This is a genomic window from Pseudomonas borbori, from assembly GCF_900115555.1.
Classification (GTDB): domain Bacteria; phylum Pseudomonadota; class Gammaproteobacteria; order Pseudomonadales; family Pseudomonadaceae; genus Aquipseudomonas; species Aquipseudomonas borbori.
Genome location: NZ_FOWX01000015.1, coordinates 1 through 56648 on the forward strand (window position 1 = coordinate 1; position 56648 = coordinate 56648).

Annotated in this window: 52 protein-coding genes, 1 pseudogene and 1 riboswitch (1 of these 54 running past the window's edge); of the genes and pseudogenes, 33 read left to right on the plus strand and 20 right to left on the minus strand. The window is 64.5% G+C overall.

Annotated elements, in window-relative coordinates; genetic code table 11:
- Positions 1–388 (plus strand): ATP-binding protein (locus tag BM315_RS12695; protein WP_170862209.1); only part of this gene is annotated, 388 nt, incomplete at its 5' end.
- Between the two features lie 56 nt (positions 389–444).
- Here BM315_RS12695 and BM315_RS24675 read toward each other — a convergent pair.
- From BM315_RS24675 to BM315_RS25000, 6 genes are read right to left on the minus strand one after another with little or no spacing between them, the layout of a single operon-like run.
- The gene (locus tag BM315_RS24675) at positions 445–585 is read right to left on the minus strand and encodes a hypothetical protein (RefSeq protein ID WP_170862210.1); all 141 of its coding nucleotides are present in this window, start codon (positions 583–585) and stop codon (positions 445–447) included.
- Between the two features lie 24 nt (positions 586–609).
- Entirely contained in the window at positions 610–1713 is a 1104-nt protein-coding gene (locus BM315_RS12700; protein ID WP_090501496.1) for a DegT/DnrJ/EryC1/StrS family aminotransferase, read from the minus strand.
- The gene (locus BM315_RS12705) at positions 1691–2176 is read right to left on the minus strand and encodes an acyltransferase (protein ID WP_090501498.1); all 486 of its coding nucleotides are present in this window, start codon (positions 2174–2176) and stop codon (positions 1691–1693) included. Before BM315_RS12705 ends, BM315_RS12700 begins: the two co-directional genes overlap by 23 nt.
- A complete protein-coding gene (locus BM315_RS12710) occupies positions 2169–2573 on the minus strand; it encodes a sugar 3,4-ketoisomerase (RefSeq protein ID WP_090501500.1) in 405 nt (134 codons plus the stop codon). The genes BM315_RS12705 and BM315_RS12710 overlap by 8 nt, the downstream gene beginning before the upstream one ends.
- A 4-nt stretch (positions 2574–2577) precedes the next feature.
- Positions 2578–3255, minus strand: coding sequence for a lipopolysaccharide kinase InaA family protein (locus BM315_RS24995; protein WP_244527292.1), 678 nt, complete (start codon positions 3253–3255; stop codon positions 2578–2580).
- Positions 3252–4397 (minus strand): O-antigen ligase family protein, encoded by a 1146-nt coding sequence (locus BM315_RS25000; RefSeq protein ID WP_244527293.1) that lies wholly within the window; start codon positions 4395–4397, stop codon positions 3252–3254. The genes BM315_RS24995 and BM315_RS25000 overlap by 4 nt, the downstream gene beginning before the upstream one ends.
- 156 nt (positions 4398–4553) lie before the next feature.
- On the opposite strand from BM315_RS25000, the gene msbA reads away from it, so the two are divergent.
- The 4 genes and pseudogenes from msbA to BM315_RS25460 form a co-directional block, all read left to right on the plus strand.
- The gene (gene msbA / locus BM315_RS12720; protein ID WP_090501502.1) at positions 4554–6362 is read left to right on the plus strand and encodes a lipid A export permease/ATP-binding protein MsbA; all 1809 of its coding nucleotides are present in this window, start codon (positions 4554–4556) and stop codon (positions 6360–6362) included.
- 214 nt (positions 6363–6576) lie between these two features.
- Positions 6577–8001 carry a bifunctional D-glycero-beta-D-manno-heptose-7-phosphate kinase/D-glycero-beta-D-manno-heptose 1-phosphate adenylyltransferase HldE gene (hldE, locus tag BM315_RS12725; RefSeq protein ID WP_090501505.1) on the plus strand — a complete coding sequence of 475 codons (1425 nt, stop codon included), beginning with the start codon at positions 6577–6579 and terminating at the stop codon, positions 7999–8001.
- Between the two features lie 4 nt (positions 8002–8005).
- Complete coding sequence (locus BM315_RS12730; RefSeq protein WP_090501507.1) at positions 8006–8653, plus strand: acyltransferase; 648 nt, start codon at positions 8006–8008, stop codon at positions 8651–8653.
- 159 nt (positions 8654–8812) lie between these two features.
- Positions 8813–8884: pseudogene (locus BM315_RS25460) on the plus strand (hypothetical protein); the annotation flags it as partial.
- Positions 8885–8979: 95 nt separating this feature from the next.
- Here the strand turns inward: BM315_RS25460 and BM315_RS12735 are convergent.
- The 4 genes from BM315_RS12735 to BM315_RS12750 all read right to left on the minus strand — a co-directional run bounded on the left by BM315_RS12735 (position 8980) and on the right by BM315_RS12750 (position 12520).
- Positions 8980–9939 carry a metal ABC transporter ATPase gene (locus BM315_RS12735; RefSeq protein WP_244527294.1) on the minus strand — a complete coding sequence of 320 codons (960 nt, stop codon included), beginning with the start codon at positions 9937–9939 and terminating at the stop codon, positions 8980–8982.
- Positions 9940–10063: 124 nt separating this feature from the next.
- Positions 10064–10882: an aldo/keto reductase gene (locus tag BM315_RS12740; RefSeq protein ID WP_090501509.1), complete on the minus strand. Its 819-nt coding sequence runs from the start codon at positions 10880–10882 to the stop codon at positions 10064–10066.
- Positions 10882–12054, minus strand: coding sequence for an NAD(P)/FAD-dependent oxidoreductase (locus BM315_RS12745; protein WP_090501511.1), 1173 nt, complete (start codon positions 12052–12054; stop codon positions 10882–10884). Before BM315_RS12745 ends, BM315_RS12740 begins: the two co-directional genes overlap by 1 nt.
- A 133-nt stretch (positions 12055–12187) precedes the next feature.
- The gene (locus BM315_RS12750; protein ID WP_090501513.1) at positions 12188–12520 is read right to left on the minus strand and encodes a DMT family transporter; all 333 of its coding nucleotides are present in this window, start codon (positions 12518–12520) and stop codon (positions 12188–12190) included.
- Between the two features lie 86 nt (positions 12521–12606).
- On the opposite strand from BM315_RS12750, the gene BM315_RS12755 reads away from it, so the two are divergent.
- Both BM315_RS12755 and waaA read left to right on the plus strand, forming a co-directional pair.
- A complete protein-coding gene (locus tag BM315_RS12755) occupies positions 12607–13482 on the plus strand; it encodes a LysR family transcriptional regulator (RefSeq protein ID WP_090501515.1) in 876 nt (291 codons plus the stop codon).
- A gap of 33 nt (positions 13483–13515) precedes the next feature.
- Positions 13516–14805 carry a lipid IV(A) 3-deoxy-D-manno-octulosonic acid transferase gene (gene waaA, locus BM315_RS12760; protein WP_090501517.1) on the plus strand — a complete coding sequence of 430 codons (1290 nt, stop codon included), beginning with the start codon at positions 13516–13518 and terminating at the stop codon, positions 14803–14805.
- Positions 14806–14942: 137 nt separating this feature from the next.
- Here waaA and BM315_RS12765 read toward each other — a convergent pair whose 3' ends face one another.
- On the minus strand, positions 14943–16391 hold the full coding sequence (locus tag BM315_RS12765; RefSeq protein WP_090501519.1) for a TolC family outer membrane protein: 1449 nt from the start codon (positions 16389–16391) through the stop codon (positions 14943–14945).
- A gap of 219 nt (positions 16392–16610) precedes the next feature.
- A riboswitch (TPP riboswitch) is annotated at positions 16611–16717 on the plus strand.
- Between the two features lie 98 nt (positions 16718–16815).
- Between BM315_RS12765 and thiC the strand changes: the two genes are divergently transcribed.
- Positions 16816–18711: a phosphomethylpyrimidine synthase ThiC gene (gene thiC / locus BM315_RS12770; RefSeq protein WP_090501521.1), complete on the plus strand. Its 1896-nt coding sequence runs from the start codon at positions 16816–16818 to the stop codon at positions 18709–18711.
- Between the two features lie 149 nt (positions 18712–18860).
- Here the strand turns inward: thiC and BM315_RS12775 are convergent, their stop codons facing one another.
- On the minus strand, positions 18861–19601 hold the full coding sequence (locus tag BM315_RS12775) for an RsiV family protein (RefSeq protein WP_090501523.1): 741 nt from the start codon (positions 19599–19601) through the stop codon (positions 18861–18863).
- A gap of 186 nt (positions 19602–19787) precedes the next feature.
- Here BM315_RS12775 and BM315_RS12780 point away from each other — a divergent pair, with 186 nt between their 5' ends.
- The 12 genes from BM315_RS12780 to BM315_RS12835 all read left to right on the plus strand — a co-directional run bounded on the left by BM315_RS12780 (position 19788) and on the right by BM315_RS12835 (position 31793).
- Positions 19788–20405 carry an NUDIX domain-containing protein gene (locus tag BM315_RS12780; protein ID WP_090501525.1) on the plus strand — a complete coding sequence of 206 codons (618 nt, stop codon included), beginning with the start codon at positions 19788–19790 and terminating at the stop codon, positions 20403–20405.
- Positions 20396–20848 (plus strand): DUF1249 domain-containing protein, encoded by a 453-nt coding sequence (locus BM315_RS12785; protein ID WP_090501527.1) that lies wholly within the window; start codon positions 20396–20398, stop codon positions 20846–20848. The genes BM315_RS12780 and BM315_RS12785 overlap by 10 nt, the downstream gene beginning before the upstream one ends.
- A gap of 158 nt (positions 20849–21006) precedes the next feature.
- Entirely contained in the window at positions 21007–21822 is an 816-nt protein-coding gene (gene cpdA / locus BM315_RS12790) for a 3',5'-cyclic-AMP phosphodiesterase (protein WP_090501529.1), read from the plus strand.
- Between the two features lie 78 nt (positions 21823–21900).
- The gene (locus BM315_RS12795; protein WP_090501531.1) at positions 21901–22521 is read left to right on the plus strand and encodes a YqiA/YcfP family alpha/beta fold hydrolase; all 621 of its coding nucleotides are present in this window, start codon (positions 21901–21903) and stop codon (positions 22519–22521) included.
- A 14-nt stretch (positions 22522–22535) separates the two neighbouring features.
- Positions 22536–24425: a DNA topoisomerase IV subunit B gene (gene parE, locus BM315_RS12800; RefSeq protein ID WP_090501533.1), complete on the plus strand. Its 1890-nt coding sequence runs from the start codon at positions 22536–22538 to the stop codon at positions 24423–24425.
- Complete coding sequence (locus tag BM315_RS12805; RefSeq protein ID WP_090501536.1) at positions 24425–25408, plus strand: esterase-like activity of phytase family protein; 984 nt, start codon at positions 24425–24427, stop codon at positions 25406–25408. The genes parE and BM315_RS12805 overlap by 1 nt, the downstream gene beginning before the upstream one ends.
- Before the next feature lie 35 nt (positions 25409–25443).
- Positions 25444–25932 (plus strand): retropepsin-like aspartic protease family protein, encoded by a 489-nt coding sequence (locus BM315_RS12810; RefSeq protein WP_425287783.1) that lies wholly within the window; start codon positions 25444–25446, stop codon positions 25930–25932.
- 23 nt (positions 25933–25955) lie between these two features.
- On the plus strand, positions 25956–28205 hold the full coding sequence (gene parC / locus BM315_RS12815) for a DNA topoisomerase IV subunit A (RefSeq protein WP_090501540.1): 2250 nt from the start codon (positions 25956–25958) through the stop codon (positions 28203–28205).
- Positions 28206–28228: 23 nt separating this feature from the next.
- On the plus strand, positions 28229–29359 hold the full coding sequence (locus tag BM315_RS12820) for an MlaE family ABC transporter permease (protein ID WP_090501542.1): 1131 nt from the start codon (positions 28229–28231) through the stop codon (positions 29357–29359).
- 1 nt (position 29360) lies between these two features.
- Entirely contained in the window at positions 29361–30131 is a 771-nt protein-coding gene (locus BM315_RS12825; RefSeq protein WP_090501544.1) for an ABC transporter ATP-binding protein, read from the plus strand.
- On the plus strand, positions 30128–31081 hold the full coding sequence (locus BM315_RS12830) for an MlaD family protein (protein WP_090501546.1): 954 nt from the start codon (positions 30128–30130) through the stop codon (positions 31079–31081). Before BM315_RS12825 ends, BM315_RS12830 begins: the two co-directional genes overlap by 4 nt.
- A gap of 7 nt (positions 31082–31088) precedes the next feature.
- A complete protein-coding gene (locus tag BM315_RS12835; protein WP_090501549.1) occupies positions 31089–31793 on the plus strand; it encodes a PqiC family protein in 705 nt (234 codons plus the stop codon).
- A gap of 329 nt (positions 31794–32122) precedes the next feature.
- On the opposite strand, the gene BM315_RS12840 is transcribed toward BM315_RS12835, so the two are convergent.
- Entirely contained in the window at positions 32123–33628 is a 1506-nt protein-coding gene (locus BM315_RS12840; RefSeq protein WP_090501551.1) for an AhpA/YtjB family protein, read from the minus strand.
- 173 nt (positions 33629–33801) lie between these two features.
- Here BM315_RS12840 and serB point away from each other — a divergent pair, with 173 nt between their 5' ends.
- The gene (serB, locus tag BM315_RS12845) at positions 33802–35016 is read left to right on the plus strand and encodes a phosphoserine phosphatase SerB (protein ID WP_090501553.1); all 1215 of its coding nucleotides are present in this window, start codon (positions 33802–33804) and stop codon (positions 35014–35016) included.
- Between the two features lie 145 nt (positions 35017–35161).
- Here the strand turns inward: serB and BM315_RS12850 are convergent, their stop codons facing one another.
- From BM315_RS12850 to BM315_RS12870, 5 genes are all read right to left on the minus strand, one after another.
- Positions 35162–37231, minus strand: a complete 2070-nt coding sequence (locus BM315_RS12850; RefSeq protein WP_090501555.1) for an EAL domain-containing response regulator — start codon at positions 37229–37231, stop codon at positions 35162–35164.
- Positions 37232–37294: 63 nt separating this feature from the next.
- Positions 37295–39106 carry a molecular chaperone gene (locus BM315_RS12855; RefSeq protein WP_090501557.1) on the minus strand — a complete coding sequence of 604 codons (1812 nt, stop codon included), beginning with the start codon at positions 39104–39106 and terminating at the stop codon, positions 37295–37297.
- Positions 39107–39234: 128 nt separating this feature from the next.
- Positions 39235–40098 carry an archaetidylserine decarboxylase gene (gene asd / locus BM315_RS12860; protein ID WP_090501559.1) on the minus strand — a complete coding sequence of 288 codons (864 nt, stop codon included), beginning with the start codon at positions 40096–40098 and terminating at the stop codon, positions 39235–39237.
- Positions 40099–40149: 51 nt separating this feature from the next.
- The gene (locus tag BM315_RS12865; RefSeq protein WP_090501561.1) at positions 40150–40965 is read right to left on the minus strand and encodes a rhodanese-like domain-containing protein; all 816 of its coding nucleotides are present in this window, start codon (positions 40963–40965) and stop codon (positions 40150–40152) included.
- A 63-nt stretch (positions 40966–41028) separates the two neighbouring features.
- Positions 41029–42552, minus strand: a complete 1524-nt coding sequence (locus BM315_RS12870) for an HDOD domain-containing protein (RefSeq protein WP_090501563.1) — start codon at positions 42550–42552, stop codon at positions 41029–41031.
- Positions 42553–42671: 119 nt separating this feature from the next.
- On the opposite strand from BM315_RS12870, the gene motA reads away from it, so the two are divergent.
- Positions 42672–43523, plus strand: a complete 852-nt coding sequence (motA, locus tag BM315_RS12875; RefSeq protein ID WP_090501565.1) for a flagellar motor stator protein MotA — start codon at positions 42672–42674, stop codon at positions 43521–43523.
- 6 nt (positions 43524–43529) lie between these two features.
- Complete coding sequence (motB, locus tag BM315_RS12880; RefSeq protein WP_090501567.1) at positions 43530–44540, plus strand: flagellar motor protein MotB; 1011 nt, start codon at positions 43530–43532, stop codon at positions 44538–44540.
- A 48-nt stretch (positions 44541–44588) separates the two neighbouring features.
- Here the strand turns inward: motB and rsgA are convergent, their stop codons facing one another.
- Positions 44589–45620, minus strand: a complete 1032-nt coding sequence (rsgA, locus tag BM315_RS12885; protein WP_090501569.1) for a small ribosomal subunit biogenesis GTPase RsgA — start codon at positions 45618–45620, stop codon at positions 44589–44591.
- Positions 45621–45764: 144 nt separating this feature from the next.
- Here rsgA and BM315_RS12890 point away from each other — a divergent pair, with 144 nt between their 5' ends.
- Positions 45765–46553: a class I SAM-dependent methyltransferase gene (locus BM315_RS12890; protein ID WP_090501571.1), complete on the plus strand. Its 789-nt coding sequence runs from the start codon at positions 45765–45767 to the stop codon at positions 46551–46553.
- Positions 46554–46633: 80 nt separating this feature from the next.
- Complete coding sequence (gene orn, locus BM315_RS12895) at positions 46634–47176, plus strand: oligoribonuclease (RefSeq protein WP_090501573.1); 543 nt, start codon at positions 46634–46636, stop codon at positions 47174–47176.
- Positions 47177–47185: 9 nt separating this feature from the next.
- On the opposite strand, the gene queG is transcribed toward orn, so the two are convergent.
- Positions 47186–48259: a tRNA epoxyqueuosine(34) reductase QueG gene (queG, locus tag BM315_RS12900; RefSeq protein WP_090501575.1), complete on the minus strand. Its 1074-nt coding sequence runs from the start codon at positions 48257–48259 to the stop codon at positions 47186–47188.
- 59 nt (positions 48260–48318) lie between these two features.
- Between queG and BM315_RS12905 the strand changes: the two genes are divergently transcribed.
- From BM315_RS12905 to hflK, 8 genes are all read left to right on the plus strand, one after another.
- The gene (locus tag BM315_RS12905) at positions 48319–49818 is read left to right on the plus strand and encodes an NAD(P)H-hydrate dehydratase (RefSeq protein WP_090501577.1); all 1500 of its coding nucleotides are present in this window, start codon (positions 48319–48321) and stop codon (positions 49816–49818) included.
- Positions 49806–50273, plus strand: a complete 468-nt coding sequence (gene tsaE / locus BM315_RS12910) for a tRNA (adenosine(37)-N6)-threonylcarbamoyltransferase complex ATPase subunit type 1 TsaE (protein WP_090501579.1) — start codon at positions 49806–49808, stop codon at positions 50271–50273. Before BM315_RS12905 ends, tsaE begins: the two co-directional genes overlap by 13 nt.
- A 10-nt stretch (positions 50274–50283) precedes the next feature.
- A complete protein-coding gene (locus BM315_RS12915; protein WP_425287782.1) occupies positions 50284–51714 on the plus strand; it encodes an N-acetylmuramoyl-L-alanine amidase in 1431 nt (476 codons plus the stop codon).
- Positions 51711–53582 carry a DNA mismatch repair endonuclease MutL gene (mutL, locus tag BM315_RS12920; RefSeq protein ID WP_090501583.1) on the plus strand — a complete coding sequence of 624 codons (1872 nt, stop codon included), beginning with the start codon at positions 51711–51713 and terminating at the stop codon, positions 53580–53582. Before BM315_RS12915 ends, mutL begins: the two co-directional genes overlap by 4 nt.
- A 123-nt stretch (positions 53583–53705) precedes the next feature.
- Entirely contained in the window at positions 53706–54683 is a 978-nt protein-coding gene (miaA, locus tag BM315_RS12925; RefSeq protein WP_090501584.1) for a tRNA (adenosine(37)-N6)-dimethylallyltransferase MiaA, read from the plus strand.
- Between the two features lie 102 nt (positions 54684–54785).
- Complete coding sequence (gene hfq, locus BM315_RS12930) at positions 54786–55046, plus strand: RNA chaperone Hfq (protein WP_090501586.1); 261 nt, start codon at positions 54786–54788, stop codon at positions 55044–55046.
- Positions 55047–55060: 14 nt separating this feature from the next.
- Complete coding sequence (gene hflX, locus BM315_RS12935) at positions 55061–56362, plus strand: ribosome rescue GTPase HflX (protein WP_090501588.1); 1302 nt, start codon at positions 55061–55063, stop codon at positions 56360–56362.
- A gap of 96 nt (positions 56363–56458) precedes the next feature.
- Positions 56459–56648, plus strand: partial view of an FtsH protease activity modulator HflK gene (hflK, locus tag BM315_RS12940; RefSeq protein WP_090501590.1) — the 5' end (the start) only. Its footprint extends 965 nt past the window's final position; 190 of the gene's 1155 nt are visible here — the first part of the coding sequence; it begins with the start codon at positions 56459–56461; the stop codon falls past the right edge of the window.

The following is a 56648-nucleotide window of genomic DNA, read 5'->3' on the forward strand; positions in this document are numbered from 1 at the left end:
CCATCAGGCCTGCCGCCAGGGCTACAGCGCGCTGTACCTGCGCACTCCGCGCCTGCTGGAGCAACTGCGCATCGCACACGGCGACGGTAGCTTCGGGCGCACCCTGCAACAGCTGGCCAAGGTCGACGTCTTGATTTTGGACGACTGGGGCCTGGCCCCGCTGGAGGAAAATGCCCGGCATGACCTGCTGGAAGTGATCGACGACCGCGCCGGGAGCCGCTCCACCATCCTGACCAGCCAGCTTCCCGTCGATCACTGGCACGGCTGGATCAACGACCCCACGCTGGCCGACGCCTTGCTCGATCGCCTGGTGCACAACGCCTACCGAATCGTGATGAAAGGTGAGTCACTGCGGCGGAAAAACACGGAGGAAGAAGCCGCATCGTGACCGATGCGGTTAGAATTTAGACCCCGCGCAATCGGGTGGAGGCACCGGTCACGTTGTTAGCGAAATGACCGGTCACGTTCACCGAAATCCGCATTCTCCGAAAGTAGCCGATACACCAGCTTGCGATTGCCTTGCAGCAACTGCAACAGATAACGCTTTAGCCCTGTGCGCCAACCGTATTTGAGCAGCTTCTTCATGTATTTGAGCCGGCTGCTACTGGTTTAGAGTGTTGCATTGTTGATCGCCTGAGCGACTTCGTGCGCTTGCTCGAGTGTCATGCTCGGGTCCATGGGTAGGCTCAGAACCTCATCGTGCAGGCGCTCGGTGATCGGCAGTTGCAGATGACCGAGTTCCGGGTAGGCATTTTGCCGGTGCGGGGCGATGGGGTAATGAATCAGGGTCTGGATGCCGGACCGGGTCAGTTGTTGTTGCAGCTGTTCACGCTGTTTGCTGAGCACCACAAACAGGTGCCACACATGCTGTTGCTCTTCCCCCCAGGCGGGAAGTGTTACGGCGGGATGCTCGATCAGATCCAGGTAACAGCGAGCGATCCGGCGACGTTGTTCGGTCTGCCGATCCAGATGCTGCAACTTCACTCGCAATATGGCCGCCTGAATCTCATCCAGGCGGCTGTTTACCCCTTGAAACAGATTCCGGTACTTTTCATGGGAGCCATAATTGCGCAGTGCACGCAGGGTCTCGGCAAGCTCATCATCGGATGTGGTGATGGCCCCGGCATCGCCCAAGGCGCCCAGGTTCTTGCCCGGATAGAAGCTGAAGCCGGCCGCATCTCCCCAGTTTCCGGCCTTGCGTCCCGATAAGCTGGCGCCATGCCCTTGGGCGGCGTCTTCGAGTACCAGGAGTTGATGCTCGCTGGCAAGGTCCAGGAGTTCCGGCATCTGCGCCAGGCGTCCGTACAGGTGCACCGGTATGATGGCTTTGGTGCGGGGAGTGATCGCGGCCGCGACTGCCGCGTGGGATAGATTGAAGCTGCCCTCGTCGGGTTCCACGAGCACCGGTTTCAAGTGGTTCTCGGTGATGGCCAGTAGCGTTGCTATATAGGTATTGGCCGGAACTATGACCTCGTCGCCTTCCTGAAGCCGACCTAACTCCAGCCAGGCCCGCAGAGTCAGTGTCAGCGCGTCTAGGCCATTGGCCACACCAATGCAGTGGGTGGTCGAACAGTAGGCGGCGAATTCTTGTTCAAATGCCGCGAGCTCATTGCCACCGATATACCAGCCCGAGTCGATGACGCGGGCGCAGGCGTCCAGTAGTTCGGTACGCAGTTCGGCATTGACGCTTTTAAGGTTCAGGAAGGGAATCATTTTCGTCCAGGAAGCGCAGGATGCGCGCAGGGTTGCCGATTACAACTGCGAATGCAGGGACATCTGTCGTGACTACGGCTCCCGCCCCCACCATGGCGTACTCGCCGATTATCACCCCGGGCAACAAGGTGGCATTGGCTCCAATCGAGGCGCCGCGCTTGATTCGTGGGCCGCTGTAGTGCGTTGGATAAGCCTTGGAGCGGGGGGTTTTGTCATTACTAAAGGTCGCATTGGGGCCGATGAAGGCACCGTCCTCGATTACCGTGCCATCCCAGAGATAAACACCGGATTTGATCGTGACATCGTCGCCGATCACCACTTCGTTTTCGATGAAGGTGTGCGCGCAGATGTTGCAGTTCCGGCCTATTCGGGCATTGGGTAGTACGACCGAATACTGCCAGATTCGCGTGCCCGCTCCAATGCTTGAGCTTTGCACGTCGGCTAGTCGATGAATCTCAGGCATTTGCCGCCTCTTTTACGAACTGCTCATAGTCACGGATATAGTCGGACTCGTCGTAGTGCTCACTGGCGATGACCATCAGCACGCAATCGCTGGAAAAGTCGAACATTTCGTGCCAGACCATCGGCTCGATGCGCAGCCCCTGCGCGGGTGAGGCCAGTTTCAGCGTTTGCCTGTTCAGCCCGTCGTCCAGGAGGAAGCTGCAGCTGCCACTTAGGCAGACGGCAACTTGTTCGAGTTTGCGGTGTGCATGGAAGCCCCGGTGAAAGCTATTACTAAGTTGGTAGAGGTAATACACCCGGCGAATTTCAAATGGGATTTCGTTCCCGCCCTCCAGCGCCACCAGTGCCCCGCGAGTGTCTGCAATTTCACGAAAATCAATCAGTTTGACTAGGCTCATGCTGTTACCTGGAGGCTCCAAGGGGGGCGGTCTGGGACGCGTTTAGTTCGTGCATCAAACGATGGGCAGCGGGTTCTCCGGCGCTACTGGCATAGCCGCGAATCAATGCGGCCAGATGCAGGCTGGCAAGCCATTGAGCGTCTTCATGGTAGCGGAGCAAGTGACGGACATTGCGTTTGCGTTTCCAGCGGGGGAGTGGCTGGCCGCTGACCTGCATGTCGGATAAATCAATCAGGCCGAAGCGCGTATCGGGCAGATAAAGCACATTGCCCAAGTGTAGAGAGCGGAAGTACACACCCAACTGGTGCAAGTGTCCGAGAAATGCGCCGAAACATTGAACCTCTGCCTCGCGTGCCTCGTCTGTCAAGGTTCTCCAGCGGTCGCGCAGGGTTTCCCCAGGCAGGGGGCGGTAGCGCACGCCATTCAGTTTCCGCTCGGGAATCAGCAGCAGCTCTTCGATATCCGGGGATGCTATGCCGAGTTGTTGCAGGCGCTTGGCATTATTGGCGAAGCGGCGTGCGGGGAGCGACCAAAGTGCCGACGACAGCAGGCGCTTGCGGCGATACAGCTTGAGGAAGTCGCCGTTCGCCAGGCAGGCCACCTTCAGGCCGAGGCCGTCTTCCTCGATCGTCTTGGCGCCACGCAGCAGGGTATCGAGTTCCGTTGTGCTGAGGGTTCTCATGGTTTGCTCTGCAGGCGCTGACTAATGGATAGCGCGGCGACCAGGGAAATGGGGATCCAGATCAGGAACCAGTTCTCGTTGGGTCGGGAGAAAAAATTACTGCCTTCGCTCAGGCCTGCCGACAGGCCGTAGACGACCAGGGCGGACGCCAGTTGGAACTTGCCTTGGTGCCGCTGTTGCAGGCAGCGCAGCAAGATCAGGCCATACATCAGCAGCCACAAGCTCAGGCCCACCAGGCCGAGTTCGAGCAGAACGGCCAGTTCGACATTGTGCGGATCGCTCAACGTCCAGCCGAGCCCTTTGATATTGAATACGAACTTGCTGTCGAATCCGTGGCCAATCCATAGGTGCTCGCTGGCCTGGCGTATGGCTTCGCTCCAGAGTTGCGGGCGGAAGGACAGGCCGCGTTGCAGCAACAGCTCGGGCATGAAAACCATGCTGATGGCGGCGGCAACCATCAGTGCCGCGACCAGGTAGAGCGCCCGGCGGCTGGTGATCAGGAGCATCCACAGGCTAGTGAGGGTCAGGGCCAGCAGCGGCGTGCGCGAGCCGGTGGCCAGCAGGGCTACCAGCAGAGGCAAGGCGAGCAGGATCGGCAGCCAGTCATGGCGTTCGCTGCGGGTCAGCCAGGCGGCGATCCAGTAGGTGCAGAAAAAGCCCAGTACGTGGGAGGTGAGCAGCGGATTGCGCAGCGCGCCGGTGCCGATCAGGCGTGCCCCGGCTGAGGCGGTAGTGAAGTGAAAGTAGAGATTGATTAGGGCGGCCAGGACTGCGAGCAGGGCGCCGATGCGCAGGGTCTTGAGCAGCAACTGCTCGTCCTTGCAGGCGATCAGCGCGCAGGCCGCAAACATCATGAACACATACAGTGGCCGTTTGGCCAGCCCGCCCAGGCCGTCATCGGCCTGCGTCCAGGAGAGGCTGAGCAGCAGCCAGGCGGAAAAGGCCAGGAACACCAGCACTATGGGCTCGCGAAGGATTAGCCGTAGGTTATGTGGTGCAAGGATCAGGGCGAACAAGGCGGGGGCGGCAATCAGGCCGTAGTAAAACTTGGTGAACAGACTGCCATTGGCAACCCAGAACAGGCCGGTCAGGAGTACCAGATAGCCCAGCGCCAGCCAATGGCGAACGATGCAGTTTTCCATGAACGATAAAGAGGGATTTGTCAGCGTTTGCGATGTCTGCACTGGACCAGGCCGGGGACTATTGAGAGTTGGGCATCTTAAAGCATCCGCCGGGAAGAGGCAGCCACTGCTGTGCTAAGCTCGTCAGCCTTTTCGGCCAAGTCGAAGCGTGAACGCATGACCGACCTGTACTCAAACGCTACCCAAGCCTCCAGTCTGAAGATCTATCTCAGACTGCTCGGTTACGTGAAGCCCTACATCGGCTACTTCGCGATCAGTATCCTCGGCTACGTCATCTTCGCGTCCACCCAGCCGATGCTCGCCGGCATTCTCAAGTACTTCGTCGATGGTCTGTCCAATCCCGAGGCGGTGCTGTTCCCGACGGTACCCTACCTGCGCGATCTGCAACTGCTGCAGGCCGTGCCGCTGCTGATTGTGCTGATCGCCGCCTGGCAGGGGGTCGGGGCCTATCTGGGTAATTACTTCCTGGCCAAGGTTTCCTTGGGGCTGGTGCACGATCTGCGCGTTTCCCTGTTCAACAGCCTGCTGGCGCTGCCCAACCGCTATTTCGACAATCACAACTCCGGGCATCTGATCTCGCGTATCACCTTCAACGTGACCATGGTCACCGGCGCGGCGACCGATGCGATCAAGGTGGTGATTCGCGAAGGCTTGACGGTGGTTTTCCTGTTCGCCTATCTGTTGTGGATGAATTGGCAACTGACCCTGGTGATGCTGGCCATCCTGCCGGTGATTGCGCTGATGGTCGGCAGCGCGAGCAAGAAATTCCGCAAGCAAAGCAAGAAGATCCAGGTGGCCATGGGCGATGTCACCCATGTTGCCTCCGAGACCATTCAGGGCTATCGGGTGGTGCGCAGTTTTGGTGGCGAGGCCTATGAGTCCACGCGCTTCACCTCGGCCAGTCAGGACAACACCAACAAGCAACTGCGCATGACCAAGACCGGAGCGGTCTACACCCCCATGCTGCAACTGGTGATTTACAGCGCCATGGCGGTGCTGATGTTTCTGGTGCTATTGCTGCGCGGCGATGCCACGGCGGGCGACCTGGTGGCCTACATCACCGCCGCCGGCCTGCTGCCCAAGCCGATTCGCCAGCTCTCCGAGGTCAGCGCCAACATCCAGAAGGGCCTGGCTGCCGCCGACAGCATCTTCGAACAGCTCGACGAAGCCCCCGAGGTCGACCGCGGCACGGTCGAGCTTGAGCGGGTCAGCGGCCGTCTGGAGGTGCGCAATCTGAGCTTCCAGTACCCTGGCGCCGAGAAGCCGGTGCTCAACGATATTTGCTTCAGCGCCGAGCCGGGGCAGATGATCGCCCTGGTCGGGCGCTCCGGCAGCGGCAAGTCGACCCTGGCCAGCCTGATTCCGCGTTTCTATCACCATGAGACCGGACAGATTCTGCTCGACGGGGTGGATGTCGAAAGCTACACATTGCGTAACCTGCGCCGACATATCGCCCTGGTGACGCAGCAGGTCACCCTGTTCAACGACAGCGTGGCCAATAACATCGCCTATGGCGACCTGGCCGATGCGCCGCGCGATGCCATCGAGCAGGCGGTCGAGGCGGCCTACGCCAAGGAGTTCATCGACAAGCTGCCGCAGGGGCTGGATACCGAGGTCGGCGAGAATGGCGTGCTGCTCTCCGGCGGCCAGCGCCAGCGTCTGGCGATAGCCCGGGCTCTGCTCAAGGACGCGCCGATTCTGGTGCTGGACGAGGCGACTTCGGCCCTCGATACCGAGTCCGAGCGACATATCCAGGCGGCCCTGGATCGAGTGATGAAGGGGCGGACCACGCTGGTCATCGCCCATCGTCTGTCGACCATCGAAAAAGCCGACCTGATTCTGGTGATGGATCAGGGGCGCATCGTCGAGCGTGGCACCCATGCCGCGCTGCTCGAGCAGAACGGTTTCTATGCGCGCCTGCATGCGCTGGGACTGGATGAAAGCGCGCCATTGGATATCGCCTGATAAACTACGCGCCCGCCACTAGCAGACCGTTGAAAAACTACCTGCGTTGGCGATACTGCGTTAAAAACAGGCTCGGATGCGAGCCCAGTCGGAATGCTCATTTACAGCACGTAAAGTCGAGTGCGACCCCAGTCGCTTCCTCGCCTGTTTTTGCCTTGTCTTGCCTGCCTCGCCTACGTTTTTCAACGGGCTGCTTGAGGCCACCGGAGTTCACATGAAGTTGTCCATGCCCCGTTTCGACCAAGCCCCTGTCCTGGTGGTGGGCGATGTCATGCTCGACCGCTACTGGCATGGCGGCACCTCGCGGATTTCGCCGGAGGCGCCGGTGCCGGTGGTCAAGGTCGAGCAGATCGAAGACCGCCCGGGCGGTGCCGCCAACGTGGCGTTGAACATCGCCGCCCTCGGTGCGCCGGCGCTGCTGGTCGGCGTGACTGGCGACGACGAGGCGGCCGCCAGCCTGAGCGACCGACTGCAGGCGGTGGGGGTCAAGACCCATTTCCAGCGTATCGTCGGCCAACCGACCATCGTCAAGCTGCGGGTCATGAGCCGCCATCAGCAACTGCTGCGCATGGACTTCGAACAACCCTTCAATACCGACTCCGCGGCCTTGGCGGTCGAGGTCGAGGCGTTGCTCGCCGGAGTCAAGGTGCTGGTGCTGTCCGACTACGGCAAGGGCGCGCTGCAGAATCATCAGGTGTTGATCCAGGCGGCGCTGGCCAAGGGCATCGCGGTGCTGGCCGACCCCAAGGGCAAGGATTTCTCGATCTACCGCGGCGTCAGTCTGATCACGCCGAACCTCAACGAGTTCGAGACCATCGTCGGTCATTGCGTCGACGAGGCCGAGCTGGTGGCCAAGGGCGCGCGCCTGATGCACGAGCTGGAGCTGGGCGCGCTGCTGATTACCCGCGGCGAGCACGGCATGACCCTGCTGCGCCCCGATCATGCGGCGCTGCACCTGCCGGCCCGTGCCCGTGAAGTGTTCGACGTCACCGGTGCCGGCGATACGGTGATCTCGACCCTGGCAGCCTCCCTGGCCGCTGGCGAGGGGTTGCCCCAGGCCGTCGCCCTGGCCAATCTGGCCGCCGGTATCGTGGTCGGCAAGCTGGGTACCGCCGCGATCAGCGCGCCGGAATTGCGCCGGGCGATCCAGCGCGAGGCGGGTTCCGAGCGCGGCGTGCTTAGCCCGGATCAGCTGTTGCTGGCCATCGAGGACGCCCGCGCCCATGGCGAGAAGATCGTCTTCACCAACGGTTGTTTCGACATTCTGCATGCCGGCCACGTGGCTTACCTGGAGCAGGCCCGGGCCCAGGGCGATCGCCTGGTGCTGGCGGTCAACGACGACGCCTCGGTCAGTCGCCTGAAGGGCCCCGGCCGGCCGATCAACTCGGTGGATCGGCGCATGGCCGTGCTCGCCGGCCTAGGCGCGGTGGACTGGGTGGTGAGCTTCAGCGAGGACACCCCGGAGAACCTGCTGCGCGAGGTCAAGCCGGACGTGCTGGTCAAGGGCGGCGACTACGGCATCGAGGGCGTAGTCGGCGCCGATATCGTGCACGCCTATGGCGGCGAAGTGCGGGTGCTGGGGCTGGTGGCAAACAGCTCGACCACCGCCATCGTCGAGAAGATTCGGGCAAAGGACTGAGTTCATGTTGAAAAAGATCGGCCTCGTATTGCGCAACCTTGGCTACAAGAATCGGTTCAGGATCAAGGCCGGCAACCATGTTGAGATTCCGGCCAGTGCCGCATGGCGGATGAAAAAGGTCACGATCAAGCTGGGAGGGCGCAACAACCGCCTGGTGCTTGGCGAGGGTGTGGAGATCACGCACTGCGAGATTCGCCTTGATGGCGAGGACAATCTGATCGAGATCGGCGCGCGTGCGCGCATCAGCTCTGGCAAGATCTATTTGCGCAACACACGCGGGCAGCACATTTGCATTGGCGCTGATACCACGGTGGAAGGTGCCTACCTGCTGGTTGACGAGGCCGCGAGCATCGATATCGGTAACGATTGCATGCTTTCCACTGACATTCTGATCCGTACCGGCGACAAGCATTCGATCATCGACGTGGAAAGCGGCCGGCGGCTCAATCACTCTCGCAGTGTGAGTATCGCTGACCGGGTTTGGATTGGCCGTGACGTGCAAATACTCAAGGGTACGGTTCTGCATCCAGAAAGCGTGGTGGGAGCCTGTTCGTTGGTCTCCAAGGCCTTCGAGGAAGGCAACTGTGTCGTGGCGGGCGTACCGGCGAAGATTGTCAAACGAGGTATCCGCTGGGATCGCAGTTTTATCTAGCGATAACTCGAAGCGGCAGCCTATTGGGCCGTGTGATTCGTGCCGCGCAGCGTTCATACGGACTCTATTGCGACCTTTTTGCTGGCGAGAAGACTAAGTGGCTGGAGCAGTTGTTGCTACGCAGGTGTGCGGATTCCGCCTGAGCAGCAGTAATGGGCAGCCTCCCTGGCCGCCGGTATCGTGGTCGGCAAGCTGGGTACCGCCGCCATCAGCGCGCCGGAACTGCGCCGGGTGAAGTGCGGGTGCTGGGGCTGGTGGAAAACAGCTCGACCACCGCCATCGTCGAGAAAATCCGCAGCACCTGAATCCGGGTGAGTGTATGCCGTTCAGCCCTGTTGGGCGGCATTCAGCTTGAGTGGCGCTGCCGCCGTCGGCACTCGCGGCTTTGCCGAAGGTTTGGCCGGCGCGGCGCCGAGTTGTTGCTGGCTCAGCCAGTCTTTCCAGCGGATGCGTTCGTCGCGCACCAGCCAGCCGTCTTGCGCCGCGAAGCTCTCTGCCAGCCACAGACCGCGGGTGCTGGCGGCTTTCAACTGGCCTTTGTTGAGGGTCAGCAGTTCGGCGCTCGGCCGCCCCTGGTGCAGCGGGATCAGGTACAGGTCCGGGCGGCTGCGGTCGAGGCGGGCGATTAGCTTGCCGTCCTCCAGGCGTTCGTCGACGTGGAACAGGCTGAGTTGCCTGGCCTCTTTGGGCAGTTCCAGATGCAGGTCGTAGACCAGTTGCAGCGAGGCCGTGGGCAGGTGCACATAGGCGCGTGGCCGTTCCAGCAGGGTCAGCTGGCCGCATTGCACCGGCCGTGCTGCGCCGGACAGTGGGCTGAGCTGAAAGTGCAGGGTCTCGCGGTAGCGCAGGGTGCCCTGGTAGGGCGAGGGCAGCCAGGTGTCGCCGAAGCGGCCGCTCAGCCAGCCTTCGGGGGTTTCCAGCAGGCACTCCTCGGCGACCTCCTGGATGGCGGTGAGCAGTGGCAGATTGAGTTCGTGGGCGGGCACGTAGCCGGAGATCAGCTTGAGCACCACGTCGCCCCGGTCCAGGCGCCGCTGGCGCACCAGAATCCAGTAGTCCCGGCCTTGCCAGGTCAGGGTCAGGCGCACCGAAACCCCCAGATTGGCCAGCTCCACGGCGAAGCGCTGGTTGTCGCCCACCTCGATCGCACGGCGCCGGCCGAGCATCTCGCTGAAATTCAGCGGCCGACCCAGGCTCTGGTAGCTCAATCCTTCCGCGCTGGCCTCGACGAACAAGGGCAGGGTCTTGAAGGCGCTGGGGTCTTTGCGGTTGAGCGTGCGCGACATGTGGACTCCTGGATGGGGTGAGCCCCGATCTGGCTGCCGGGCCTGGCCGCAGGGGCAATTTTTCGCGGATCGAGCGGAGCGCCGCCCGGCCGCTTCTGCAATTGCGCGCAGCGCGTGATGGGGTTCAGGCGATATCCTGAATGACCGCCGCGGCGGTCGCGACATTATGGGCCAGGTGTTGCGCATCGATGGTACCGACGATCGCGCAGCTCACCGCCGGGTGGGCGAAGATCAGCTCGAAGCTGGCACGTACCGGGTCTTCCCCCGGGGCCAGGCAGGCATGCCCGCTGGCCAGGGCTTTCTTGATCAGGATGCCCTTGCCGTGCTGCTCGGCGTAGTCCAGCACCGGCAGTTCGCCCTGTTCGTTGAGGTTGTAGGTGACCATCGCGCAGTCGCCCTGCTGGAGTGCCAGCAGGCCGCCCTCGACGGTTTTGCCGGACAGGCCGAAGCCGCGAATCTTGCCTTCGCGCTTGAGCTCGGCGAGAGTCTCGTAGACGCCGCTGTCTTGCAGGATGCTGACGTCGTTGCCGTCGGAATGCACCAGCAGCAGGTCGATGAAGTCGGTTTCCAGGCGCTTGAGGCTGCGCTCCACCGAGAAGCGCGTGTGCGCCGGACTGAAATCGAAGTGCGATTGGCCACCGTCGAACTCCTCGCCGACCTTGCTGACAATCACCCACTGCTGGCGCTGGCCGCGCAGCAGCGGACCGAGGCGGCTTTCGCTGGTGCCGTAGGCGGGGGCGGTGTCGATCAGGTTGATCCCCAGGTCATGGGCCTGGGCGAGCAACTCGATGACCGCCGCGTCGCCCGGAATGCTGAAGCCGTTGGGGTATTTCACGCCCTGGTCGCGACCGATCTTCACCGTGCCGAGGCCCAATGGCGAGACCAGCAGCTCGGTCGAGCCGAGCGGGCGGTGCAGGTTGTGCAGGGTATGCAAGGCGTGCATTAGAACAGTTCCTCCCAGGCTGGGCGCGCTACGGCCGGACGGGGCAGGGCCGGCAGCGGCGCATGGGTGGCGGGCTGGATGCCGTCACGGTCGAGCGCCGCCAGCACGCGGTCGGCGAAGTCCGGGGCTAATGCCAGTTTAGTCGGCCAGCCGACCAGCAGCCCGCCTTGTTCGGCGAGAAAGGCGTTATCCGGACGGACCAGGCCGGACTGCGCCGGTTCGGCGCGATCCACACGCAGGGTGGCCCAGCGGGCGCGGGAGAGATCGACCCAGGGCAGCAGGGCGCCGATTTCCTGCTGCGCGGCTTTAATCTGCGCGGCCGCGTCGCGGGCCACACCGTCCGCTTCGGCCAGATCGCCGCCGAGGTACCAGACCCACTCGCCATCGGCCGCCGGATGGGTGGTGACGGTGACCCGCGGCTTCGGTCCGCCGCCGAGGCAGTGGGCGTACAGCGGTTTCAGGCTCGGCCCCTTGACCAGCACCATATGCAGCGGCCGCAGTTGCTGCACGGGCTGAGTCAGGCCCAGGGCGGCGAGCAGTTCGGCGTTGCCGCTGCCGGCGCTGAGGACGATGCGTTGCGCGCGAATCTCGCGGCCGTCGACAAGCAGGCCGACCAGTCGGCCCTGCTCGCGCAAGGGCGTTATGGCCTCGGCGGCCAGCAGGCCGTCGCCGGCCAGTTCGGCCAGACGGGTGATCAGACTGGGCACATCCAGCACCAGCTCGGCCAGGCGGTAGACCTTGCCCTTGAATTTCGGGTGCTGCAGGGCGGGCGGCAGCTGCTCGCCCTTTACCTGGTCGACGCGGCCGCGCACCGCCTTGCTGGCGAAGAAGCTGGTGATATTGCCGGCCAGGCTGCCGGGCGACCACAGGTAATGGGCATCGGACAGCAGGCGCACGCCGCAGAGGTCCAGTTCGCCGCTGCCGGCCAGCGCCTCGCGCCAGCGTCGTGGCATGTCGGCGATGGCTTCCGAGGCACCGGTCAGGGCGCCATGCAGGGCGTACTTGGCGCCGCCGTGGATGATGCCTTGCGATTTGACGCTCTGCTCGCCACCGAGGCTGGCGTTTTCCACCAGCAGGGTGGCAAAGCCCTGGCGGCGCAAGCGCGCATTCAGCCAGAGGCCGGCGATACCACCGCCGACGATCAGAATGTCAGTGCTCAGAGCCTGGGACATGCGTGGGCCTCACTGGAAAACAGGCTCGCAGTATAGCGGTAAGTGGCAGGCGCCGAGCCGCAAGCGGCAAGCTTTAAGCGGCAAGCGAAGCTGCGTCCGGCGGCTGGGCCTTTATTTGCAGCGTGCAGCTCCCTCAATGGCCGACGCTGTGCGAGAACAATTGAATCACCACCACGCCGCAGACGATCAGGCCCATGCCGAGCATCGCCGGCAGATCCAGGCGCTGCTGGTAGAGAATCACCGCGGCGATGCTCACCAGCACGATGCCCAGGCCTGCCCAGACGGCGTAGGCCACGCCGACCGGAATGGTCTTGACCACCAGGCTGAGCATCCAGAAGGAAATGGCATAGCCGACCACCACCAACAGCAGCGGTAGCGGTTTGTTGAAGCCGTCCAGCGCCTTCATCGAGGTGGTCGCGATGACTTCGGCGGTGATGGCGACAGCGAGATAGAGATAGCCGCTCATGGTGGGCCTCCTGGTTGATCTGCTGGCCATTCTAGGCGTTCTGTTGATGGGCTAAAGTGATTACCTATCTGATATGGAGATGGGTTATGCAGTGGAACCTGGAGCAAATCCGCTTGTTCGTCGGCGTGGCCGAGCGCCAGTCCTTTTCTGCCGTGGCCCGGCGGATGAACCGTGCGCAGTCGGCGGTCAGCAATGCCATTGCCATGCTCGAGACCGACCTCGGTGTGCTGTTGTTCGAGCGCAGCAGCGGCCGTCAGCCACGCCTGACGGCGGCCGGGGCGTCGCTGCTGGAGGAAGCGCGCGAGGTGCTGCGCCAGTGCGAGCGCCTGGAGGGGCGGGCGCTGGGACTGGCGCGCGGTGAAGAAGTGTGCCTGCGCCTGGCCCAGGACGAGGCCATGCCCTACCAGCCGGTACTCGACAGCCTCGAGGCCCTGGCCCAGGCCTTCCCGTTGCTGGAGGTGCAACTGGCCAGCGGCGCCCAGGGCGATGTCGCGCGCAAGCTGCTGGAGCGCCGTGCCGACCTCGGCCTGCTATTCCACCATGAGCAGATGCCCGAAGCCCTGGAGCGTCAGCGCCTGGGCACCATCGAGATGGTCACGGTATGCGGTGCCGGCCATGCGCTGGCCGGAGCGGGGCATGTCGACCGGCGCGAACTGGCGCGCCATCGCCAGTTGTTGATGACGCCGCAGTACCCCGGTGGCGAGCAGATCAGCCCAGCGGTCTGGCGCACCGACAGCTTCTACGCCATGGCCGAGTTGTTGCTGCGTAACCTGGGTTGGGCCTGGCTGCCGCGCCATGTGGTGCAGTACCCGACCTACCAGAGCCAGTTGGTCGAATTGCACAGCGACTGGACCCCGCCGCCGCTGGTGGTCGAGTTGGTCTGCCGTCGCGATGAAGCCCCGGGACCGGCCGCACTCTGGCTGGCCGACTGCTTTGCCGAGTGCCTGCAAGCCATCGGCTGATTGCTGGCGGCCGCTCTGCTAAGCTGCGCGCCCATGAATAGAGCCCTCTACACCCTGCTGTTGCATCTCGGCCTGCCGCTGGTCGCCGGGCGTCTGGCCTGGCGTGCGTGGCGCGCGCCGGCCTATGCGAAACGTATCGGCGAACGCTTCGCCCTCGGCTTGCCGCTTCTGCAACCCGGTGGCATCTGGCTGCACGCGGTGTCGGTGGGCGAGAGCATTGCCGCCGCGCCGCTGATTCGTGAATTGCTGGCGCGCTATCCGCAGTTGCCGATCACCATCACCTGCATGACGCCGACCGGCTCTGAGCGAATTCAGGCCATGTTCGCCGGGCCCGAGTATGCCGGGCGCGTGCAGCACTGCTATCTGCCCTATGACTTGCCCTGGGCCGCGGCGCGTTTTCTCGAGCGTGCCCGGCCCCGGCTGGCGGTGGTCATGGAGACCGAGTTGTGGCCCAACCATATCCACCAGTGTGCCCGGCGCGGCATTCCCGTGGCCCTGGCCAATGCGCGGCTGTCCGAGCGCTCGGCGCGTGGTTACGCGCGCTTCGCCAAACTGACCGCGCCCATGCTCGCCGAACTGAGCCTGATTGCGGTGCAGACCGCCGCCGAGGCCGAGCGCTTTCGCAGTCTGGGCGCGCGGCCCGAATGCGTCGAGGTGACCGGCTCGATCAAGTTCGATCTGACCATCGACCCTGCGCTGCTGGCGCGCGCCAGCGAGTTGCGCGAGCAGTGGGGCGCATCGCAGCGGCCGGTGTGGATCGCCGCCAGCACCCATACCGGTGAAGACGAAATTGTCCTGGCGGCGCACCGCGTGCTGCTCGAGCAGCGGCCCGAGGCCTTGCTGATCCTGGTGCCGCGGCATCCGGAGCGCTTTGGTTCGGTGTTCGAGTTGTGCCAGCGCCAAGGTTTCGCCACGCGCCGACGTTCCAGTGGCGAGGCGCTGCTGGCGGGCGATCAGGTGTTGCTCGGCGACACCATGGGCGAGCTGCTGTTTCTCTATGCCCTGGCCGATCTGGCTTTCGTCGGTGGCAGCCTGGTCGGCAATGGCGGGCATAACCTGCTGGAGCCGGCCGCCTTGGGCAAACCGGTACTCAGCGGCCCGCACTTGTTCAATTTCCTCGAAATCGCCGCGCAATTGCGTGAAGCGGGCGCGCTGCTCGAAGTGGCCGATGCCGACGGTCTGGCGCAACGGGTCGAGCAGCTGTGGCGCGAGCCTGCCCAGGCGCAGAACATGCGCGCGGCGGGACTGGCCGTGATGCGGGCCAACCAGGGCGCGCTGGCGCGCTTGTTGGCGGGGCTGGCGGGCTTGTTGCAGCGTTCATGAACGACCTGGTGCGCACGGCGCACCCTACGCGATGGAATGCGACTATCGGCTGGGGTGCGCCATGCGCGCCACGAGTCGCCGGGCAGCACCCACAAAAAAGCCCGACTCGTGTCGGGCTTTTTGGTGAATCGGCTTACTCAATAATCCAGATTGCCGCGCAACTGCGCTTCGGCGGCCTTGGCCAGGTCGGGTGGCAGGAAGTCGCGATCCGGGTCGTAGTCCGACTTGAGGTATTGCTCGAGGGCTTCCAGGTCGGCCGGGCTCAGGGTGCCGGCGGCCTGCTTGAGGCGCAGGTTGTTGAGAATGTAGTCGTAGCGGGCAAAGTTGTAGGTGCGCACCGAGTTGTACAGCTGGCGCTGGGCATCGAGTACGTCGACGATGTTGCGGGTGCCGACCTGGTAGCCGATTTCCGTGGCTTCCAGGGCGCTCTGGTTGGAGATGATCGACTGCTTGCGTGCCTGCACGGTTTCCACGTCGGTGTTCACCGCGCGATGCAGATCGCGGGTGTTCTGCACCACCTGGCGGCGCAGGCTTTCGCGCAGTTGTTCGCTCTGGTTGACCCGCTGATAGGCCTCGCGCACTTGCGAGCTGGTCAGGCCGCCGCTGTACAGCGGGATATTCAGTTGCAGGCCGATCGAGCGCTGCTCGACATCGCCGCTGAAGGGATCCTGGCCGGGCAATCGGTTGCCCGAGTTGCTGAAGCCGAGACTGTCATTGTCGCCCTTCTGGTAACTGGCCACCGCGTCCAGGGTCGGGGCATGCCCGGACTTGCGCTGGCGCAGGGTTTCTTCGGCGGCGCTCACCGCGTAATTGCTGGCTTGCAGGTTGAGATTCTGCGCGGCGGCGGTATCGACCCAGGCCTTGGCGTCGTTCGGGGTCGGGGCGAGGATCGGCAGGCTGTGCTCGATGCCTTCGAGCGCCGGGTGCTCGCGGTTGGTCAGGGTGATCAGGGCCTGAAAGGCATCCTCGACCTGGCGATTGGCGAAGATCCGGTTGGCCCGTGCGGTATCGAAGCCGGCCTGGGCCTCGAGCACGTCGGTCTTGTCCGACAGACCGACGTCGAAGCGCTCGTTGGCCTGGTCGAGTTGGCGTTTGAACGCGGCCTCTTCGGCCTTGGTTGAGGCCAGGGTGTCCTGGGCGCGCAGCACGGCGAAGTAGGTTTCCGCGCTCTGCAGGATCAGGTTCTGTTCGATGGCGGACAACTCCAGGGCAGCCTGCTCGCTGCTGGCTTCGGCGGCCTGCAGCTGGAACCAGCGGTCGGCGCGGAACAGCGGCTGGCTGAGGTTGGCCTGGTATACCGTGCCGCTGCGCGAGGCGGTGTTGGCCGGCGAGTCGATCTGGGTGCGGTTGTCGCTCAGGTCGGCGCCGGCCGAAAGGTTGGGCAGCAAGCCGGCGCGCGCCTGGGGCACCACTTCGCGGCGAGCCTGGTAGTCGGCGCGGGCGGCCGCCAGGTCGGCGTTGTTGGCGGCGGCTTCCTGATAGACCGTGACCAGGTCTGTCTTGGCGGACGGCGGGGCTTGTTCTGCCCAGGCCATTGCAACGGAAGCGGAGGCCACAGCAAGCGCCAGGGAGAGTCTGCGCAACATTGGGGGAATCCTGAATTTGGCGGTAATCGGCAAGGCTAAGGGGCGCTGCCAGAGGGGTCAAGGCATGCTTATTGGGCACCGAGTGTAGATTGCAACAAGCTATGTTGCCTATGTGCAACAAATTGTTTGGTCGGGATGGCAGCGTCACTATCCGACGCATGGGTCATGCTTTTTTGACTCCCCGGTTGGTTTTATTGCGGTGTCTTGATTAGACTGGCCGGGTTCTTGTCGGGGTGCCCCATATGCGGGGCTGAGATTGGCAGCTGCCGGATCCCGTTGAACCTGATCAGGTTAAGGCCTGCGTAGGGAACAAGATGGCCTCGCCCCTCCCTCGGCGAGTGCTCTCGGCACCACTTGCGGTGCGCCCCGTACGCTCTCCGTCCCAGGTTCGCTCCGACATTTCGTCCCAGGAGAGCACCAGCCGATGAGCACACAAGAAAAAAACCTCAACACCGCGAATCTGAGTGATTCCGCTCAGGTCGACCAGCAGTCGATCCAGCCATTCCCGCGTTCGCAGAAAATCTACGTGCAAGGCTCGCGCCCGGACATCCGCGTACCGATGCGCGAGATCAGTCTCGACATCACCCCGACCGAGTTTGGTGGCGAAATCAATGCGCCGGTACTGGTCTACGACACCTCCGGCCCCTACACCGACCCGAGCGTGACCATCGACGTGCGCCAGGGCCTGGGCGATGTGCGTTCGGCCTGGATCGATGACCGTGGCGACACCGAACTGCTCGACGGCCTGTCCTCGCACTTCGGCCAGGAACGCCTGGTCAATCCCGAGCTGACCAAGATGCGCTTCGCCCACGTGCGCAACCCGCGCCGGGCCAAGGCCGGCAAGAACGTCAGCCAGATGCACTACGCGCGCCAGGGCATCATCACCCCGGAGATGGAATACGTCGCCATCCGCGAGAACCTCAAGCTGGAGGAGGCGCGCGCCACCGGTTTGCTCGACCAGCAGCACGCCGGGCAGAGCTTCGGTGCCAGTGTGCCCAAGCAGATCACCGCCGAGTTCGTCCGCGAGGAAATCGCCCGCGGTCGCGCCATCATCCCGGCCAACATCAACCACACCGAGCTGGAGCCGATGATCATCGGCCGCAACTTCCTGGTGAAGATCAACGGCAACATCGGCAACTCGGCGCTGGGCTCCTCGATCGAGGAAGAAGTGGCCAAGCTGACCTGGGGCATCCGCTGGGGTTCGGACACGGTGATGGACCTGTCGACCGGCAAGCACATCCACGAGACCCGCGAGTGGATCATCCGCAACTCGCCGGTGCCGATCGGCACCGTGCCGATCTACCAGGCGCTGGAGAAGGTCAACGGCGTGGCCGAAGACCTGACCTGGGAGCTGTTCCGCGATACCCTGATCGAGCAGGCCGAGCAGGGCGTGGACTACTTCACCATCCACGCCGGGGTGCTGCTGCGCTATGTGCCGCTGACCGCCAAGCGGGTCACCGGTATCGTCAGCCGCGGCGGCTCGATCATGGCCAAGTGGTGCCTGGCGCATCACCAGGAGAACTTCCTCTACACCCACTTCGAGGAAATCTGCGAGATCATGAAGGCCTACGACGTCAGCTTCTCGCTGGGCGACGGCCTGCGTCCGGGTTCGATCGCCGACGCCAACGACGCCGCCCAGTTCGGCGAGCTGGAAACCCTCGGCGAGCTGACCAAGATCGCCTGGAAGCACGACGTGCAGTGCATGATCGAAGGCCCCGGCCACGTGCCGATGCAGCTGATCAAGGAGAACATGGATAAGCAGCTGGAATGCTGCGACGAAGCGCCGTTCTACACCCTCGGCCCGCTGACCACCGACATCGCGCCGGGCTACGACCACATCACCAGCGGCATCGGTGCGGCGATGATCGGCTGGTTCGGCTGCGCCATGCTCTGCTACGTCACGCCCAAGGAGCACCTGGGCCTGCCGAACAAGGATGACGTCAAGACCGGGATCATCACCTACAAGATCGCCGCCCACGCCGCGGACCTGGCCAAGGGTCATCCGGGCGCGCAGATACGCGACAACGCCCTGTCCAAGGCGCGTTTCGAGTTCCGCTGGGAAGACCAGTTCAACCTCGGCCTGGACCCGGACACCGCGCGCAGCTACCACGACGAGACCCTGCCCAAGGACTCGGCCAAGGTCGCGCATTTCTGCTCCATGTGCGGGCCGAAGTTCTGCTCGATGAAGATCACCCAGGAAGTGCGCGACTACGCCAAGGAGCATGGTCTGACCGACGAGCAGAAGGCCATCGAGGCCGGTTTCGCCGAACAGTCCGGGCGTTTCAAGGATGAAGGTTCGGTGATCTACAAGCAGGTCTGACGCGTTACCCGACGCCAGGAGCGAACAGGCTCCTGGCGTTTGCTTTTCTGGCTGTGTGCGACCCGACTCGTGGTCGCACACAGCCCTTCAAGCCCAGGTAGTCGCTCGGCGTACTCGTCGCTGTCGATCGGTCTGCGCGAACGGTTCCTTCAATCGCGCGCGGGGAAGTATTGCGGCTTGAGGATGCCCTGGAGCTGGCTGTAGGGGATCGTCAGCTGCGGATGGCCGCTGGAGTAGGGCGCGATGCTGTAGACGTCGTATTTCAGCAGCACTTCGGCCTGCCCGAGGGCGACGTTCTCGGTGCGCTCGAACGGCCATTTGCCGATGTGCTCGGGGTTCTGATCCAACTGGTTGGCCGTCAGCCAGCGCTGGTGCGCCTGGCCGGCGAGGCTCCAGAACGCATCGGTCTGCCCGGGTAGCAGCAGATCCTGCAGGCTCAGTGCCTTTTGCAGCCTGCGGTCGTAGTTGATGAAGCCGCGCCCCGGCATGCCGTGTGCCCCACCCGTGGACAGGTAGCTGGAGAGCTCGATGATCACCAGTTGGTCGTGTTGTTCGCGCACCTTGGCCTGCAGGTAGCTGTGCCAGCCGCGCTGGGCACTGTGCAGGAAATCCTTTTCGTAGGACTGCAGCGAGGCGGGCAGGGGCGCGCCCGGTGAGTCGTTGGTCATCTGCAGCAGGCGCTGTTCGATCAACCCATTGAGCTGCGTTTCGTCGGGAAATATCAGGGTGTCGATATTCACCAGCGGGCAGGTATCGCCCGTGCAGCCGGGCTGGATACTCTCCCAGGCGACGCGTTGCACCGGTAGCGGGCTATTGCCTGGAAGCAGGCTCTGGCAGGCGCTGAGCAGCAGGCCAAGACTGATGGTGACGAGTTTTTTACATGCAAACATTGAGTTCTGCGCCAGGCGGAGAGAGGGTAGTTGGACTGCCGGTTATCCCAGTGGTTCGCCAGGGTAATCCGTCGCAACAGCGCTGCATGATCCCAGCCAGCGCCTAATCTGCAAAGAGGCTGCGCAAGGCCGAATGCAGAGGTAGGATGCGCGAAAGCCCTGATTATCGGATTGAGTGAGACGTGGATGACCGACACCTTTAAACCAGGCCCGGATGCGGTGCAGATTATCGAGCGCGAAGCCTGCTTCCGCGGGTTCTATAGCCTCGATCGCCTGCGCCTGCGCCATCTGCAGTTTTCTGGCGAAATGGGCCCGGCGCTCAGTCGCGAGCTGTTTATCCGCCACGATGCCGTGTGCGTGCTGCCCTATGACCCGCAGCGCGACGAAGTGGTGCTGATCGAGCAGTTTCGCGTCGGCGCCATGGGCAAGTCCGCCAGCCCCTGGCTGCTGGAGCTGGTCGCCGGGCTGATCGATACCGATGAGCAGCCGGAGGAGGTGGCGCTGCGTGAGGCGATGGAGGAAGCCAACCTGACCCTGAGTTCGCTGTGGCCGATCAGCGAGTATTTCCCTTCGCCCGGTGGTTCGGACGAACGGGTCTACCTGTACCTCGGGCGCTGCAGCAGCCAGGGCGCCGGGGGCGTGCATGGTCTGGCCGAGGAGGGCGAGGATATTCGGGTGCATGTCATGCCGCTGGAGGATGCCCTGGACGCGGTCAGGGACGGGCGCATCAACAATGCGGCGAGCATCATCGCCTTGCAATGGCTGGCGCTGAACCGCGCCGAGGTTAGGGGATTATGGTCGTGAACCTGTTGCGTGAGCGTTATCGGGTTGACTTGATCGAGCTGCAGGCGGCCTGTGAAGCCAACTATGCACGCTTGATGCGCCTGCTGCCGGACATGCGCGAGGCGTCCTGTGCGCGGCGGGTTGCCCTCAGTCAGGGCGAGCTGCTGCTCGGCGTGTTGAGCCTGGAGGTGCTGGAAACCTGTCCCTACACCTCGACCGTGCGGGTGCGCCAGGAGCACAGCCTGCCCTGGTTGCCGGTGCCGCAACTGGAAGTGCGGGTGTACCACGATGCGCGCATGGCCGAGGTGACAGGCGCACAGAACGCCCGGCGTTTTCGCAGCATCTACCCTTATCCGAACGCCGCCATGCATCAGCCCGATGAAAAGTCCCAGCTCAACCTGTTTCTCGGTGAATGGCTGAGCCATTGCCTGGCCTGTGGCCATGAGCTGGAACCGGTGGTTTAAACCCCTCCACATGCGCCAAACCCTAGGCGTCAAGAAGTATCCTGAGCACGTCACCCGACAGCTTGCAGCTGCTTTTCTGTGATCCATGTCCACTTCGCGGGTTTACCGCTGCCCGGACTAGCCACCATAATTCACCCATTCCGCTCAAGGAGACGGCCTTGCCGAGCGAGCTCAATTCCGCTGCTGATTCCTCGGTCCTGCTGGTGCAGCTGTCCGACAGCCATCTATTTGCCGAAGCGGCCGGCAAGCTACTGGGTCTGGATACCCAGGACAGCCTGCAGCAAGTGATCGATCGGGTGCTGCAGGAGCAGCCGCAGATCGACCTGATGCTTGCCAGCGGCGACCTGTCGCAGGACGGCAGCCTGGCGTCCTACCAGCGCTTTCGGCGGATGACCGCGGCGCTGGCGGCGCCGGCCCGCTGGTTTCCCGGCAACCATGACGACGTCCCGGCCATGCAGGCCGCCTGCGCCGGCAGCAACCTGCTGGAGCCGGTGATCGACCTGGGTAACTGGCGCATCATCCTGCTCGACTCGTCGATTCCCGGTGCGGTGCCGGGTTATCTTGGTCCGCAGCAGCTGGCCCTGCTGGAGCGTGCGCTCGGCGAAGTGCCGGAACGCCATCACCTGATTTGCCTGCACCATCATCCGGTGTCCATCGGTTGCCGCTGGATGGAGCCCATCGGTCTGCGCAACTCCGAGGCGCTATTCGCCGTACTGGAGCGCTTCAGTCAGGTGCGCGCGCTGCTCTGGGGGCATATCCACCAGGAATTCGATCAAGTGCACAACGGTCTGCGCCTGCTGGCGTCGCCCTCCACCTGCGTGCAATTCGCCCCGGGTAGTGAGGAATTCCAGGTCGACACCAGTGCGCCCGGCTACCGTTGGTTGCGCCTCTACGCCGACGGCCGGCTGGACACCGGGGTGTCGCGCGTGACCGGGATCGAGTTCGAGGTGGATTACAGCGTCAAGGGCTACTAAGGCCGCTTGAGGCCGAGACTGGAGGCCGGAGGCGCAAAGCTGGTAACGTTCGGCCTTTGGACTTTAGCCTTCAGCCTAATGACTGCAAACAGCGCAAACATCCTCTATCTCCACGGCCTCAACAGCTCGCCCGCTTCGCTCAAGGCCAGCCAGTTGTCGCGTGCCATGACGCGCATGGGGCTGGCGGCGCAGCTGCGGGTGCCGGCCCTGGACCATCATCCGCGCCGGGCCATTGCCCAGCTCGAGGCACTGATCGCCGAGCTTGGCCGGCCCGTGCTGGTCGGCAGCTCCCTGGGCGGCTACTATGCGACCCACCTGGCCGAGCGCCATGGTTTGTGCGCGCTATTGATCAATCCGGCAGTGCGTCCGCATCTGCGTTTCGATGGCTACCTGGGGCCGCAACACAACTATTACAGCGGTGAAACCTGGGAACTGACGGCCGATCATGTGCGGGCCCTGGCCGAGCTGGAGGTGCCGCCGCCGCAAGATCCCGCGCGTTACCAGGTGTGGTTGCAGACCGCCGACGAAACTCTCGATTACCGCGATGCCCAAGCCTATTACCGCGCTTGCGCGCTGCGTATCCAGGCCGGTGGCGATCATGGTTTTCAGGGCTTTGCCGCGCGCTTGCCCGCGCTCTTCGCCTTCGCCGGTATTGCGCCGCAACTGTGGCGCGATAGCGACTTTTCCGACCTTCAATAACGACCAGAGAGCCCATGGCCAGTTACAACGCAGACGCCATCGAAGTCCTTTCCGGCCTGGATCCGGTGCGCAAGCGCCCGGGCATGTACACCGACACCAGCCGCCCCAACCACCTGGCCCAGGAAGTCATCGACAACAGCGTCGACGAGGCCCTGGCCGGCCATGCCAGCTCGATCCAGGTGATCCTCCACGAGGACAACTCCCTGGAAGTCATCGACGACGGTCGCGGCATGCCGGTGGATATTCACCCCGAGGAGGGCGTCTCGGGGGTCGAGCTGATCCTCACCAAGCTGCACGCCGGCGGCAAGTTCAGCAACAAGAACTACCAGTTCTCCGGCGGTTTGCACGGCGTCGGCATTTCCGTGGTCAACGCCCTGTCGACCCGCGTCGAGGTGCGGGTCAAGCGCGATGGCAACGAATACCGGATGACCTTCGCCGACGGCTTCAAGGCCAGCGACCTGCAGGTGATCGGCACGGTCGGCAAGCGCAACACCGGCACCAGTGTGCATTTCTGGGCGGATAGCAAGTATTTCGATTCGCCCAAGTACTCGGTCAGTCGCCTCAAGCATGTGCTCAAGGCCAAGGCCGTGCTCTGTCCGGGATTGCACGTCAGCTTCGAGGACAAGGCCAGTGGCGAGCGGGTCGAGTGGCTGTACGAGGAGGGGCTGCGCTCCTACCTGGTGGATGCGGTCAGCGAATTCGAACGCCTGCCGCTCGAGCCGTTCTGCGGCAGCCTCAGCGGTAACAAGGAGGCGGTCGACTGGGCGCTGCTGTGGCTGCCGGAGGGTGGCGATACGGTGCAGGAAAGCTACGTCAACCTGATCCCCACGGCCCAGGGCGGCACCCATGTCAACGGCCTGCGCCAGGGCCTGCTGGACGCCATGCGCGAGTTCTGCGAGTTCCGCAGCCTGCTGCCGCGCGGGGTCAAGCTGGCGCCGGAAGACATCTGGGAGCGCATCGCCTTCGTCCTCTCGACCAAGATGCAGGACGCGCAGTTCTCCGGCCAGACCAAGGAGCGCCTGTCCTCGCGCGAGGCCGCGGCCTTCGTCTCCGGGGTGGTCAAGGACGCCTTCAGCCTGTGGCTCAACGCCAACCCGGAGCTGGGCCAGCAGCTCGCCGAGCTGGCGATCAGCAACGCCAACCGCCGCCTCAAGGCCGGCAAGAAGGTCGAGCGCAAACGCATCACCCAGGGTCCGGCGCTGCCCGGCAAGCTGGCCGACTGCGCGGGGCAGGACCCGCTGCGCTCCGAGCTGTTCCTGGTCGAGGGCGATTCCGCCGGCGGCAGCGCCAAGCAGGCGCGCGACAAGGAGTTCCAGGCGATCCTGCCGTTGCGCGGCAAGATCCTCAATACCTGGGAGGTGGATGTCGGCGAAGTGCTGGCCTCCCAGGAAGTGCACAACATCGCCGTGGCCATCGGCATCGACCCCGGTTCCAACGACCTGGCCCAGCTGCGCTACGGCAAGATCTGCATCCTCGCCGACGCCGACTCCGACGGTCTGCACATCGCCACCCTGCTCTGCGCGCTGTTCGTCCAGCATTTCCGTCCGCTGGTGGATGCCGGACACATTTACGTGGCCATGCCGCCGCTGTACCGCATCGACCTGGGCAAGGAGATCTTCTATGCCCTGGACGACGCCGAGCGCGACGGCATCCTCGACCGCCTGATCGCCGAGAAGCGCCGCGGCAAGCCGCAGGTCACCCGCTTCAAAGGGCTTGGCGAGATGAACCCGCCGCAGCTGCGCGAAACCACCATGGACCCCAACACCCGGCGCCTGGTCCAGCTGACCCTGGCGGATTATCCGGGTACCCAGGAACTCATGGACATGCTGCTGGCGAAGAAGCGCGCCGGCGACCGCAAGTCCTGGCTGGAGTCCAAGGGCGACCTGGCCGAGGTGCTGCTTTGATGCGGCGACTGGCTGTCGCCCTGTTGCTGGTCGCCGCCCCGGTCCTGGCCGAGCCCCAGGCTCTGGAGGAGCTGAGCCTGGTCAGCGAGCATCCGATCGAAGGTATCGCCGCCGGCAACCTGTCCGGCCTGGCCTGGTGCGGCGAGGCACTCTGGGCCGTTTCCGATCGTGAGGATGACCGCTTGTACCGCCTGGCTGCCGGCGACAGCGTCTGGCAGGCCGAGGCCGAACACTTCGTCGCCCCGCCCCTGTCCTCGACCCTGCTGCCCTGGGGCTTGCGCATGCGCACCTGGGTCACCGGCCTGGTGCGTGGCGGTAAGCTGGATTTCGAAGGTCTGTCCTGCGATGCCGTCGGCAATCGCTATCTGGTCAGCGAGGCGCGCGCCGCCGTGTTGCAGATCCCTCCCGCGGGGGCGCCGCAATGGCTGGCGCTGCCCGATGGCATGGTGCGCCAGGCGCGGGCCAGCGGCATGCTCTGGCACTTCAATGCGCTGCTCGAGGGCGTGGCCATCGATCCCGCCGGCGAGCGCCTGTGGCTGGCGGCCGAACGCCGACGCCGCGGCCTGCTGGTGCTGCACAAGCAGGGTTCGAGCTGGCGCTGCAGTGGCAGTTGCGTGCTGATGAACGAAGGCGGCAGCGAGCCATCGGCGCCGCAGCTGGGCGGCGAGATGCAGTCTCGGGACTTCGCCGGACTGGCCTTTTACAAGGAAAAGCTCTTCACCCTCGAACGTCAGGCGCATCGCATCTGTCGGCGCAAGCCGAGCGATGGCGCGGTCGAGCGCTGCTGGTCGTTCGCCGCCGAGGCCTTGACCGATGCCCGGCGTTATCCGCCGCCCTTTGGTCTGGCCGAGGCGCTGTGGGTCGATGAGCAGGGCGCCTGGATCGGTAGCGACAATGGCCGGCATACCCGTGCCGATGGCGAGCAACGCCCGGTCGTCTGGCGTTTCGCCGCGCCCGAGGGCGGCTGGGGGCGTAGCCGGTGAGCACGCCAGCTCCGGGGCGGCGGATCGGCCGGGTCATGTTGGTGCTGGCCTGGGGCGCCGCGTTGCTGCTGGCCACGCACTTCTTCGGCAACTGGGAGGAACGGCGCAACAACCCCAACCAGGCGCCGCAGTCGGTGCAGGGCGATGGCTATATCGAGGTGCGCCTGCTGAGCAGCCGCGGCGGCCATTACCTGCTGGGCGGCCGGATCAACGGCGCCAGCGTGACCCTGCTGCTCGATACCGGCGCCACCGCCGTCGCCGTACCTGCCGCCCTGGCCGAATCCCTCGGCCTGCAGCGCGGTGCGCCGGTGCAGATCCGTACCGCCAATGGCACCGTGGTCGGCTACCGGACCCGGCTGACCAGCCTGCAGCTCGGCGAGATCCAGCTGCACGACGTGGCCGCCCTGATCACCCCGGGGATGGACGGCGACGAGGTGCTGCTCGGCATGAGCGCCCTGAAACAACTCGAATTTACCCAGCGCGACGGCACCCTGGTGCTGCGCCAGACCACTTCGCTTGACTAAATTTTCTGATCAATGAGGCACGCATGAGCGAACCCCTCGATTTGAGCCTGGACGGTGTCGAACGCCGTTCCCTTGCCGACTTCACCGAGCAGGCTTATCTCAATTATTCGATGTACGTGATCATGGATCGCGCCCTGCCGCATATCGGCGACGGTCTCAAGCCGGTGCAGCGGCGCATCGTCTATGCCATGAGCGAGCTGGGCCTGGACGCCGACTCCAAGCACAAGAAGTCGGCGCGTACCGTCGGCGACGTGCTCGGCAAGTTCCACCCGCACGGCGACTCGGCCTGCTACGAAGCCATGGTGCTGATGGCCCAGCCGTTCAGCTACCGCTACACCCTGGTCGATGGCCAGGGCAACTGGGGTGCACCGGACGATCCCAAGTCGTTCGCCGCCATGCGCTACACCGAAGCCCGGCTGTCGCGCTACGCCGAGGTGCTGCTGAGCGAACTGGGCCAGGGCACCGTGGACTGGGTGCCGAACTTCGACGGCACCCTCAACGAGCCGGCGACCCTGCCGGCGCGCCTGCCGAATCTGCTGCTCAACGGCACCACCGGCATCGCCGTGGGCATGGCCACCGACGTGCCGCCGCACAACCTGCGCGAAGTGGCCGCGGCCTGCGTGCGCCTGCTCGATCAGCCGGACGCCACGGTCGAGCAGCTCTGCGAGCACGTACTCGGCCCGGATTATCCGACCGAGGCGGAGGTCATCACCCCGCGTGCGGACTTGCTGAAGATCTACGAAACCGGTCGCGGCTCGGTGCGCATGCGCGCCGTGTACCGCGTCGAGGATGGCGACATCGTGGTCACCGCGCTGCCGCACCAGGTCTCCGGGGCCAAGGTGCTGGAGCAGATCGCCGCGCAGATGCAGGCCAAGAAGCTGCCCATGGTCGCCGACCTGCGCGACGAGTCGGACCACGAACACCCCTGCCGCATCGTCATCATCCCGCGTTCCAACCGGGTCGATGCCGATGAGTTGATGCAGCACCTGTTCGCCACCACCGAGCTGGAATCGAGCTACCGGGTCAACAGCAACGTCATCGGCCTGGACGGCAAGCCGCAGGTGAAGAACCTGCGCAGCCTACTGACCGAGTGGCTGCAGTACCGCGTGGGCACGGTGCGGCGGCGCCTGCAGTTCCGCCTGGACAAGGTCGAGCACCGCCTGCACCTGCTGGAAGGCCGCCTGATCGCCTTCCTCAACCTGGATGAAGTGATTCATATCATCCGCACCGAGGATCAGCCCAAGCCGGTGCTGATGGAACGTTTCGGTCTCACCGATATCCAGGCCGAATACATCCTGGAAACCCGCCTGCGCCAGCTGGCGCGGCTGGAAGAGATGCAGATCCGCGGCGAACAGGAGGCCCTGGCCAAGGAGCGCGCCAAGTTGCTGAGCCTGCTCGGCAGCGAAGCCAAGCTGAAGAAGCTGGTACGCCAGGAAATCCTCGACGATGCCGAGAAATATGGCGACGAGCGCCGTTCGCCGATCGTCGCCCGCGCCGAGGCCAAGGCCCTGTCGGAAACCGAGCTGGTGCCCACCGAGCCGGTCACCGTGGTGATCTCGGAGAAGGGCTGGGTGCGCTGCGGCAAGGGCCATGAGCTCGACGCCACGGGCCTGTCGTACAAGGCCGGCGACGGCTTCAAGACCGCCGCGCCGGGCCGCTCGAACCAGTACGCGGTGTTTATCGACTCGACCGGCAGGAGCTACTCCCTGGCGGCCCATTCGCTGCCGTCGGCGCGCGGCCAGGGCGAGCCGCTGACCGGGCGCCTGACCCCGCCACCGGGGGCGACCTTCGAGTGTGTGCTGCTGCCGGACGACAGCGCCCTCTTCGTGATCGCCTCGGATGCCGGCTACGGCTTCGTGGTCAAGGGCGAGGACCTGCAGACCAAGAACAAGGCCGGCAAGGCGCTGCTCAGCCTGCCGCCAGGCGCCAGGGTGCTGGCGCCCAAGCCGTTGCACAGTCGTGAGCAGGACTGGCTGGCCGCCGTGACCACCGAGGGCCGGTTGCTGCTGTTCCCGGTGCGCGACTTGCCGCAACTGGGCAAGGGCAAGGGCAACAAGATCATCGGCATCCCCGGCGAGCGGGTCGCCAGCCGCGAGGAATACCTCACCGACCTGGTGGTGTTGCCGGGCGGGGCGACCTTGGTGTTGCAGGCCGGCAAGCGTACCCTGTCGCTCAAGGCGGATGACCTGGAGCACTACAAGGGTGAACGGGGGCGGCGCGGCAACAAGCTGCCGCGTGGTTTCCAGCGGGTCGATGCGCTGCTGGTGGAGTAGCGGGCTAACCGACGGAGGCTGGGATGGTTGAGGGCGAGCAGGGCGCAGGGCTGCACTGGTCGGTAGCGGATGGCCAGCCAGCGCGCCTGCGGGTGGACGGCGCCTGGCTGCTGCAAGTGGCCAAGCCCGACCTCGAAGCTATCTGGTACAGCCAGCGGCAACTGCCCGCGCAGGTGCAGGTGGAGGTCGCCGTGGCGGCCTGGGACAGCAGTCTGCTGGCACTGCTGCGCCGCCTGCAGCGCCTGGCCATGGCGCAGGACGTGGAGCTGCTCTGGCACGGCTTGCCGGACGGTGTCGAGCGGTTGCTGCAGATGGCGGCCAAGCCGTCCACCCAGGCCCTGGAGGCGCCGGTTCCGGCGTATGGTCCGGTTGCTCGCCTGGGCCTGCTGTTGCTCGGCGTGCTGGCCAGTGTCGCTCAGACCTGCCGTTTTCTTGGTGAGCTGGTGCTGGCGTTGGGCCGTCAGCTGCGCGGCCGCGGGCGCATGCGCCGCGGTGATTTCTGGCTGGCCCTGCAACAGTGCGGGCCGGGCGCGCTGCCGATAGTGGCGCTGATCGCCATTCTGGTCGGCCTGATCCTGGCATTCGTCGGCGCCGCCCAGCTGCAGGCCTTCGGTGCCCAGCTGTATATCGCCAACATGGTGGCCATCGGCATGACCCGCGAGATGGGCGCGCTGATGACCGCGGTGATCATGGCCGGGCGCACCGGCGCGGCCTATGCGGCGGAGCTGGGCAGCATGCAGGCCAACGAGGAGATCGATGCGCTGAAGACCTTCGGCTTCCCGCCGCTGGAGTTCCTCGTCCTGCCGCGCGTGCTGGCGTTGCTGGTGAGCATGCCGCTGCTCTGCGTGTTCGCCGACGCCCTCGGTATCCTCGGCGGTTTCATCATCGGCTCCGGCCTGTTCGATATTTCCGCGCAGCTCTACCTCAAGCAGAGTCTGGAGATGCTCAGCCTCAGCGATTTCCTGGTGGGGATCGGCAAGAGCCTGGTGTTCGCCGTGCTGATCGGCCTGATCGGTTGTCACTACGGCCTGGCCTGCGGGCGCAACGCCCAGGCGGTGGGCCAGGCGACCACCCGGGCGGTGGTCAGCATCATAGTGGCGCTGGTGGTCAGCGATGCGCTGATCACCCTGATCTGCACCCGGCTGGGGGTCTGAGATGCGCGAGGCGGTGCTGGTCGCCGAGGAGCTGAGTGCCGGCTACGGCAATCTGGTAATCCAGCACGACCTCAATTTCGCCATCCGCCGTGGCGAGGTGTTCGTCATCATGGGCGGCAGCGGTTGCGGCAAAAGCACCCTGCTGCGCCATCTGATCGGTCTGCAGGCACCGCTGGCCGGGCGGGTGCTGTTGCATGGCGAGGATTTCTGGGCGGTGGATGAGGACAGGCGCGCCGCCTTGCAGCAGCAGTTCGGCGTGCTCTACCAGAATGGCGCCCTGTGGGGGGCGATGACCCTGCGCGAGAATATCTGCCTACCGCTGGCGGCCTACCGCCGGCACCTGCAGCCGGCCGAACGGGTCGAGCTGGCGGCGTTGAAGCTGGCGCTGGTCGGTCTGGCCGGCTGCGACGAGCTGTATCCGTCCGAGCTGTCCGGCGGCATGCGCAAGCGCGCCGCCCTGGCCCGGGCGCTGGCACTCGATCCGCAGGTGTTGTTTCTCGACGAGCCTTCGGCCGGCCTCGATCCGATCAGTTCACAGTCCCTGGACGAATTGATCCTGCAGTTGCGTGATAGCCTGGGCTCGAGCATCGTACTGGTGACCCATGAACTGCCGAGCATCCAGGCGGTGGCCGATACCTGTCTGTTCCTCGACAATCAGAGCCGCACCCAGATCGCCCTGGGCACCCTGCAGGAATTGCTGGCCGATGGGCCGGAGCAGGTGCAGCGCTTTCTGCGGCGGGGCGAAACGGCTCACCCAATGGAGACGGCATGAGCGAAGCGCGCAAACCCTTTATCATCGGCGCCTTTCTGCTCGGCGGCCTGGCCCTGCTGGCCGCGGGTCTGCTGCTGCTGTCGCGCGACAGCTGGTTCAGCCAGCCCAGCGAGTACGTGGTGTATTTTACCGGCGCCCTGGACGGCCTGGATGTCGGTGCCGACGTCACCTACCGCGGGGTCAAGGTTGGCATGGTGCGCGAGATTCGCCTGTCCTACGATCGCGAACTCAAGGATGTGGTCATGCCGGTGGTGCTGCGCATCAATAACCCGGGGCAGCAGCAGGCCGGCTCCCGCGGCTTCGACCAGTTCATCGGTCAACTGGTCGAGCGTGGTCTGCGGGCCCAGTTGCAGACGCCCAGTCTGTTGACCGGCAAGGCGATAGTCGCGCTGGATATGTTTCCGGAACAGGCCGGCTATGTGCGCACGCGGCACGAACTGGATCTGCCGACCATCCCCAGCGTGCCCTCGCGTATCGATGAGGTTGCCGATGTGCTGCGTGAGTTGGCTGGCAGCCTGCGTGAATTGCCGTTGCAGGAGATGGTCACCTCAGCCACGCAGACCCTGCAAGCCCTGGAAAAACTGACCAGTTCCGCGGAACTGCAGCAGGGTCTGTTGAACATGAGTCAGTTGCTGGGCAAACTCGACCGTCTGAGTGGACGTCTGGAACAGCAACTGCCGCCGATCATGGATAATGTGCAGCAGAGCAGTATTGACCTGCGTGATGCCGTGGGCGAAATTCGCCGCGCGGCGCAGAACGCCGCGCAGGCCTTGCAGCAGGTCAACCAGCTGGCGGTTGAAGGTCGTCGCAGCCTCGGCCCGGAATCCGAGGTACAGTACGAGATGTTGCGAGCCCTGCAGGAGCTCGGTCAGGCTGGAAAAGCGCTGCAGCGCACGATGGAAGGGCTCGACCAGCAGCCCCAATCACTTATATTTGGCAAATCAAGGTAATGTTTTGATGAGATCGTTGCACTTCTCGCCGCCGTTGTTGTTGCTTCTCGCGGCTTTGACCCTGCAGGGCTGTGCAGTGCTGCAACCACCGGCGCAGTTCTATCAGCTCGAACAAGGCAGGCCTGAACTGCCGCAGGACGATAAAGGGCCGGCGTTACTGCTCGGCCCGTTGAAGCTGGCGGACTACCTGTTGCGCGAAAATCTGGTGCAGCGTGAGCTCGACGACAGCCTCTCGCTCAGCCAGCAGACCCGCTGGGCCGGCAGCCTGCAGGACGATGTCGGTCAACTGCTGTTGCGCCAACTGGCCGGGCAACTCGATACCAGCCGCGTCGCGCTGTATCCCGATCGCGTCGGTTTCGCCACTGAGGTTCAGGTGGTGCTGAACATCAGCCGACTGGATTCGGGCGTGCAGCAGCCCGCGGTGCTCGAAGCGCAATGGCGCCTGCTCGATGCCGCCGGGGCGCAGCGAGGCAGCCGAGTTGTGCGCCTGCAGGCCGAACACGGCGGCACTGTGACCGAGCAAGTGCGTGCGCAGAGCCAGCTGTTGCAGCAATTGGCTGGCGAGTTGGCTAGCGCAATCAAGGCCATGCCGGTTGCCGAGGCCGCACCTGCGCGCAAGCCGGTGGTCAGCGCACCGCCCAAGCCGCCGGTCAAGAGTCCGCCGGTTCCGGTACTTGAGCCGGCCACACAAACGGAAGTGTTCCGCTTCTAGGCGCCAGCAGCCTGTCGGGTTTTCGTGCAATCGAGGTCCGACAGTCGGTCAGCGTGTAGCCTGGATGCAATCCGGGGCGCGGTGGCTTGGCCAATACGAGTCCCCGGATTGCATCCGGGCTACGGGCCGGCTTCGTAGGCTGGGTTAGCGGCGCGGTACGCTGGCAGATCACCCGAGCGCGATCGTGACGCGGCGCGTAACCCATCAAGCGATCGACCGCGTTGCGCCGCGTCCCCTGTGGCGTGATGTCGGCTAATGGCTGCATGCGGCTAACCTGCGCGCCCCGCCCCGCCCTAGGCGTTTTTGTGATTCTTCGGCTTTTCGGCTTTTTAGCGGTGTTCGTGCATGTGCGCCAGCTGGCGCTCGAGCAATGATGGGTAAGGCTCCAGCAGGCGCTCCACGCAGCAGGCGCCTTCCGGGCTGGCGATAGTGCGAATGCGCGCGCGCTGGCGTACCAGCGCATCGTCACCCACCCGCCGTTCGAGCAGCAGCAGGTTGCGGCTGTGCTGGGAGAGGGCTAGGGCATCCTGGGCGGTCTCGCTGAGCAGCAGGTCGCCCTGGCTCAAATCGAGCAGCTCTTCGCCCTGGGTCAGGCCCAGTTGCAGTTGCAGGGTGATGCCGCTGTCGGCCACCTCTATCTGCAGGGCATGGCCGAGCGCACGCATCAGTTCGCCGCAGCAGATGGCATGGGTCAGGTAGTCCTCACCGCTGTCCTGGTGATGGAACAGCATCAGGCTGCTGCCGTCGTTGAGGGTGTGCAGTTCGCCTCGATAGAGCGCCGAGGCCTGGTTCAGGCAATCGCGATAACGTTGCAGCAGATCCATCAGGCGTGCGCGCGGCAAGCGTCGGAGCTGCTCCTGGGCGCCCAGTTGGATGGCCAGCACGGCGCTCTGTTGCGGGGCGTTGACGGTAAGCGTGGGAATCGCTGCCGGTTCATCGCCGTGGTCGCGCAGATCGGCGAAGGGGTCGTCATCGTTCGACGGGTCGCGTGGGCGGTCATGGCCAGCCTGGTTGCTGTCGTCAAAGCGCTCATCGTGCAGGTCGCGCACCTCGAAGGCCGGTTCGCCGTCGTCATCGTCGAACTCGTGCTGGTCGGCCTCCTCGTCATGAAAATCCTCGGGCTCAGACTCGGGCTCGGGTTTTTCCGGGACCAGGCGCATTTGCAGTTGACGTGCCAGGTCGCCGATTTCGTCCTGACGGCCGGCGCCGGGCGCCGGATCGTCCGGGTCGCGTAACCAGACGCGCAGTTGCAGCAGCGGGGTGGAGATATGCCGGCCCAGGCGCATGCTCAGGGACAAGGCCAGTGCCAGCAGAATCAGGCTGAGGATGCCCATGCTCTGCAGGCTGATGGTCATCGGTTGCTGAAACTGGCGCATGTCCAGGCTGATGCGTAATTGGCCGGCGATCACCTCCTGAAAGGCAATCGGAGTCGAGTACAGGCCTTCGGTCTCGCCCAGCATGGTCTTGCTCGGGCGCGCACCCGCTTCGGCGAGCACGCGGTTATCCACGCTGTAAATCGCGGCGTGAGCCACCAGCGGGTTTTTCACCAGGTTGTTCAGCAGCACGCTGAGGCTGAGGATGTCATTGGACACCAGCAGCTCGGTGGCCGAGGAGGCCGTCTGGGTGATCAGGCTGGTGCCCAGGGCTTCGGCCTGCTGTTCCATCGCATGTTTGAACTGCATGCCGATCACCCAGGCATAGATCACCAGCGCCAGAGCCACGAGCAACAGGCTATGGCTGGCGATGCGCAAGGCCAGGGGCACGCGGCGTTGACGCAGGGCCTGGAACAGCAGCAGGAAGAAATTATCGGGCTTGACGGGGGCGGGCCGGTTCACAGAGCTCGGCTCTTATCGACAGTAGGTGTCGCGCAGTATAGCGACCGCTCTGCATAGGGCAAAGCGCCGCGCGTGTCCGTATGGCCGCGAAAATGGGTAGAATGGGCGGCTTTTCCGCAAGCTTGCTCTGCCAGCAGCCTGTTGACCATTAACCGAGCCCCGGAGGGTGCGCCTTGCGCGAAATCGTCCTGATCAATATTACCGGCGAAGACCGTCCCGGTCTGACTGCCGCAATTACCGGTGTGCTGGCCCAAGGCGGGGTGAATATCCTCGATATCGGCCAGGCGGTGATCCACGACACCCTGTCCTTCGGCATTCTGGTTGAGATTCCGCCTACCGAACAGGGCTCCTCGGTGCTCAAGGATCTGCTGTTCGCCGCCTACAAGCTCGACCAGCAGGTGCGCTTCACCCCGGTGTCCGAGGCGGATTACCAGCAGTGGGTCGACGGTCAGGGCAAGGCGCGGCATATCGTGACCCTGCTGACCCGCAAGGTGACGGCCGAGCAATTGCAACGGGTCAGCGCCATTACCGCCAAGTACGGCCTGAACATCGACCATATCGATCGCCTGTCCGGGCGCATGCCTCTGGATATGCCGGCCGAGCAGGGCAAGGGTTGCATCGAGTTTTCCGTGCGTGGCGAGCCGGCCGATCAGGCGGCCTTGCGCGCCGAGTTCCTCAGCGTGGCGCAGGAGCTCAACGTCGATATCGCCTTCCAGCGCGATTCGCTGTTTCGGCGCAATCGCCGCCTGGCGGTGTTCGACATGGATTCGACGCTGATCGAGGCCGAGGTGATCGACGAGCTGGCCAAGGCTGCCGGGGTTGGCGAGCAGGTATCGGCGATCACCGAGCGGGCCATGCGCGGCGAGCTGGATTTCGCCGCCAGCTTCAGGGAGCGTCTGGCCCTGCTCAAGGGCTTGCCGGAAAGCGTGCTGAGCGACATCGGCGCCTCGCTGCGCCTGACCGAGGGCGCCGAGACGCTGTTCAGCGAGCTGCACCGCCTCGGCTACAAGACCGCGATCCTGTCCGGCGGCTTCAGCTACTTCGCCAGGCAGCTGCAGGCCAAACTGGGTATCGACTACGTCTTCGCCAACGAACTGCAGATCGTCGACGGCCTGGTCACCGGCGTGGCGGTCGAACCGATCGTCGACGCCCAGCGCAAGGCCGACCTGTTGCGCGAGCTGGCGGAAAAACAGGGGTTGCGCCTGGAGCAGACCATCGCCGTCGGCGACGGCGCCAACGACCTGCCAATGCTGGCCATTGCCGGCCTGGGCGTGGCCTTCCGGGCCAAGCCGCTGGTCAAACAGTCGGCCAAGCAGGCCATCTCGACCCTGGGCCTGGATGGCATCCTCTATCTGCTGGGCTTCCGCGATCGCGATGGCCTGGAGTGATAAGCCGATAAGGCGCGCTGGCTCGGCTAGGGCTTGAGCGGAATGGGGGAGGAACAATGAGGGTGTGTCAGCCTCGATGGCGGGGCACGATCCCTCATCCCTCATCCCTCATCCCTCATCCCTCATCCCTCATCCCTCACTCGCACTATTCGTCGCCCGCCGAGAAGTCGTAGTCCATCGACTGGCTGGGGCCTTGCAGGTAGTAACCCTGGATGTAATTGACCCCGGCCTGCCAGAGCGTGGCCAGCACGCTGGCGCTCTCGATAAAGGGCACTATGGTCAACTTGGCCTGGGCGTGTAGGCTGGCCAGCAGGGCTTTCAGCGCCTCCTGGCTGTCCGGGGTGGCCAGGTCCTGGGAGAAGGAGCCGTCGATCTTGACGAAGTCGATGTGCAGGTGTTTGAGGGTGTTGAAGGGGTTGATTGCGCAGCCGAACTGGCTGAGCGCCACCTTGCAGTGCAGTTCGTTCAAGCCTTGGGTCAGCGCCTTGGCCTGCTTGAGGTAGGCGATGGCGTCCGGTTCGCTGAACTGGAAGGCCAGCGCGTCCGAGGGCAGGCGTGCCGCCTTCAAGGCCACGCTGAGCCACGGCAGCAGGGTCTGATCCTGCAGGCTGGCGCTCGACAGGTGGACGAACAGGTGAGTGTTGTGGCCCTTGTTGCGGTGGTCGGCGAGCAGCTTGATCGAGTTGAGGATCACCCAGCGGTCGATTTTCTCACCCAGGCCGGCCTCTTTGGCGGCGTTGAGAAACTCGTGCGGCGGGACCTCTTCGCCTTGCGGGCTGAGCAGGCGCAGCAAGACTTCGTAGTATTCATGGCTGTCGCCGCGCAGGCTGATGATCGGCTGGAACAGCAGGCGGAAGCTGTTGTGCTCCAATGCCTGCTGGACCATGGCGACTATGTTGCCGCGGTTGGCGGCCGCGGCCAGCTCATCGCCGGGGTTGAACAGCTTGAGCGCATTGCCCTGGTCGAGTTCGTCGGCGCAGCGCTGGGCGCGGTCGACCACTTCCTGGGCTTTCGGGGTTTTTTCGTTGAGGCCGGCGACGCCAATCGACAGGGTGCTCTGTGCCGTGCGGCCGTTGACGTCGAACAGGTTGCTTTCGACCTTTTTCATCAGGCCGGCCAGGCCGGCTTCTGTTTGCTCCGGGGTCTTTCCGGGTTGCAGGACGGTGAATACATCGTCGCCAAAGCGTGCCAGCTGTGCCTCGGGGGTGAAGTGGCCGCGCAGCAGGTTGGCCAGGTCGGCGAGCAGCAGGTCGATCCCCGCCAGGCCGACCTCTGCCAGCAGGCTGGCATAACGGTCGATGCGGATATAGGCCAGGCTGGCCGGCTGGCCGGCATTCACCGCGCGCTCGGCGGCAGCATCCATCAGGCCGAGGAAATGAGTGCGGTTGTACAGGCCGGTGACCAGATCCTGGCTGCTGATTTCGCGCAGCTTCTCTTCCAGTTCGGCGTTGCCGCTTTCTGCGTGGATCACCACCTGGATGCAGGGTTCGCCGTCATAGTTGGCCGGTGAGAAGCTCATACGCACCGGGAAGCTCTGGCCGTCGGCCTGGACGCCGGAGCAGGCCAGTTCGGCGTTGCCTTCGGCGCTCTGGTAGTTTTTCAGGAAGTCCTTGAAGCTGCTCTGGTCGGCGCTGGCGATCAGGTCGATCATCGGCATGCCTTCCAGCTCATCGCCATCCTGATAGGCGAAGAGTTCGAGGTAGGCGCGGTTGGCGTAGATGTGCATGCCGTCATGCACGTAGGCGATCGCATCGACCGAACTGTCGAGCAGCAACTGGCAGCGCTTTTCTGTCTCGCGCAGGGCTACTTCGGCGGCACGCCGGGCGCGGCGTTCCTCGAGGTTGGCCAGTTCGCGTTTGGCCACCAGCACCAGGCGCTCGTCTTCGCCTTGCGGCAGCGCATCCTGGGCCCCCAGGGCCAAGGCCTCGGTGATGCTGTCGGAGTCATTGTCGGCGAGCAGCTGGATAACGGGGATATCTTTGGCCTGGCGGCGAATCGCGTTGATTGCCTCGCCTGGCTCGAGGTGTTCGCTGCTGGGGGCGCAGATCAACAAATCCCAGCTGTGCTGCAGGGCCTCGCTCAGGTCTTCGCTGGAGATCAGGCGATGCACGCGCGTGGCGCGGCCGGCGTTGCGGAACAGGCTGACGAGACGCTCGGCCTCGTTCTGCGAGTCTTCGAGAATCAGCAGTCGAATGGTTTTTTTTTCGATGGCCATATCAGGAGTCAAATCTGCGGCGAACGGGCGTGAAAAGGTGACAAAAGCTGCTGTGCCGGCAATCTACAGCGACTTCCATAACGAGTCAAAGTCTTCCTCCCCGCCTGCGCGGTGGTTGTCATGGGCTGTGACGGGTTTCCTGGTATCGCTGGCGTTCTGTTCGACACTGCAGTATTCGAATTGATTGAAGCTGCCGGTGCTGGTTTGTCGATGGCTCAGTACGGCTCGGCGTTCGGTGCCATTGCGGTTGATCATTACCTTGTTGCCTTCCTGGAAGGGCAGGCGTGGTGTGATCAGGGTGGCGGGGCGGGAGATCGCACTGATTTCCGGCAGCAGCAGGGCGCGCAGGTATTGGCTGTTGTGTTCGGCCTTGCGCAGCAGTTGCAGGCCGCAAGCCTGTGCATGCGGGGCGATCAATTCGATGCCCATCTGGGTGCCGCCGCCGCGAACCTGACGAATCCAGCGCACCACGGCAACGCTCCAGCCCTGTTCCGGCGAGTCCTGCACGCCGAGCAGCTCACCGGCTTGCAGTTGGCTGGGCACCTCTTTGGGCCAGGACAGGCAGTAACCGCCCGGGCTGTGGTTGACGATCGGCAGGACGAAGGTCGGGTAGCTCTCGGTGTCGGCGGGTTCGGCCTGAATGGCTTGGTTCGAGGGTTTGCTGTACTCGATTTCCTCCAGGAGCATGCCACTGCTCCAGCTGTTGCTCTTGTGGGTGTCGAAGGCTTTCGACCAGACATCCGCAGTGCCGCTATCGGTGTCGGGGTTGAACACCGCTGCCTGGGGCTCGCTCGCCAGTTGCAGGATCTCGTTGAAGGAGCGCTCGCCGGCCAGGAAAAAATGCAGGGCACTCATGCCGATGCACAGGGTCAGGGCGCCCTGGCCGTGGGTGCGATTGAAGGTCCGTTCGGAGATGTCGCCCCAGGCCGCGGCGAGGTGTTGCAGCATGTCCAGACTGAACCCTTCGGGTACCAGCAGGCGCGACTGGCGGGTATTTTCCGCAGGCAGCAACAGGTACTCCTGAATCGCATCGACCAGTGGATGGGGGTCGATGCCCAGTGCGTTGTGCAGTCCCTTGTCCTGAAACAGTGAGCTGTAGCGCGGCGGGCCATCCACTTGCGGGGCCACCGCGAACAGGCTTGAGGGCGCATCGCCGGCTTGCAGGTGGACCAGCGCACTCCAGGGTTCGAGGACTTCGGCGAGACGTGCGATGCCGTTCTGGCGCATCTGGTTGCAGCGGGCGCAGCCGAGCAGCAAGGCCACCACGTAGCTCTGCTCGGTGCTCAGGCTCTGCGTGTGGCGGGCCAGCGGATCGCGGATCGCGAGTCTGTGCAGGCGCCGCTCGCGGGCTATCTGGTAGAGCTGGTGCAGCTCCAGCCAGAGGCCTTCCGGCACCGGGCAGTACAATTGGCTGGAGCGAATCAGGGGGCCGCACAGGCTATGGGTGGCGCGCTGCAGGGCGACGCTCAGGAGTGGATTGCGCTCGCCATTGTTTTGCGGGGCGAGGTTGGCAACGATCAGTTTGTAGCCGACGGCCAGATGGTTCTGCAGGGCCTGGCAGAGATTGGCAATTTTGCGCGGGCGTTCATCGAGGACTATCGCCTGGTTGAGGAAGTGGCGCTCCAGGTGTTTGCAGACGAAGTAGATCTCCGGGCGCAGTAACTCCAGTAACTGCAGGCGGTTATCCGCCGCGGTGCGCAACTGGTTGAGCTCGACCAGGGCCTGGTATAGCTGGCGGGCGGTTTCTCCGATATTGGCTTTCGGCAGGTTGGCGATCCAGCGCTTGAGATCGCGCGGGCTGGCATCGCAGAAAGACAGGACAGACTTTTGCGGTGTGGGGATCCGGAGCAGTAGGTGGGAACTCTGTTTATCCATCTGGCTTGGATACTCCAACGCCCGGAGCTCGGCCGAGTCAGTCTCTTGAAAATCGATGTGGCGAACTTTAGCAGTATCTGGCAGGGGGTGCAGCCTGACATCGCCAGGCTGCTCGGGCGCTATCCGGATTAGCCGGCCTGGCTATTGCCGATGCTTTGACCCATGCGCACGCTGCTGTTGGCGCCCAGGGTTTGCGCCCAGCTCACCTGGTCCGGGCCGAACAAGACGATGGCCGTCGACCCCAGCTTGAAGCGACCCAGCTCCGCGCCCTGGTCCAGGGTGATGGGCGCGCGCGTCGCCTCGTCATAGCGGACGCTTTTCAGCTGGCGCTTGGGTGGCGTGACCAGGCCGGCCCAGACGGTTTCGATCGAGGCGACGATCATCGCGCCGACCAGCACTACGGCCATCGGCCCGCGCTCGGTGTCGAACAGGCAGACGACCCGCTCGTTGCGGGCGAACAGCTCCGGGACATTTTCCGCGGTGGTCTGGTTGACCGAGAACAGCCGGCCCGGCACATAGACCATTTCCCGCAGGGTGCCGGCCAGCGGCATGTGCACGCGGTGGTAGTCCTTGGGCGACAGGTAAATGGTCGCGAATTCGCCGCCCATGAACGGGCTGGCGCGATCACTGTCGCCACCGAGCAGTTCGAGCGCGCTGAAACTCTGGCCCTTGGCCTGGAATATCCGGCCGTGCTCGATCTTGCCCAGTTGGCTGACGGCGCCGTCGGCTGGGCTGAGGATCGCGCCCGGGGTGGTGTCGAGCGGGCGTGCGCCCTCTTTCAGGGCGCGGGTGAAGAACGCGTTGAAATGCTCGAAGGCGCTCGGGTCCTGGATCTGCGCTTCGCTCATGTCGACCTGGTAGCGCTTGGCGAACCAGCCGATCAGGCGATTCTTGAACCAGGCTGCGCGGCATTCGGCCGCGCAGCCGATCAGGCGCGACAGCAGGTGGTGCGGCAGCAGGTACTGGCTGAGGATGAACAGGCGGTCTTTCATGAATGTTCCTTGGGGGTTCGACGGCATGCAGGTGGCGGCTACTTCGCGGGCTCAGCGTTCGACCGGGGTGTCGGGATGGTTGCCCCACTCGCCCCATGAGCCGGCGTAGGCCTTGACCCGCGGATAGCCGAGCGCCTTGGCCACCAGGTAGGTGAAGCCGGAGCGGTGGTGGGTCTGGCAGTGGGTGATGATTTCCTTGTCCGGGCTGATGCCGAGGCTGGCGAGCAGCGTGGGCATGTCCCGGCGAATGCGCAAGGCGCGGGTCGGATCCATGGCGGCCGTCCACTCGAGGTTGACGGCGCCAGGAATGTGTCCGGCTTTGGCGGCCAAGGCCTTTTCGCCGTTGTACTCGGCGGGTGAGCGGGCATCCCAGATCGCCAGGTCGGCGGCGCCCAGGCGGCGTTGCAGGTATTCGCGGCTGGCTGTCGGGCCGTTGTCGAGCGTCAGCTCGAGTGTGCCGGTGCATGCGGCGGGCTGCTCGCTGCTCAGCGGGCGATCCTCGGCCAGCCAGGCCTGCAGACCGCCGTCGAGGTAGTGGTAGTGCTTGTGGCCGATCACGTCCAGCAACCAGATGAAGCGCCCGGCCCAGCCGCCGCCCTCGTCGTCGTAGACCACGTAGACGGCGTCCGGGTTATGGCCCAGTTCGGCGAACAGCTGTTCGAGCTGTGCCTGTTCCGGCAGCAGACCGGGAGCCGGTGGCTGGCCCAGCTGGGTGCGTTTGGGGTCGACGAAGCGTGCGCCGGGAATGTGGCCGGCGGCGTAGCGCGCAGCGCTGGTCAGGTCGACCAGAATCAGTTCGGGCGCGGCCAGGCGCTCGGCGAGTTCGACCGGTTCGATAACCAATGGCAACGCAGCGAAGGCAGTCATGCTGGGCCTCTTTGATGGCAAGTTGTGACAAGGTGAATAAAAGGACGGATTGTAGCGGAAAGCCTAGCGTTCACGTTTGGCAAAACTGTCCAGGGCGCGCTGAATGCATTGCACGGTTTTACCGAAGACTTGCACGCTGCTGTCGTTGAGTACGGTGCCGGACTGGTCGACGACGATGACCATCGCCACGCGGCCGTTGCTGGCCAGTGAGCGGATCAGCAGGTGTTCGCTGGGGAATAGCGCTTTCAGCGAGCCGGGCAGCAGGGCCGAGAATTGCGCGATATTGGCCGGTGTCAGGCGCAGCTGTGCCGGTGCCTGGAGCAGGCGCCGCAGCACCTGGCTGTGCTGTGGGTCGATGATGAGGGTATTGGCTGACTTGTTCAGGCCGGTCTGTTGCTGGGCCCGCAGGCGGCTGTGGCTGCGGTCGGCCAGCAGCAGCAGTACCCGCGACATGCCGCAGGCTTGCAGGGCTTGAGTGATGCTGCTGGTGAGCTGGTCGAGGTTGTGGAACGCACTCGGCTGGGCGAGCAACTGCGCGCAATGTTGGCGCCAGCCATTGTCTGCCGGCGCTGTCTTCGCTGCTGGAGCGGGGGCGTTGTGTTGCAGGCGCCGAGCATCCCAGGGCCAGAGCAACGCCTGGGCGGGGTGCCAGAGTTCTGTGGTGGCTTGCTGGCGGGCGCCCTGCGCCGCGTGCTGGTGAATCTGTTGCTGCACATCGCTCAGCGGCAGCTGCAAGTAGAGCCCGGTCAGATGCTGCCAGCGCAGGCTGTGCGGGCTGTTCCAGGCGTGGTGGGCAGACAGTGCCAGGCCGTTGGCCAGCAGGATGCTGTTGGCAGGCTGGGTCAGCCAGCGCCGCAGAGGAATATCGGCATCGAGCATTTGCTGCTGGTGCAGCGGGTGTTGATTGTCGCGGGCGATGTGCAGCGCCTTGACCAGTTGGCGGCGGTCGGCAACCAGCAGGCGGTAGCCCTGGATCACCCAGTCGGGCAGGCGCCAGCGTTCGGCCAAGGCCAGACACAGGGCGAGCAGGGGCACGCCGAGCAGTTCCTGCTCGACCTTGGCGGCCGGTTCGGCGCGGGCCAGTACGCGTTGCTCCCATTGCTCGAACAGCTCGGGATGGGCCGCCAGCAACGACCAGATAGGCGCGAGAAACAACAGGCTGCCCCAGTGGATCTCCTGCCAGAGCCGCGCCAGGCGCGCGCTGAACAAACCGCTGGCTTGCTGCGCGGCGTGTTGGCTGATCAATTGGATCTGCCGCAGGGCCAGGGGGATTTCCTCGAGCGGGCGAGCGGGTTGGCGTTTCACCAGCTCCAGGGTGCGCTGCAAGCCCAGTCGGCTGAGCGCGCTTTCCAGGCTTTCGGCAGGGGTGCTGAAACTGCCGGCCTGGCGATTGGCCTCCCGCAGCACGCTCAAGGCCAGGGCCGGGCTGGCCTGCATCAAGTCGGCTATTTCACGCAGTGAGCGGCGGTTGTCGGACAGGGCGCGACAGACAGTCAGGTGGTTTTCGACCGGTACCGGCAGCAGCTGTTTCTCCAGCCGTTCGAGCCAGTCTTCGAGGGTGCGCGGTAGGGGTTTGGAGATAGGCATCGGTGCTTAGCCATGCTGGCTTTTAGACTTAACTGGCTATAGTCTCGCGCATAAGTTCCGATAAATAGAAGGGTTGTTTTGCATAACCCTCACTCCAGGCTCCGGCAAGTTTCCTCTCTATGGCAAAAATCATTGGCATCATCGTTGTAATTGCTAGCGTGCTCGGCGGGTTCATGCTGTCCGGCGGTCAGTTCATGGCGCTGGTACATCCATTTGAAGTCTTGATCATCGGCGGTGCCGCGTTGGGGGCTTTTCTGCAGGCCAACCCGGGCAGCATGTTCATGCGCGTGTTCAAGAAGTCCTTGAGCATGTTCAGTTCGCGCTTCAGCCACGCCTATTACCTGGACGTGCTCAAGCTGGTCTACGAAATCCTCAACAAGAGCCGGCGCGAAGGCATGATGGCCATCGAGGCCGACATCGAGGAGCCTGAGGCCAGCCCGATCTTCAGCAAGTATCCGGGCATCCTCAAGGACCAGCGGATAACGGCCTATATCTGCGATTACCTGCGCATCATGTCTTCCGGCAACATGGCGCCGCATGAGCTGGAAGGCTTGTTCGACATGGAGATCGCCAGTCTCAAGGAAGAACTCGAGCATCCCTCGCATGCCGTGGCCAAGGTCGCCGATGGCATGCCGGCCATGGGCATCGTCGCCGCAGTGTTGGGGATCGTGATCACCATGTCGATCCTGGCCGAGGCCGACAATGCCATGATTGGCTACAAGGTCGGCTCGGCGCTGGTCGGTACCTTCCTCGGTATTCTCGCTTCCTACGGTTTCTTCGGTCCGCTGGCTGCGGCGCTGGAGCATGACGCCAAGGAAGAGATCAACGTATTCGAAGCGATCAAGGCCGGTCTGGTCGCCTCGGCATCCGGCATGCCGCCCTCGCTGGCCGTCGAGTTCTCGCGCAAGGTGCTCTACCCGGCCCATCGCCCGAGTTTCTCCGAGCTCGAGCAGGCGATGCGCGGAAACTGACGGAAAATGGATAACAATCAGCCGATCATCGTCAAGCGGGTGAAGAAGACCGCTGCTGGCCACCATGGCGGGGCCTGGAAGATCGCCTTCGCCGACTTCGCCACGGCGATGATGGCGTTCTTCCTGGTGATGTGGCTGATGTCCGTGGCTACCCCCGAACAGAAGAAGTTGATCTCCGGTTACTTCAAGGATCCGATCGGTTTCTCCGAAAGCGCCAGTCCCTTCGTCATCGATCTCGGCGGCTCGCCGACTCCGGCGCCGGATCGCACGCTCAATCAGCAGGTCGACGATCAAACCGAAGGCGAGGAAGTCGAGATCGAGCCGGCGCAGCCCGATCCCGCGCAGGCCGAAGGCATGGCCGAGGAGCTGGAGCGCGAACGCCTCGAGCTGTTGCTGCAGGAGCTGCAGAACAAGGTCGAGGAGAATCCGCAATTACAGCGTTTCAAGGATCAGATCCTGTTCGAGATCACCCAGGATGGCCTGCGCATCCAGATCATCGACGCCGAGAACCGGCCGATGTTCGCTAGCGGCAGTGCACACCTGCAGCCGTATTTCGAGGACATCCTGCTGGCCCTGAGCGACACCATCAAGGCGGTGCCGAACAAGATCAGCATCAGCGGCCACACCGATGCCAAGCCGTTTGCCGGTGACGGCGAGTTCGGTAACTGGGAACTCTCGGCGAATCGGGCCAATGCCGCCCGGCGCACCCTGATCGCCGGTGGTTACGACGAGGCGCAGGTGGCTCGGGTGGTGGGCTATGCATCGTCGGCGTTGTTCGATCGAGACGACCCGCTGAACCCGGTCAACCGGCGTATCGACATAGTCGTGTTGACGAAAAAAGCCCAGCGCGCCATCGAGGGCGAGCAGGATGGCGCTGTCGACGCAGAGGCTGACGGCGCTACAGCGCCTGATGTGCCGCAACCGCCCGCCGCGGAGCCGGCCGAGCCGGATGAGGTGCGCGAGCGCTTGAACATTTTCGAGGACGGACTGTTGCAGTTCGACCAGCCGAGCGAATGAGTCGCGGCTTGCATGTGCCAGGCCGCGAGTGATCGCGGCCTGGTTATTTCAGTACTCCGCTTCGGGCAGGCTGGCGAGGATGTGCCGGTAGCTGGCCATCCGCTGTGGCTGGATGCGGCCGTCTTCCAGGGCCTTGAGCAGGGCGCAGCCGGGCTCGCGGTCATGCTTGCAGTCGCGAAAGCGGCACTGGCCGATCAGCTCGTGGAACTCGATGAACCCCGCTTCGACATCCGCGCGGCTGACATGCACCAGGCCGAACTCGCGGATGCCCGGCGAGTCGATCAGCTCGCCGCCGCCGGGGAAGTGGAACAGGCGTGCGGTGGTGGTGGTGTGGGTGCCCTTGCCGGTCAGTTCAGAGAGCGGCCCGACACGGGTGTCCACCCCTGGCAGCAGGCTGTTGACCAGCGACGACTTGCCAACCCCGGACTGGCCGACGAAGACGCTGACGTGGCCGTCGAGCTGCCGCTTGAGCTGCTCCATGCCGTCGCCCTGATGGGCCGAGACTTCCAGCACCGGGTAGCCGAGCTGACGATAGACGCCGAGCAGGACGTTCAGCGCCACGGCGTTCTGTTGGTCGATCAGGTCGGCCTTGTTCAGCAGCAGCAAGGGACGAATGCCGGCGTGTTCGGCGGCCACCAGGTAGCGGTCGATCAGGTTGGCGTGGGGCTCGGGCAGTGGGGCGAAGACGATCACGATCAGGTCGACGTTGGCCGCCACCGGCTTCAGCTGACCGCGGGTGTCCGGGCGGCATAGCTCGGTCTTGCGTGGCAGTTGCGCGACTATGACGCCGATGCCCTGGTTGCCGGCACGCCAGACCACGCGATCGCCGGTGACCATGGCCGGCAGGTTGGCGCGCAGGTGACAGCGAAACACCTGGCCGGCCAGCTCGCCGTCTGTGGCTTCGACTTCGACCTGGACGCCGAAGTGGGCGATGACCAGGCCGAGCTGTTCCGGGCCGAGGTCGCCGCCCTCCAGGGTTTGCACGGCCTGCGACTCGCGCTTGGCCGCACGGGCGGCGCGTTCGCCCTGAATTTTGTCGATGCGCCAGCTTTGCCGGCGGTTGAGTTGGCGTTTGGCCATGAAAGTTCCGAGGTTGACTTGCGGTGAAATCCGCCCGCGAGTCTAGCACGCGGCACATGCAGACTCGCGCTGCTGCGTTGCGGGTTAGACTGCGGCGCAGTGGCGACAGGCAGATCGAGGCGATAAATGGTTACGCGTGTACCTATGATTGGGCGAGTGGCCAATCGCTATCCGGCGCTGCTGGCGTTGCTGGCGCAGCTGTGCGCGGCGCTGCTGGTGGGCGGGGCGATCGTCCTGGCGGCGCAGTTCTCGAGCTGGCGCCCCGGCGGCTTGGCCGCCGGTTTGCTCCAGGGGTTGCTGGCGGCGAGTGTCAGCCGCTGGCTCGGTTTGGCGTCATGGTGGTGGTGGCTGAACCTGGGGTTTGTCCCGGCGCTGCTGCTGTTCAGTGGTGCGGCGCTGCCGTCCTGGGTGTTTTTACTCGGCTTCCTGCTGCTGTTGCTGGGCAACTGGAACAGTTTCGGCGAACGGGTGCCGCTTTATCTGACCGGCGTGCGCAGTCGCCAGCAACTGGCCGGGTTGCTGGTTCGGCAGCCAGCCGGTTTTCGTTTCGTCGATCTCGGCTGTGGCCCGGCGGGAACCTTGCTCTGGCTGGCGCGGCGCTTTCCCCAGGCGCAGTTCGTCGGGGTGGAAACCGCGCCCTTGCCGTTCGCCATCGCCTGGCTACGCGCTCTGGCGCAGAACAACTGCCGGATTCGCTACGAGAATCTCTGGCGCACCGATCTGGCGCGGTTCGATGTGGTCTATTGCTTTCTCTCGCCCGCGCCGATGGCGGCGCTCTGGGCCAAGGCTGTGGCGCAAATGGCCGGCGGTGCCTGGCTGCTCAGCAACAGCTTCGAGGTGCCCGGGGTGCCGGCCGATCAGCAGGTCGAGCTGCATGACTGGCGTCGCTCGCGTCTGTTGTTATGGCGGATGCCGGGAGCCTGTCGGGCGTGATCGCCTGGAGCAGGGTAAAGCTCGACAGGCCCGATGGTGGATTTATCGCTAAACTGCCGGCATCAGCCGAGGAGTAGAGCATGCAGAACCCGCAGAACCTGATCTGGATCGACCTGGAAATGACCGGACTCGATCCGGAGAAGGACGTGATCATCGAAATGGCCACGATCATTACCGATAGCGACCTCAATATCCTGGCCGAAGGCCCGGTGATTGCGGTGCATCAGAGTGACGAGGCGCTTGCCGGCATGGATGAATGGAACACCCGCACCCATGGCGAGAGCGGCCTGGTCAAGCGCGTGCGTGAGAGCAGGATCAGCCAGGCCGAGGCCGAGGCGCAGACCATCGCCTTTCTCGAACAGTGGGTGGCCAAGGGCCAGTCGCCGATCTGCGGCAACAGCATCGGTCAGGATCGGCGTTTCCTCTATCGCTACATGCCGGACCTGGAAGCCTATTTCCACTACCGCTACCTGGATGTCTCGACCCTGAAGATCCTCGCCGAGCGCTGGGCGCCGAAACTCAAGGAGGGGTTCCAGAAAAAAGCCAGCCACCAGGCGCTGGACGATATTCGCGAGTCCATCGCCGAACTCCAGTACTACCGCGAGCACTTCATCAAGGTTTGAACCTGGGCTTCAGGACGCGCCGCGCTCGGCGTGGCGCGCCAGCGCCCACTCGACATGCTCGCGCACCAGTGCCGAGGGGTGCTCGCGGCGGGCTTGCAGCGCCTCGAGCACCGGGATGCTCGAGGGCGCATTGCCCAGGCCGACGGCCAGGTTGCGCAGCCAGCGTTCGTAGCCGGCGCGGCGCAGTGGCGAGCCTTCGGTGCGACTCAAGAATTCCTCTTCGCTCCAGCGGAACAGCGCGGCCAGCTCGGCGTTGTCCAGTTGATGGCGCGGCTGGAAATCGCCCTGCTCGGTGGGGCGGGCGAAACGGTTCCATGGGCAGACCAGCTGGCAGTCGTCGCAGCCGAATACGCGGTTGCCGATCGGCGCACGCAGCTCCTCGGGGATCGCGCCTTTCAGTTCGATGGTCAGGTAGGAAATGCAGCGCCGCGCATCCAGCACGTAAGGGCCGACGAAAGCCCCGGTCGGGCAGATGTCCAGGCACGCGCTGCAGCGCCCGCAATGTTCGCTGGCGTGCGGCGCATCGACCGGCAGCGGTAGGTCGACGAACAGCTCGCCAAGGAAGAAGTAACTGCCGGCGCCGCGGTTGAGCACCAGGGTGTGCTTGCCGATCCAGCCGAGGCCGGCCTGTTTGGCGATGGCCTTTTCCAGTACCGGTGCGCTGTCGACGAAGGCGCGGTAGCCGAACGGGCCGATCTGCTGCTGGATGCGCTCGGCCAGTTGCTGCAGGCGTTTGCGGATCAGCTTGTGGTAATCGCGGCCCAGGGCGTAGCGCGATACATAGGCTTTCTCCGGTTCGCCCAGACGCTGGGCCATCTGCGTGTCACCGGGCAGGTAGTCCATGCGCAGCGAGACCACCCGCAAGGTGCCGGGCACCAGTTGTTCGGGGTGCGAGCGCTTGCTGCCGTGGGCGGCCATGTAGTCCATCTCGCCCTGGTAACCGGCGTCCAGCCAGCGTTGCAGGTGTGCCTCGTGCTCGCTCAGGTCCAGCCCGGCAATGCCGACCTGCTGAAAGCCCAGTTCGCGGCCCCACTCCTTGATCGACTGGGCGAGGGCGGCGAGATCGAGTGCGACAGTTGTCATAGGGTGCGGGTAACCGGAGCGGAGGTGGGTATAATTCTGCCAGACATCGGAGCCGACGCATGCCGCAATCGCCAGACAATCTTCCCCTCGCCTTGTATAGCGCCGCCCAGGTGCGCGAGCTGGATGCGCGCCTGATCGCCGCCGGTACCCCGGGCTTCGAGCTGATGAGCCGCGCCGCCCATGCCATCTGGCGCGCACTGCGCCGCCGTTGGCCGGACGCCGGAACGCTGACGGTGCTGGCCGGGCGCGGCAACAATGCCGGCGACGGCTATCTGGTGGCGGCCCTGGCGCTGCGCGCCGGCTGGCAGGTGCAGCTGCTGGCGGTGGGCGATCCGCTGCAGCTGCAAGGCGCTGCGGCGCAGGCACGCGATGAGGCGCGGGCCGCGGGCGTATCTGTCCAGCCCTGGAGCGAATGCACCGAGCTGAGCGGGGTGGTGGTCGATGCACTGCTCGGCACCGGCCTCAGCGGCGCGGTGCGCGAACCCTATGCCCAGGCGATTCGCCTGCTCAACGCCAGCGGCCTGCCGGTCCTGGCGGTGGATATTCCCTCGGGCCTGTGTGCCGACAGCGGTCAGGTGCTGGGCGTGGCCGTGCGTGCACAGCTGACGGTGACCCTGATCGGCCTGAAGCTGGGGCTGTTCACCGGGGTGGCGGCGGATTGGCTGGGCGAACTGGTATTCGCTGACCTGCAGGCCGAGCCGGCGCTGGTCGCTGCGCAGGCGTGGGTGGCGCAGCGCCTGGCTGGGGCCAATGTGCCGCGCGTGCCGGCGCGGCCGCGCACCGTGCACAAGGGGCAGTTGGGCCATGTGCTGGTGGTCGGCGGCGACCGCGGCTTGGCCGGTGCCGCCCTGTTGGCGGCGCAGAGCGCCTTGCGTGGCGGTGCCGGGATGGTTTCCCTGGCGACCCGTGGCGAGCACCTGGCCGCGGCGCAGGCGCGCGTGCCCGAGGTGATGAGCGCCGCCGTGGCCTCGGCCAATCAACTGCTGGCGCTGGGCGCCGCGGCCAGCGTCTGGGTGGTCGGGCCGGGCCTGGGGCAAGGGGCCTGGGGCCGCAGCCTGCTGTCGGCTGCGTGTATCGCTGAGGCGCCGCAGGTGTGGGACGCCGACGCCCTCAACCTGCTGGCCGCGGGTGCGGTCAGGATGCCGGCGGGCGGCGTGATCACCCCGCATCCGGGCGAAGCCGCGCGCTTGCTGGGCATCAGTAGCGCCGAGGTGCAGGCCGACCGCCCGGCAGCGGCGCGGACTCTGGCCCGGCGCTACCAGGCGGTGTGCGTGCTCAAGGGGGCGGGTAGCCTGGTGGCGGATCCTGATGGGCAGCTGCTGCTCTGCGATCGCGGTCACCCGGTAATGGCCGGCGCCGGCCTGGGCGATGTGCTGGCCGGCCTGATCGGTGCGCTGCTGGCCCAGGGCTTGCCGGCGATGGCGGCGGCCAGTCTGGCGGTCTGGCTGCATGCAAGTGCCGGCGAGCGTCTGGCCGGGCAGGGCTGTGGGTTGGCGGCAAGCGATCTGTGCGCCGTCATTCGTCAATTGTTGCAGGAGCAGTCAGCTTGGCCGAATTAGAGCTGTATGCCGCCGATGAGGCGGCGATGCTGGGACTGGGCGCGCGTATCGCCGAGGTCAGTGGCGGGCGCGGGGTGATCTATCTGCATGGCGACCTGGGAGCGGGGAAGACCACCCTGTCGCGCGGGATCATTCGCGGCCTGGGCCATGCCGGGGCAGTCAAGAGTCCGACCTTCACCCTGGTTGAGCCTTACGAGATAGACGCGGTTCGCGTGTTCCATTTCGACCTGTATCGCCTGGTCGACCCGGAGGAACTGGAGTACCTGGGAATACGCGACTACTTTCAAGGGGATGCCTTGTGTCTGGTCGAGTGGCCGGAGCGCGGCGCAGGTGTTTTGCCAAAGGCCGACATGGACATTACCATTACCGCGCAAGCGACCGGCCGTGCCCTGCAATTGCAGGCGCAAGGTGAGCGCGGTGAAACCTGGTGTGCCGTTTTGGCCTCCGGGGCATGATCAAAACATAATGGGGTCGGGTATGCGCATAGGCGCGCGTTTCATCGCGGTTGGAGTGGTACTGGCGGCGCTGGCTGCCGAGGTTGTTGCCGCTTCGGATGTGCGCAGCGTCAGGCTGTGGCGGGCGCCGGACAACACGCGCCTGGTGTTCGACCTGTCCGGTCCGGTGCAGCACAGTGTGTTTACCCTCACGGCGCCGAACCGCATCGTCATCGATGTCAGCGGCGCCAAGCTGGCGACCAGCTTCGATAACCTGGCCTTGAGCAATACCCCGATTACCGGCATGCGTTCGGCGCAACGCACGGCCGAAGAGCTGCGGGTGGTGATCGACCTGTCGGCGCAGGTTACGCCGAAGAGCTTCATGTTGGCGCCCAATCAGCAATATGGCCATCGCCTGGTGGTCGATCTGTTCGATCAGGAGGCGGGTGCTGCTCCCGGTCTGCCCGTGACTCAGGTGGCCAGTGCGCCAGTGGTGCCGGTCACGCCGACCCAGGCGCCAGCCAAGCTGACCCCGCTGCCCAGCGGCAAGCGCGATATCGTCATCGCCATCGATGCCGGTCATGGTGGCGAAGACCCGGGCGCGCTGTCGCCGGTCAAGGGTCAGTTCGAGAAGCACGTGACCCTGGCGATCGCCAAGGAATTGCAGCGCCAGATCAACGCCGAGAAAGGCTTTCGCGGCGAGTTGGTGCGCACCGGCGACTATTTCATCCCGTTGCGCAAGCGCACCGACATCGCACGCAAGAAGGGTGCCGATCTGTTCGTCTCGATTCATGCCGATGCGGCGCCGCGGGCGGCGGCCTTTGGCGCCTCGGTGTATGCCCTGTCGGATCGCGGCGCCACCTCGGAGACGGCGCGCTGGCTGGCCGACTCGGAGAACCAGTCGGATCTGATCGGCGGCGCCGGCAATGTCAGCCTGGACGACAAGGACCGCATGCTGGCCGGGGTGCTGCTGGATCTGTCGATGACCGCGTCGCTGTCGTCCAGCTTGAATGTCGGCAACAAGGTGCTGGGCAATATGGGGCGGATCACGCCGCTGCATAAGCGCCGGGTCGAGCAGGCCGGCTTCATGGTGCTCAAGTCGCCGGACATGCCGTCGATCCTGGTCGAGACCGGGTTCATCTCCAACCCCAATGAAGCGCGCAAGTTGGCCAGTACCGGCCATCAGCAGGCGCTGGCCCGTTCCATCGTGAGCGGCGTGCGCCAGTTCTTTCAGGAGAACCCGCCGCCCGGCAGCTACGTCGCCTGGCAGCGCGATAACGGCAAGATTGCCCAGGGGCCGCGCGAGCATGTGGTCAGCTCCGGCGAGAGCCTGGCGTTGATCGCGCTACGTTACCAGGTCAGCCTTGGTGCCCTGCGCAGCGCCAATTCGCTGAGCTCCGATGTGATCAAGGTCGGCCAGACCCTGCAGATTCCGACCACGGCGCTGGCGGTTCAGCCATGAACAGTGAAGCGCGTATCCAGTTGTTGAGTCCACGTCTGGCCAACCAGATCGCCGCGGGCGAGGTGGTCGAGCGGCCTGCTTCGGTGATCAAGGAATTGCTCGAGAACAGCCTGGACTCCGGCGCCCGGCGCATCGAGGTGGATGTCGAACAGGGCGGGGTCAAGCTGCTGCGGGTGCGCGACGATGGTGGCGGCATAGCGGCGGACGATCTGCCGCTGGCGTTGGCCCGGCATGCCACCAGCAAGATCCGTGAGCTCGAAGACCTCGAGCAGGTCATGAGCCTGGGCTTTCGTGGCGAGGCTCTGGCCTCGATCAGCTCGGTCGCGCGCCTGACCCTGACCTCGCGCACGGCCGCTGCCGAGCAGGCCTGGCAGGTGGAGACCGAAGGCCGCGACATGCAGTCGCGGGTGCAGCCGGCGGCGCATCCGGTGGGCACCTCGGTGGAAGTGCGCGACCTGTTCTTCAATACCCCAGCCCGGCGTAAATTCCTCAAGGCCGAGAAAACCGAGTTCGATCACCTGCAGGAAGTCATCAAGCGCCTGGCGTTGGCGCGTTTCGATGTGGCCTTTCACCTGCGCCATAACGGCAAGACCGTGCTCGGCTTGCACGAGGCGCATGACGATGTCAGCCGTGCGCGGCGGGTGGCATCGGTCTGCGGGACGGCCTTTCTCGAGCAGGCGCTGCCCATCGAGATCGAGCGCAACGGCCTGCGCCTGTGGGGCTGGGTCGGCTTGCCGACCTTCTCGCGCAGCCAGGCCGATCTGCAGTACTTCTATGTCAACGGGCGCACGGTGCGCGACAAGCTGGTCGCCCATGCGGTGCGCCAGGCCTACCGCGACGTGCTGTTCAATGGCCGTCACCCGACCTTCGTGCTGTTCCTGGAAATCGACCCCGCGGTGGTCGATGTCAACGTGCACCCGACCAAGCACGAAGTGCGCTTTCGCGACGGGCGCATGGTCCATGATTTCCTCTACGGCACCTTGCATCGTGCCTTGGGCGATGTGCGCCCGGAGGATCAACTGGCCGCACCGGCCGCGGTGAGCGGCATGCTTGCGCCGACCGGGCAGGCGGCCGGCGAATTCGGCCCGCAGGGCGAGATCGGTCTGGCCGCCAGCTTGCTTGAGCCGCCACCGCGCGAGTCGCTCTGGCGCTCACCGGGGGCCGGTTATCAGGGCCAGCGGCCGCAGGCCGGAGTGCCTGCGGCCGAGGCGCAGGGCGCCTACCGCGAGTTTTTCGCGCCGCTGGCAGCCGCGCCGGCGAGCCTGCCCGAGGCCCAGGGCGACGTGCCGCCGCTCGGTTATGCCATCGCCCAGCTCAAGGGCGTGTATATCCTCGCCGAGAACGTGCCGGGCTTGGTGCTGGTCGACATGCACGCGGCGCATGAGCGGATTACCTACGAGCGGCTGAAAGTGGCCATGGCCAGCGAAGGTCTGCGCGGCCAGCCGTTACTGGTGCCCGAGTCGCTGGCCGTCAGCCAGCGCGAGGCCGATTGTGCCGAGGAGCATGCGCCCTGGTTTCAGCGCCTGGGCTTCGAGCTGCAGCGTCTGGGCCCGGAAAGCCTGGCGATCCGGCAGATTCCCGCGCTGCTCAAGCAGGCCGAGGCCAATCGACTGGTGGCCGATGTACTGGCCGATCTGCTCGAGTACGGCACCAGCGACCGGATTCAGGCGCATCTCAACGAGTTGCTCGGCACCATGGCCTGTCACGGTGCGATACGCGCCAATCGCCGCCTGACCTTGCCGGAAATGAATGCCCTGCTGCGCGACATGGAACACACCGAGCGCAGCGGCCAGTGCAACCACGGCCGGCCGACCTGGACCCAGTTGGGCATGGATGACCTGGACAAGTTGTTCCTGCGTGGCCGCTAGAACGCAGCGCAGAGCGAGTCGCCGCAGGTGCGTGGGCGACTCTGTCGATGCCCGCGATCCTCGACAATCGCGGGCATGGCCCGCTCCTACGAACTATCTGTCCATCCTGCCTTAGCTGAGCTTATGACTGCCAACGCTTTGCCCCCCGCCATCTTCCTGATGGGGCCCACCGCCGCCGGCAAGACCGATCTGGCCCTCGAGCTGGCGCGGGTGCTGCCGTGCGAGTTGATTAGCGTCGACTCGGCTTTGGTCTATCGCGGCATGGACATCGGCACCGCCAAGCCCGACAAAGCCACTCTGGCCGAGTTCCCCCATCGCCTGATCGACATCCGCGACCCGGCCGAAAGCTACTCGGCCGCCGAGTTTCGTGCCGACGCCCTGGCGGCGATGGCCGACATCAGCGCGCGGGGACATATCCCGCTGCTGGTTGGCGGCACCATGCTGTATTACAAGGCGCTGCTCGAAGGGCTGGCCGATATGCCCGGCGCCGATCCGCAGGTGCGCGCCGAGCTGGAAGGGCGCGCCGAGGTCGAAGGCTGGGAGGTCCTGCACCGCGAGCTGCAGGCGGTCGATCCCGAGTCCGCGGCGCGCATCCATCCCAATGACCCGCAACGCCTGGTTCGGGCGCTGGAAGTCTATCGAGTCAGCGGTCTGAGCATGACTGCGCACCGCCAGCGCCAGGCGGAGCAAAATCATGTCATGGGTGCGTCCGCAGCGGGACAATTCCCCTATACTGTCGCGCACTTGGCCATTGCTCCGGCGCAGCGCCAATTGTTGCACGCGCGAATTGCACAAAGATTTCAGGCGATGTTGGAACAGGGCTTTGTCGACGAGGTCGAACGCCTGCGTCAGCGAAGTGACCTGCATCCGGGGTTGCCGTCTATACGTGCAGTGGGTTATCGCCAGGTGTGGGATTTTCTCGAAGGCAACCTGAGTGAGGCGCAGATGCGCGAGCGTGGCATTATCGCCACGCGGCAGTTGGCCAAAAGGCAGTTTACCTGGTTGCGCAGTTGGGCCGATTTGCACTGGCTGGATAGCCTGGCTTGTGACAATCTGCCGCGCGCCTTGAAATACCTGGCGGCGGCCTCCATATTGACCTGAGACCTTGCCATTGGCCGTCTATCCTTGGGGGTATGGCGGCCTGAACCCGTTTGTTGGTTCACTAAAACTATTAATTATTGATTTTTCAAAGGAGTGCGACACATGTCAAAAGGGCATTCGCTACAAGACCCTTACCTGAATACCCTGCGTAAGGAACGCGTCCCGGTTTCCATCTATCTGGTCAACGGCATCAAGCTGCAAGGTCAGATCGAGTCGTTCGACCAGTTCGTGATTTTGCTGAAAAATACTGTCAGCCAGATGGTCTACAAGCACGCTATCTCCACTGTGGTGCCAAGCCGCCCGGTGCGTTTGCCGAGCGTTTCCGAGACCGAACTGGCTGAAGCCGAGCCGGGCAACGCCTGATCTAGGAGGTCGTATTGTTCTTCGAGCGCCATGAAGGGGGTGAGCGGGCTGTTCTGGTTCATCTGGAAGGTCAAGATTCCGCGGCGCGCGAAGATCCGCAAGAGTTTCAGGAGCTGGCCGTCTCGGCCGGTGCTGACACGGTTGCCTTTCTCAGCGTGCCGAGTAACCGGCTGACTGCGAAATACCTGATTGGCAGCGGCAAGGTCGAGGAGTTGCGCGATCAGGTCAAGATTCTCGAGGCGGATCTGGTGATCTTCAACCACGTCCTCACGCCCAGTCAGGAACGCAATCTGGAGCGGATTTTCGAGTGCCGGGTGCTGGACCGCACTGGCCTGATTCTCGATATTTTCGCCCAGCGCGCGCGCACTCACGAAGGCAAACTGCAGGTCGAACTGGCTCAGCTGGATCACCTGAGCACCCGCCTGGTGCGTGGCTGGACCCACCTGGAACGGCAGAAAGGCGGTATCGGTCTGCGCGGTCCGGGGGAAACCCAGCTGGAAACCGACCGCCGCCTGCTGCGCGTGCGCATTCGCCAGATCAAGCAGAAGCTGGAGAAGGTGCGCAGTCAGCGCGAGCAGGCGCGGCGCGGGCGCAAGCGCGCGGATATCCCTTCGGTGTCCCTGGTCGGCTATACCAACGCCGGCAAGTCGACCCTGTTCAATGCCTTGACCGAGTCGGACGTTTACGCCGCCGACCAGTTGTTCGCTACCCTGGATCCGACCTTGCGCCGCCTGGAGTTGGACGACCTGGGGCCGGTGGTATTGGCCGATACGGTGGGCTTTATTCGTCATCTCCCGCATAAACTGGTCGAAGCCTTCCGGGCGACTCTGGAGGAATCGAGCAATTCCGACCTGCTCCTGCATGTGATCGATGCGCATGAGCCTGAGCGCGATCAGCAGATCGAGCAGGTCATGGCGGTGCTCGGCGAGATCGGCGCGCACGAGTTGCCGATGCTCGAGGTCTACAACAAGCTGGATCTGCTCGAAGGGGTCGAGCCGCAAATTCAGCGCAACGCCGACGGCAAGCCGCAGCGGGTCTGGTTGTCTGCCCGTGACGGGCGTGGCCTGCCCCTGTTGAAGCAGGCCATTGCCGAGTTGTTGGGCGACGACCTGTTTATCGCTACATTGCAGTTGCCGCAACGCCTGGCGCGGCTGCGCGCACAGTTTTTTGCCCTGGGTGCGGTGCAGAGCGAGGAGCATGCCGAGGATGGCAGCAGTTTGTTGGCGGTACGCCTGCCGCGGGTCGAATTGAATCGACTGGTCACCCGGGCAGGTTTGCAACCGTTGGAGTTTATCGAGCAACACACTTTGCAATAAAGCCTGCGACAGTGGCTTTGCCGCTGATGGCTGGCATTGGGTAGCATTGGTCGGCGCGCCGTGGGCGCGTCTTTGCTTTATTTGATGGAGAGCGCTATGGCTTGGAATGAGCCGGGTGGCAACTCGAACAATCAGGATCCTTGGGGCGGCCGCAAAGGCGGCGATCGCAAGGGGCCACCGGATCTCGACGAGGCCTTCCGCAAGCTGCAGGAAAGCCTCAACGGGCTGTTCGGTGGTGGTAAGAAACGTGGCAGTGACGACGGTGCCGGTAAAGGCGGTGGTTTCG

Bases quoted from the DNA above. Each gene is read 5' to 3' on its own strand.
- BM315_RS24675 (WP_170862210.1), bottom strand. From the start codon at position 585: ATGAAGAAGCTGCTCAAATACGGTTGGCGCACAGGGCTAAAGCGTTAT.
- BM315_RS12700 (WP_090501496.1), bottom strand. From the start codon at position 1,713: ATGATTCCCTTCCTGAACCTTAAAAGCGTCAATGCCGAACTGCGTACC.
- BM315_RS12705 (WP_090501498.1), bottom strand. From the start codon at position 2,176: ATGCCTGAGATTCATCGACTAGCCGACGTGCAAAGCTCAAGCATTGGA.
- BM315_RS12710 (WP_090501500.1), bottom strand. From the start codon at position 2,573: ATGAGCCTAGTCAAACTGATTGATTTTCGTGAAATTGCAGACACTCGC.
- BM315_RS24995 (WP_244527292.1), bottom strand. From the start codon at position 3,255: ATGAGAACCCTCAGCACAACGGAACTCGATACCCTGCTGCGTGGCGCC.
- BM315_RS25000 (WP_244527293.1), bottom strand. From the start codon at position 4,397: ATGGAAAACTGCATCGTTCGCCATTGGCTGGCGCTGGGCTATCTGGTA.
- msbA (WP_090501502.1), top strand. From the start codon at position 4,554: ATGACCGACCTGTACTCAAACGCTACCCAAGCCTCCAGTCTGAAGATC.
- hldE (WP_090501505.1), top strand. From the start codon at position 6,577: ATGAAGTTGTCCATGCCCCGTTTCGACCAAGCCCCTGTCCTGGTGGTG.
- BM315_RS12730 (WP_090501507.1), top strand. From the start codon at position 8,006: ATGTTGAAAAAGATCGGCCTCGTATTGCGCAACCTTGGCTACAAGAAT.
- BM315_RS12735 (WP_244527294.1), bottom strand. From the start codon at position 9,939: ATGTCGCGCACGCTCAACCGCAAAGACCCCAGCGCCTTCAAGACCCTG.
- BM315_RS12740 (WP_090501509.1), bottom strand. From the start codon at position 10,882: ATGCACGCCTTGCATACCCTGCACAACCTGCACCGCCCGCTCGGCTCG.
- BM315_RS12745 (WP_090501511.1), bottom strand. From the start codon at position 12,054: ATGTCCCAGGCTCTGAGCACTGACATTCTGATCGTCGGCGGTGGTATC.
- BM315_RS12750 (WP_090501513.1), bottom strand. From the start codon at position 12,520: ATGAGCGGCTATCTCTATCTCGCTGTCGCCATCACCGCCGAAGTCATC.
- BM315_RS12755 (WP_090501515.1), top strand. From the start codon at position 12,607: ATGCAGTGGAACCTGGAGCAAATCCGCTTGTTCGTCGGCGTGGCCGAG.
- waaA (WP_090501517.1), top strand. From the start codon at position 13,516: ATGAATAGAGCCCTCTACACCCTGCTGTTGCATCTCGGCCTGCCGCTG.
- BM315_RS12765 (WP_090501519.1), bottom strand. From the start codon at position 16,391: ATGTTGCGCAGACTCTCCCTGGCGCTTGCTGTGGCCTCCGCTTCCGTT.
- thiC (WP_090501521.1), top strand. From the start codon at position 16,816: ATGAGCACACAAGAAAAAAACCTCAACACCGCGAATCTGAGTGATTCC.
- BM315_RS12775 (WP_090501523.1), bottom strand. From the start codon at position 19,601: ATGTTTGCATGTAAAAAACTCGTCACCATCAGTCTTGGCCTGCTGCTC.
- BM315_RS12780 (WP_090501525.1), top strand. From the start codon at position 19,788: ATGACCGACACCTTTAAACCAGGCCCGGATGCGGTGCAGATTATCGAG.
- BM315_RS12785 (WP_090501527.1), top strand. From the start codon at position 20,396: ATGGTCGTGAACCTGTTGCGTGAGCGTTATCGGGTTGACTTGATCGAG.
- BM315_RS12795 (WP_090501531.1), top strand. From the start codon at position 21,901: ATGACTGCAAACAGCGCAAACATCCTCTATCTCCACGGCCTCAACAGC.
- parE (WP_090501533.1), top strand. From the start codon at position 22,536: ATGGCCAGTTACAACGCAGACGCCATCGAAGTCCTTTCCGGCCTGGAT.
- BM315_RS12805 (WP_090501536.1), top strand. From the start codon at position 24,425: ATGCGGCGACTGGCTGTCGCCCTGTTGCTGGTCGCCGCCCCGGTCCTG.
- BM315_RS12810 (WP_425287783.1), top strand. From the start codon at position 25,444: ATGTTGGTGCTGGCCTGGGGCGCCGCGTTGCTGCTGGCCACGCACTTC.
- parC (WP_090501540.1), top strand. From the start codon at position 25,956: ATGAGCGAACCCCTCGATTTGAGCCTGGACGGTGTCGAACGCCGTTCC.
- BM315_RS12820 (WP_090501542.1), top strand. From the start codon at position 28,229: ATGGTTGAGGGCGAGCAGGGCGCAGGGCTGCACTGGTCGGTAGCGGAT.
- BM315_RS12825 (WP_090501544.1), top strand. From the start codon at position 29,361: ATGCGCGAGGCGGTGCTGGTCGCCGAGGAGCTGAGTGCCGGCTACGGC.
- BM315_RS12830 (WP_090501546.1), top strand. From the start codon at position 30,128: ATGAGCGAAGCGCGCAAACCCTTTATCATCGGCGCCTTTCTGCTCGGC.
- BM315_RS12835 (WP_090501549.1), top strand. From the start codon at position 31,089: ATGAGATCGTTGCACTTCTCGCCGCCGTTGTTGTTGCTTCTCGCGGCT.
- BM315_RS12850 (WP_090501555.1), bottom strand. From the start codon at position 37,231: ATGGCCATCGAAAAAAAAACCATTCGACTGCTGATTCTCGAAGACTCG.
- BM315_RS12855 (WP_090501557.1), bottom strand. From the start codon at position 39,106: ATGGATAAACAGAGTTCCCACCTACTGCTCCGGATCCCCACACCGCAA.
- asd (WP_090501559.1), bottom strand. From the start codon at position 40,098: ATGAAAGACCGCCTGTTCATCCTCAGCCAGTACCTGCTGCCGCACCAC.
- BM315_RS12865 (WP_090501561.1), bottom strand. From the start codon at position 40,965: ATGACTGCCTTCGCTGCGTTGCCATTGGTTATCGAACCGGTCGAACTC.
- BM315_RS12870 (WP_090501563.1), bottom strand. From the start codon at position 42,552: ATGCCTATCTCCAAACCCCTACCGCGCACCCTCGAAGACTGGCTCGAA.
- motA (WP_090501565.1), top strand. From the start codon at position 42,672: ATGGCAAAAATCATTGGCATCATCGTTGTAATTGCTAGCGTGCTCGGC.
- motB (WP_090501567.1), top strand. From the start codon at position 43,530: ATGGATAACAATCAGCCGATCATCGTCAAGCGGGTGAAGAAGACCGCT.
- rsgA (WP_090501569.1), bottom strand. From the start codon at position 45,620: ATGGCCAAACGCCAACTCAACCGCCGGCAAAGCTGGCGCATCGACAAA.
- BM315_RS12890 (WP_090501571.1), top strand. From the start codon at position 45,765: ATGATTGGGCGAGTGGCCAATCGCTATCCGGCGCTGCTGGCGTTGCTG.
- orn (WP_090501573.1), top strand. From the start codon at position 46,634: ATGCAGAACCCGCAGAACCTGATCTGGATCGACCTGGAAATGACCGGA.
- queG (WP_090501575.1), bottom strand. From the start codon at position 48,259: ATGACAACTGTCGCACTCGATCTCGCCGCCCTCGCCCAGTCGATCAAG.
- BM315_RS12905 (WP_090501577.1), top strand. From the start codon at position 48,319: ATGCCGCAATCGCCAGACAATCTTCCCCTCGCCTTGTATAGCGCCGCC.
- BM315_RS12915 (WP_425287782.1), top strand. From the start codon at position 50,284: ATGGGGTCGGGTATGCGCATAGGCGCGCGTTTCATCGCGGTTGGAGTG.
- mutL (WP_090501583.1), top strand. From the start codon at position 51,711: ATGAACAGTGAAGCGCGTATCCAGTTGTTGAGTCCACGTCTGGCCAAC.
- miaA (WP_090501584.1), top strand. From the start codon at position 53,706: ATGACTGCCAACGCTTTGCCCCCCGCCATCTTCCTGATGGGGCCCACC.
- hfq (WP_090501586.1), top strand. From the start codon at position 54,786: ATGTCAAAAGGGCATTCGCTACAAGACCCTTACCTGAATACCCTGCGT.